The organism is Microbacterium sp. Cr-K20 (genome assembly GCF_000708325.1).
GTDB lineage: Bacteria > Actinomycetota > Actinomycetes > Actinomycetales > Microbacteriaceae > Microbacterium.
In genome coordinates this window covers 54801-104393 of the sequence record NZ_JARE01000060.1, presented here as the reverse complement: position 1 = coordinate 104393, position 49593 = coordinate 54801, and the positions used below count along the sequence as shown (strand labels likewise).

The following is a 49593-nucleotide window of genomic DNA, read 5'->3' as shown; positions in this document are numbered from 1 at the left end:
CGTCGGCGCGCGCGGCAGGCCCGGTGATCCACTGGCTCGAGCCGTCGGCAGCGGCAGCGCGGCCGTCGAGGCTCTGCGCCCATTTGACCGTGATGTGCGGGCGTCCCAACCGCTGCGCCATGAGCCAGCCCTCGATGAGCGCGTGCGCGGCGTCTGCCTGCTCACCCGATTCGACGTCGACGCCGGCGGCGCGCAGGCGGTCCGCTCCGCCTCCCGATTCGGCGCCGGGATCGTCGAGGGCGTACACGACCCGCGCGACACCTGCCTCGATGAGCGCGACGGCGCAGGGCCCGGTGCGGCCGGTGTGGTTGCAGGGCTCGAGCGTCACGACGGCGGTGGCGCCGCGGGCATCGCCCGGTGCGAGCTTCGACAGCGCGTCGACCTCGGCGTGCGGGGTGCCTGCTCCGTGATGCCAGCCCTCGGCGAGGACCGTGCCATCGGGGGAGAGGATGACCGCGCCGACCTGCGGGTTCGCCCCACGGGGTCCGCGCGTGGCGAGCTGGAGCGCGCGATCCATCGCGCTGCGCTCTGCCGCGTTCACTGCCATCCGTCGTCCTCCTCTGAGGCTCCGGGGTCAGACAGGGATGGCGGAACGGACGCACGCATGCGTCTCGTGCTGCCTCCCTTCCGGACTAGCGAGGTCTCCCTCGCATCACCGTCGGTCCCGGAATTCCACCGGATCGGCATCCCGATCTCTCGAGACGCTCGCGGACTGTCACCGCCGGTTCGGATTCCCACCGACCCCGGAGCACGTTGTTGCTCTGAGTGTACTCAACGCACCTGCGCGCATTTCATTCCAAGACATGGACCGGCAGGGCCGCGATCACTTCAGCAGTCGAGAGAGACGGCGGTCGGCGAGCACCTTGCCGCCGGTCTGGCAGGTGGGGCAGTACTCGAGCGAGCGGTCGGCGAAGAACACGCTGCGGACGGTGTCGCCGCAGACGGGGCACGTCTCGCCGCGACGCGCATGCACCTGCATCCCGCGGCGCTTGGCATCCTTGAGGTCGGCGGGCGGCTTGCCCGATGCCTCGGCGACCGCTTCGGTCAGCGTCTCGCGCATCGCGTCGAACAGGCGGTCGATCTCGGCATCGTCGAGCTTCCCGGCGATCGCGTACGGCGACATCCGGGCGGCGTGCAGGATCTCGTCGGAGTAGGCGTTGCCGATCCCCGCGATCACCGCCTGGTCGCGCAGCAGCCCCTTGATCTGCATCCGCCGGTCCTCCAGCAGCGCGGCGAAGGCGTCGCGGTCGAAGGCGGAGTCGAGCGGGTCGGGCCCGAGCCGCTCGATGCCCGGCACCTCCTGCGGGTCGCGGACGACGTAGACGGCGAGCGACTTCTTCGTTCCGGCCTCGGTCAGGTCGAAACCGCTGTCGTCGTCGAGCGCGATGCGCAGAGCGATCGGCGACTTGCCGGGTTTGATGAGCGTCGTCGGCAGCGTCTCGTACCAACGCAGCCACCCCGCCTTCGCGAGGTGGAACACGAGGTGCAGCTCGTCGCCGCAGGACAGCACGACGAACTTGCCGAGCCGGGCGGCCGCCGTGATCGTGGTGCCCTGCAACGCGGTGATCGGCGGATCGTAGGTCTTCAACGCGGCGATCGCCGCGACGCTGGCGCGGGTGATCGTGCGCCCCACGGCGCGGTCGGCGAGGAACGTGGTCAGGCCCTGGACTTCCGGCATCTCCGGCATGCCCTCATCCTGTCATCGGCCGCCGACACTGTCACCCGGTGCTCACTCCTCAGAGGATCGGCCAGTCCACCGGCGTGCGGTCGTCATCGTGCAGCAGGCCGGCGATCCAGCCGTCGTCGCGGCCACGCGGGCTCGTGAGCGCCTGGCGCTGCAGGCCTTCATAGCGGAAGCCGAGCGCGCGGGCGGCCCGCGCCGAAGGGACGTTCCCGGCGACGGCCTGCCAGCGGATGCGGACGAGCCCGAGCTCGGTGAAACCCCAGTCGATCACGGCGCGTGCCGCTTCCGCGAGATGACCCTTGCCCCGAGCGGCCGGGGTCACCCAGTACCCGAGCTCGGCGGCCCCACCCGTGACGTGGGTGGCGATGCCGTGCAGACCGATCATGCCCACGAGCTCGTCGCCGGCGTACATGCCCCAGACGGCCTCCGAGCCGTCGGCCCACGACCCCGCGACGAGACGCACGAAGTGCTCGGCATCCTCGCGGTTGTACGGGCTCGGAACGGTCGTCCAGCGCGCGATCTCCGGATCCTGGCACGCCTCCGTGATCGCATCGATGTCCGCCTCCGTCGGTGCATGCAGGACGAGACGTTCGGTGGACAGGGCGACGGATTCCATCCCGACAGCCTATTGAGGTGAGCCCCCTCGAAACGAGCGGGCGGGCCGGAGTGTCGGCGGGCGCGACTAGTCTTGTCCGGTGACTGTTCCGGGGATTCTGCGCGCCTTGGAAGAGGCGTCTCTGTACCGTGACGCTCTGCAGTGGGCGCACACCGATGCCGACCTCGGTCTGGTCGACGGGCTCGATGCGCCGGCGCTCGCCGGCCTGCTCGGCAAGCGCGCGGCGGCGGGGCATCCTCCCGCCCTCCTCGCGGTCGTCCCCACCGGGCGCCGCGCCGAGAGCCTGGCGCTGGCGATGCATGCCTACCTGCCCACGGCCGACATCCTGACGTTCCCGGCCTGGGAGACGCTGCCGCACGAGCGCCTGAGCCCCAGCGTCGACACGGTGGGCCAGCGCCTGCAGACACTGCGCCGCATCGCGGAGTGGTCCGGTGACCACCCGCTCGTGATCGTCGCTTCCGTGCGCGCGGCGCTGCAGCCGATCGCGGGCAACCTCGGGGAGATCGCGCCGCTCGAACTCTCCGTCGGCAGCAGGGGCAACGAGCTCGACCGCGTGGTCGAGCAGCTCGTGGAGCGGGCATACTCCCGTGTCGACATGGTCTCCCGCCGTGGCGAGTTCGCCGTGCGCGGCGGCATCCTCGATGTCTTCCCTCCCGTCTCGGAGCACCCGTTCCGCATCGAGTTCTTCGGCGACGAGATCGACCAGATCCGCGCCTTCTCCGTCGCCGATCAGCGCTCGCTCCCCGGCGACGTGCCCGGCGTCGACCTGCCGCCGAGCCGCGAGCTGCTGCTGACCGCCGATGTCCGCGATCGCGCGCGGGAGCTGATCGAGGGCTTCCCGGCGATCAGAGGGATGCTCGAGAAGATGTCCGAGGGCATCCCGGTCGAGGGCATGGAATCGCTCCTGCCTGCGGTCGCGGGGCCGCTGAAGTCCCTGGCCGAGTATCTGCCGGCGGGGGCCGCGACGGCCGTCGTCGATCCCGACCGCTCCACCGCGCGTGCGATCACGCTGGGTGACACCAACCGCGAGTTCCTCGATGCCGCCTGGAGCGCGGCCACCTCTGGTGCGTCGGCGCCCATCGACCTCGGGGCCGGCGACTTCCTCACGGTCGCCGAACTGCGCGAGGTCGTGCGCGACCGGGGTGGCGTCTGGTGGCAGCTGAGCCCCTTCGGCATCAGCGTCGGCGACGGCGACGCGGCTTCCGACACGGATGCCGCCACCCTCGGTGCCGCCATCATCCCGTCGTTCCACGGCAACGTCGACGGGGCGATCTCGTTCGTCGAGGCCAAGGTCACCGACGGCTGGCGCGTCGTGGTGATCGCAGCCGGAAGCGGCCTGGTCGACCGTGCACGCGATGTGCTGTCCGATCGCGGCCTCGCGGCCCGAGTCGTCGAGAGTCTCACGGATGCGCCCGAGGCCGGTGTCGCGACCCTGGTCATGGGGTCCGTCGAAGCCGGATTCCAGGTGCCGGAGGCGAAGCTCGCCGTCCTCACCGACAACGAGTTCTACGGACGCACGATCGGTGGCGACCAGCGGGTCGTCAAGAAGCTCGCCTCGCGGCGCAAGAACGTCGTCGACCCCTTGCAGCTGAAGCAGGGCGACTTCGTGGTGCACGCCACGCACGGCATCGGACGGTTCGTCGAGATGACCCAGCGTGAGGTGTCCACCGGTGGCCGCAACGCGACCAAGTCCGTGCGCGACTATCTCATCCTCGAATACGCCCCCTCCAAGCGCGGCTACCCGGGCGACAAGCTGTATGTGCCGACGGATCAGCTCGACTCCCTCTCGAAGTACGTCGGCGGCGAGGCCCCGACCCTGTCGAAGATGGGCGGCAGCGACTGGTCGCAGGCCAAGGGCAAGGCCCGCAAGGCGGTGCGCGACATCGCCGTCGAGCTCGTGAAGCTGTACTCCGCGCGCATGAGCGCCAAAGGCCATGCCTTCGGCCCGGACACGCCTTGGCAGCGCGAGTTGGAGGAGGCGTTCCCGTTCGCGGAGACGCAGGACCAGTTGCAGACCATCGACGAGATCAAGGCCGACATGGAGCGGCCGATCCCGATGGACCGGCTGCTCTCCGGCGACGTCGGCTTCGGCAAGACCGAGGTCGCCGTGCGCGCGGCGTTCAAGGCGATCCAGGACGGCAAGCAGGTCGCGATGCTCGTGCCGACGACGCTCCTGGTGAAGCAGCACATGGAGACGTTCACCGAGCGCTTCGCCGGTTTCCCGGTCAAGGTGCGCGCGCTGTCGCGCTTCCAGACCGACAAGGAAGTCCGGCTCACGCTCCAGGGGCTGCTGGAGGGGTCGGTCGACATGATCATCGGCACCCACCGCATCCTCACGGAAGGGGTCATCTTCAAGGATCTCGGCCTGATGATCATCGACGAGGAGCAGCGGTTCGGCGTCGAGCACAAGGACGCGCTGAAGAAGCTGAAGACCAACGTCGACATCCTCGCCATGAGCGCCACCCCCATCCCGCGCACGCTGGAGATGGCGGTCACGGGCATCCGCGAGATGTCCACGCTCGCGACGCCGCCCGAGGACAGGCATCCGATCCTGTCGTTCGTCGGCCCCCGCAGCGACAAGCAGATCGCCGCGGCCATCCGGCGCGAGATCCTGCGCGAGGGGCAGGTCTTCTTCGTGCACAACCGCGTGCAGTCGATTCAGCGCGTCGCGGCGCAGTTGGCGGAGCTCGTGCCCGAAGCGCGCATCGCCGTCGCCCACGGGCAGTTGGGTGAGCACCAACTGGAGCAGGTCGTCGACGACTTCTGGGAGCGCAAGTTCGACGTGCTCGTCTCGACCACGATCATCGAGACCGGCCTCGACATCTCGAACGCGAACACGATCATCATCGACCGCGCCGACAAGTACGGCCTCAGCCAGCTGCACCAGCTCCGCGGTCGGGTCGGGCGAGGGCGTGAGCGGGCGTACGCGTACTTCCTCTACGACGAGATGAAGCCGCTCTCCGAGACCGCCGCCGACCGGCTGCAGACGATCGCGGTCAACAACGAGCTCGGCTCGGGCATGCAGGTCGCGCTGAAGGACCTCGAGCTCCGCGGCGCGGGCAACATGCTCGGTGCGGAGCAGGCCGGACACATCGCCGGCGTCGGATTCGACCTGTATCTGCGGATGATCGGCGAGGCGGTGGCGACGTTCCGCGGCGACGAGGTCGAGACCGGGCAGGAGCTGCGGCTCGAGCTTCCCCTCGATGCGCGCATCCCCGAGTACTACATCGACAGCGAGCGGCTGCGTCTCGAGGCGTACCAGAAGCTGTCGGCGGCGTCGGCGGCCACAGCGAAGGACGGGGCCATCGATCTCGTGATCGAGGAGCTCGTCGACCGCTACGGCACGCCGCCGGAAGAGGTCGAGGGACTGCTGGCGATCTCGCGACTGCGTCGTCGGGCTGCGCGCGCCGGGCTGACCGACGTGGTGGTCATGGGCTCGAACCTGCGCATCGCACCGGCGCGGCTCGAGGACTCGATCAAGGTACGGCTGCAGCGGTTGTATCCGAAGGCGAAGCTCGTGGCCGGGGGAGAGGCGCTGGTCGTGCCGATGCCCACGGTTCCCGCCGCTGTGGGCGTGGGGCTCGAGCCGCTGCCCGACGCACAGCTTCTCGAATGGGTCGAGCAGCTGTTCACCGCGATCTTCCCGGAGCCCGCCAAAGTCGAGTAACGTGCGGTGGCTGCTCTCACGGCTGCGGCGGGACTAGTCTGGCCGCATGTTGTACGAGCACCTCGGGGCTCGCCCCCGCATCCATGACACCGCCGTCATCGCCCCCACCGCCGTGGTCTCCGGCGATGTGGAGGTGGGGCCGGGCTGTCAGGTGCTGCACGGCGCCGTCATCACGGCGGAGGGCGGCCCGATCACCCTCGGCGAGAACGTGATCGTGATGGAGAACGCGCTGATCCGTGCCACCGCGGCCAATGCGGTCCATGTCGGCGCGCACACCCTCATCGGAACGCTGGCGAGCATCGCCGGGGCGACGGTGGGTGAGGAGGTCTTCTTCGCCTCCGGCGCCCGCGTCTTCAACGGTGCTCTCGTGGGGGCGCGCTGCGAGGTGCGGGTCAACGCGATCGTGCACCGCCGCGCCGTGCTGCCCGAGGGCACGGTGGTCCCGATCGGGTGGGTGGCCGTCGGCGACCCGGTGCAGCTGCTCTCACCCGACCGGGATCAGGAGATCGCGGCGGCGCAGCCCGAGCTCGACTTCCCCGGTCACGTGTTCGGCGTCGACCGAGACACCCCCGACCTGATGGTGCAGCTCACCGAGCGCTACGGCAGCTCGCTCGCCCGACACGCCAACGACCGCGAGATCATGGACTGAGACGCCGCGGAGACGACGAGGCCGGGCACCCCTGCGGATGCCCGGCCTCATGTCGTTCGGATCAGATGACGCCCTGGGCGAGCATCGCGGCGGCGACGCGCTCGAAGCCCGCGATGTTGGCTCCGGCCACGTAGTCGCCGCCGACGTCGTGGCGCTCTGCGGCGTCGAACGCGGCGTCGTGGATGTCCGCCATGATCTCGCGCAGCTTGTTCTCGCTGTCGGCGAAGGTCCAGCGCTGACGCGAGGCGTTCTGGCTCATCTCGAGCGCCGAGGTCGCGACACCGCCGGCGTTCGCTGCCTTGCCGGGGGCGAACAGCACGCCCGCCTTCTGGAAGGCCTCGACGGCGTCGGGCACGCACGGCATGTTCGCGCCCTCGGAGACGGCGCGCACGCCGTTCGCGATCAGGGCCTCGGCATCCGCGAGGCTGACCTCGTTCTGCGTGGCGGAGGGGACGGCGATGTCGACCGGGACCTCCCAGACGCTGCCGCCTTCGACGAAGCGCGCGCTCGGACGACGGTTGGCGTACTCGACGATGCGGGCGCGCTCGACCTCCTTGAGCTGACGGAGCAGGTCGACGTCGATGCCGGCGTCGTCGACGACGTAGCCGGACGAGTCGGAGGCCGTGACGGCGGTCGCGCCGAGCTGGGTGGCTTTCTGGATCGCGTAGATCGCGACGTTGCCCGAGCCCGAGATGCCGACGCGCTTGCCGGTCAGGGAGTCGTTGTGCACGGCGAGCATCTCCTGCGCGAAGAACACCGCCCCGTATCCGGTCGCTTCGGTGCGTACCTCGGCGCCGCCCCAGCCGGTGCCCTTGCCGGTGAACATGCCCGACTCGTGGCGGTTGGTGACCTTGCGGTACTGGCCGAAGAGGTAGCCGATCTCGCGGCCGCCGACGCCGATGTCGCCCGCGGGGACGTCGGTGTGCTCGCCCAGGTGGCGGTAGAGCTCGTTCATGAACGACTGGCAGAAGCGCATGACCGCGGCGTCGGACTTGCCGTGCGGGTCGAAGTCGGACCCGCCCTTGCCGCCGCCGATGCCCTGACCGGTGAGTGCGTTCTTGAAGATCTGCTCGAAGCCGAGGAACTTGATGATCGACAGGTTCACCGAGGGGTGGAAGCGCAGTCCGCCCTTGTACGGGCCGAGCACAGAGGAGAACTGGATGCGGTAGCCGCGGTTGACCTGCAGCTTGCCGGCGTCGTCGATCCACGGCACGCGGAAGAGGATCTGCCGCTCGGGTTCGACGAGCCGCTCGAGGATCCCGCCGTCGACGTATTCCGGGCGTCGCTCCAGGACAGGGGCGATCGAGTGCAGCACCTCGTGGACGGCCTGGTGGAACTCCGGCTCGTGCGGGCTGCGGGACAGCACCGTGTCGAACACGGGCTGCACGGAGGCGGCGAGCGGATGGAAGTCGGCGGGAGTCGTAGCGGTCACGCGGAAGGGACTTTCTGATGGGGGATTGTGGTGCAGGCGATCGTGTCGCGTGAGGCATCGCCGGAGTCGGCGGAGGTTTCACTCTAGCGGCCGGCCGAATGCGGATCGCGCACCCGGCCGGACGGTATCTCGGTCACCCGGTGTTCTGAAGGCCGGCGGCGACGCCGCTGACCGAGAGCAGGAGCAGACGCTGCTGTTCGGCATCGGCGCCCGAGCCGGTGGGCTCGTCGCTCGCCGAGCGCAGCGCCCGCAGCGCGCGCAGCTGCAGCAGCGAGAGAGCGTCGACGTAGGGGCTGCGCAGCTGCACAGCCCGCTGCAGAACCGGCTTGTTCTCCAGCAGGCGCTCGCCGCCGGTGAGCCGGATCACCCAGCGCCGCGTGATCGCGAGTTCGTCGAGGACGAGCTGTGCCAGATCATCGCGGTCGCCCAGTGCCAGGTACTGCCGCGCGATGCGCTCGTCCGTCTTGGCGAGGCTCATCGCGACGTTGTCGATCATGGTGCGAAGCAGCGGCCACTCGCGGTACGCCTCGACGAGCAGCTCCTCATCGCCGACGGCGTCCAGGGCGGTGCCGAGACCGAACCAGCCGGCGAGGTTGATGCGCGCCTGCGTCCACGCGAACACCCACGGGATGGCCCGCAGATCCTCGAGCGACTCGACGGACAGTCCGCGGCGCGCCGGGCGGGAGCCGAGCGCGAGCAGCCCGATCTCCTCCATCGGGGTGACCGTGGCGAACCAGGGCGCGAATCCATCGGCCTTCACGAGCGAGAAGAAGCGCTCGCGGGAGGCGGCGTCCATGACCGAGGCGACCTCCGCGTAGCGCTCGGCCGCGCGACTGGTGCGCTCCTCCTCGGTGGGGGACGACGCGAGCAGCGTGGCGGCGGCGACCTGGTCGATGTGCCGCATCGCGATGGCCGGCTCGCCATAGCGCGCGAAGATGACCTCACCCTGCTCGGTGAGCTTGAATCGACCGTCGACCGAGTGCGGCGGCTGCGCGAGGATCGCCGAGTTGGCGGGGCCGCCGCCGCGCCCGAGGGCGCCACCGCGACCATGGAAGAGCGTCAGCTCGATCTCGGACTCCTGCGCCCAGCGCGCGATCTTCTCCTGCGCCTCGTACAGGGCGAGGTTCGCGGCGACGGGGCCGACATCCTTCGACGAGTCCGAGTATCCGAGCATGACCTCGAGGCGGTTGCCGGTGGCGGCCATGCGCTCGCGGAACTCCGGGAAGGTCACGGCCTCGGCCAGGATTCCGGGCGCTGCCTGAAGGTCGGCGAACGTCTCGAACAGCGGCACCACGTCGAGCACCGGTGCGTCGTCACCGAGTGCGTACCGGGCGAGACGGTGCACGTTGGCGAGGTCGGAGGCGGCCTGGGTGAACGAGACGACGTAGCGTCCGGCCGCCCGCAGGCCGCGGTCGCGCTGGATGTCCGCGATCGCGCGGAACACCTCCAGCACCTCCTCGGTCTGGGCGCTGATGGCCTCGCCCGCGTCGAGCTCCGCCAGGGCTTTCGCATGCACCTGCGAGTGCTGACGCACCTCGAGCTCGGTGAGGTGGAAGCCGTAGGTCTCGACCTGCCAGATCAGGTGCTGCACGCCGCCGAAGGCATGACGCTTCGCGCCGGCCTCCGCGAGCGAGGACTGCACGGCCCGCAGGTCCGCGAGAAGTTCCTCAGGACGCGAGTAATCCTGGGTCGAGTCGCCGTGGCGAGTCGCGGCGACCCGTCGGGACAGGACGAGCAGCACGCGGCGGTGGGGCTCATCGGGGGAGCGGGCCGCGAGTTCGGCGGCGAGTTCCGGCTCTGCCGCGGCGAAACGGTCCCATAGGGCGACGACCTCGGCGTTCGGCGGGGTGTCGTCGGCGGACAGCGTGAGGGTCCGGCCGATGCGGTCGAGCGCGCGCTCGAGGCCGCGCAGGACGTGGTCGGCCGCGATCTGCGAGGCCTCACGCGTCACGGAGGCCGTGACGAACGGGTTGCCGTCGCGGTCGCCGCCGACCCAGGAGCCGATGCGCACGAACGCGGGCACCACAGGGGCGCTGGATCCGGAGTCCTCGCCACGCAGAGCGTCGTCGATGCGGCGGTACACGTGGGGCACGGTCGTGAAGAGCGTCTCGTCGAACACGCCCATCACGGTGCGGACCTCGTCCGTCGGGGAAGGCTTCTGCGACCGCAGCGGCGCGGTGCGCCAGAGCGTGTCGATCTCCTCCAGCATCCGACGGCGGGCGCGGTGCTCCTCGGAGCCACCCGCGCTCGCCGCATCGTGCTGGGTCAGCAGTTCGGACAGGCGGCGGATGCTCGAGGAGACGGCGCGGCGGCGGGCCTCGGTCGGGTGCGCGGTGAAGACCGGGTGGAAGCGGAGGCCGTCCAGGCGGCGGCGGGCTTCTTCGTCGCCGACCTCGCTGCGCAGGCGGGCATAGGCGGTCGCGACGGTGTCGGCGGCATCCTCCCGTCCCGGCTGTCCGGCGCGCTCACGCAGCACGCGAACGCGCTGGTGTTCCTCGGCCAGGTTCACGAGGTGGAAATAGCAGGTGAAGGCCCGGGCGACCTCGTCGGCCCTGGCGATCGTGAACGACTCGGCGATCGCCGCGGCACGCTCGAACGCGTCGGGTGTCTCCTGGTCATACGCCTGGATCGTGGCGAGTCGCAGACGCTCGACGTCTTCGAAGAGATCGTCGCCGCCGGCTTCGCGCAGCACCTGCCCGAGCAGCTGCCCGAGCATCCTGACATCGGTGCGCATCGCATCCGGCGTGCCGCTACTGGCTTCGAATCGGCCGATCACACGGATCGCCTCGGTGTTCGTGGGCTCGGAGAAAGAGTGTGCGGGGGTCACCCTTCGAGAGTATCCCGGGCGGTGGGGGTGTCCTGCACGCATGACGCCCGGCGCCGGAGCGACGCAGCGAGACCGCGGGCGCGGCGATATCCCGGCGACCTACGATGGAGGGGATGCGCATCTCAGCGAACCCCCTCCGCGGTCAGCAGTTCCCCGCCGTCCTTCTTCTCGTCGCCGCCGGCCTCGGCCTGCTGCTCGCGAACCTGCCGACGCACGACGGGTTGGCGGCTTTCCTCGACTTCCACATCGCGGTGCCGGGCACCGCGCTCGATCTGTCGATCTCGCATTGGGTGTCCGACGGCCTCCTCGCGATCTTCTTCCTCGTCGTCGCGATCGAGCTGCGTCACGAACTCACGCACGGCGAGCTCGATTCGCCGCGCAAGGCCGTGCAGCCGGCGATCGCCGCGGGCGGCGGGGTGCTCGTCCCGATCGCGGTGTATCTGCTGATCGCCGGCGGTGACAGCTCCACGTCGTCGGGCTGGCCGATCCCGACGGCGACCGACATCGCCTTCGCTCTCGGGGTGCTGGCGATGTTCGGCAAGGGGCTGCCCTCGCGCGTTCGGGTATTCCTCCTCGCCCTGGCGATCCTCGACGACATCATCGGCATCATCTTCATCGCGGTGCTCTTCGCCGACGACGTGCAGTGGTTGCTGCTGGGCCTCGCGGTCGTGGGTGTCGCCGTGTTCTGGGCGCTCAGCCGTGTCCTGCACGCGAAGGGGCACCCGCTCATCGCGGTCGCCATGGTCGTGGTGGGTGTCATCACCTGGGGTCTCGTCGCCTCCTCCGGCATCCATGCGACGATCGCCGGGGTGCTGCTCGGGCTCGTCATGTCGCCGGTCCCCGCGGGCCGCACGCGGCACGCGCTGGAGCCGACCGTGAACGGCGTGATCCTCCCCGTCTTCGCCTTCGTCGCGGCGTTCGTCGTGATCCCCGCGGTGTCGATCACGCAGCTGTCACCCGCGTTCTGGGCGATCGTGGTGGCGCTGCCCGTCGGCAAGATCATCGGCATCTCGCTGTTCGGCTGGATCGCGATGCGCATCCGTCCGAAGGGCGCAGATCCTGCGTTGCCGTTCGCCGACATCCTCGCGGCCGGTGCGCTCGGCGGTATCGGCTTCACGGTCTCGCTCCTCCTGGCCAACCTCGCCTTCGCGAGCGACGGCGGCATCCGCGACCAGGCGATCCTCGGTGTGCTCGTGGGCTCGCTGATCGCGCTCGTCCTCTCCGGGTTCATCGTGTCGCTGCGGGCACGCTGGTACCGTCGGGTCGCATCCGCCTCGTCGTGAGCGCGGAGCCGGATCCGGACCGACCGAAGGAGGTCGCGTGAACTCGCAGCCCGAGTCTGAGTCCCGTGCTGACGGGGAAGACCCGCTCCGCACCGCCGCCGACACCATGCACGCGGTCCGCGACCGCTGCGTGTGGTCGCAGCAGATCACGCACCGCGACCTCGTGCCGTATCTGATCGAGGAGTCGCACGAGGTGATCGACGCCGTCGAGTCCGGCACCCGCGACGACCTCCGCGAAGAGCTCGGAGACCTGCTGTGGCAGGTGCTGTTCCACGCGGCGATCGCGGCGCAGGATCCGGAGGACCCGTTCGACATCGACGACGTGGCGCGCACCCTGACCGAGAAGATGATGCGCCGGCATCCGCACGTCTTCGCGGGAGAGGTGGCCGAGACGCCCGAGCAGGTGCTGGTGCACTGGAACGCGGCGAAGGCCGCGGAGAAGCGGACCCGCCGCAGCGTGCTCGACGGCGTGCCGCGGGGGATGCCGGCACTCGCGCTCGCCCAGAAGCTCGTCGGTCGCGCAGCCGGTGTCGGTGTGACGGTCGCGCCGGTTTCGACGGCAGTGTCCCCGGCATCCGAAGCCGACCTCGGTGAGGCACTGCTCGCGCTCGTGGCGACCGCGCGCGCCGAGGGCTGGGACGCGGAACGTGCACTGCGCGAACGGCTCCGCGCGCTCGAAGACGACGTCCGGGCGGCCGAAGCCGGCTCCTGACGCACGGCCGGGGTGCCCGACCTGGGAAGATGGACGCGTGGCTACTGTGAACCCGCCGCGCGGCATGCGCGACATCCTCCCCGCCGACAAGGCCCGCCGTGAGCGCGTGCTCTCCGTCATCCGCGAGCGCTACCTCGCGCACGGATTCGACGAGATCGAGACTCCCGTGGTCGAGGACTACGAACGCCTGCATGCCGGGATCGGCGGAGACAACGAGAAGCTCTCGTACAACATCCTGCGGCGCGGACTCGACGCCGACGCGATCCGTGCGGCGGCCGACGACCCCGCCGCGCTCTCGGACCTCGGCCTCCGCTACGACCTCACCGTGCCGCTCGCCCGTTTCTACGCGAGCAACCGCGGTCAGCTGCCCACCGTCTTCCGCTCGATCCAGATCGGTCCGGTCTGGCGTGCGGAGCGCCCGCAGAAGGGACGCTACCGGCAGTTCGTGCAGTGCGACATCGACATCATGGGAGACGACTCGTCTCGTGCCGAGGCCGAGCTGATGGTCGCCTCGCTCGACGCGGTCGACGCCCTGGGTCTCGAGGGCGCGACCGTGCGGATCAACGACCGACGCGTTCTGGACTGGATGCTGGACTCCTTCGGGTTCACCGCCGAGGAGCGTCCCGGCGTGCTCATCACGATCGACAAGCTCGACAAGATCGGTCCGGAGGGAGTCGCCGCCGAGCTGCATGAGCGCAGTGCCTCGACCGCTGCCGCCGACGCCTTCGACGCTTTCCTGCGTCGGCCGCAGACGATGGAGTACAACCCGTTCGGGGAGCGTCAGATCCGCAAGGCGCTGCCCGACGGCGCCCCGGCCGAACTGATCGAGCACCTGGTCGGCATCGGCGAGGCCGTCGCCGCGGGGCGTGGTCAGTCCGACATCCCGCTCGTCTTCGACCCGTTCCTCGTGCGCGGCATGGGGTATTACACCGGCACGATCTTCGAGCTCGCGCACCCGTCTGTCGCATACTCGCTCGGCGGCGGCGGGCGGTACGACGGCATGATCGGTCGCTTCCTCGGGCAGCAGGTGCCCGCGGTCGGGTTCTCGCTGGGCTTCGAGCGTCTGGTCGATCTGATCGCCGATGAGGTGGATGCTGCGGCCGAGGCGGTCGTGCTGATCCACGATGCCGACGTGCCGGTGCACGAGCTCGTCCGCCACAAGGCCGCGCTCATCGCCGGCGGTGCCCGGGTTCGACTCGAGCGACGCACGAAGAACGTCAAGGCGCTGCTCGAGCGCTCGGCGGCCGACGGCTACACGGCCTTCGCGACCGTGTCCGCGGGTGCCGACGACCTCGAGGTCAAGCCGCTCTCCTGACGCGAGCTTGTCGCGCCCGCTCTCCCGCTTCCCGCGCTCAACTGTCGGGAGAATGCACGGTTGTCGGGAGAATCGCCGAGGTTCCGTCCGACATCCGTGCGAACTCCCGACATGTGCGCCTGGCCGGCCGGGCGGCAGCAGCCCCAGGCCGTTCACGCCGCGTTCACGCCGGCGCGGTGGAATCGGGGTGTGAGCCGCTTCCGCACCCTCGCCGTCGTGACGCTGGCCCTCGCGGCGGTGCTGAGCGGTGCGCGTTTCACCCTCGTGCAGCAGGCCGCCATCGCGCGGAAGCGGATCGGGAAGCCGCTGGGGGAGGAGTCCCTCGACGCCGACCGGGTGTGGCGTCGAGCGCTCGACGGCGAGCCCCTCGATCTGCTGGTGTTGGGCGACTCGATCGCCGCGGGTCTCGGGGCGGAGCGCCGCAAGGAGACGCTCGGCGGTCGGCTCGCGAAGAGCGTGGGCCGGCGGATGCATCTACCGGTGCGGCTGCGCACCGCTGCGGTCGTGGGCTCGGAGTCACCCGACCTTCCCGCGCAGCTCGACGCGCTCCCCGCCGACTACCGTCCGCACGTGGCGGTGATCGTCGTGGGCGGCAACGACGTGACGCACCGTCTGCCGGTGGCGCTGTCTGCGCAGCATCTGCACGAGGCCATCCGGAGGCTGCGCACGAGCGGTGCCGAGGTCGTCGTCGGCACCTGTCCCGACCTCGGTGCACTGCGTGCGGTTCCGCAGCCGCTCCGTCGGATCGCGTCGAGCCTGTCGCGCCGTCTCGCCGTGATCCAGGACGAGACGGCGCGACGGGCGGGCGCCGAGCCGGTCGACCTGCGCCGCGCGGTCGGCCCGATGTTCTTCGACGAGCCGGAGGAGATGTTCAGTCTCGACCGCTTCCACCCGAGCGCTCTGGGTTACCGGCGCACCGCCGAGGCCCTGCTGCCTGCCGTGTGCCGTGCGGCGGAGGTGGCGCTCAGTTCGCGCCGTCGCTCGGGGCCGCGCTGAAGGACGCGGCCCACTCGGCCACCCGGCGGCTGCTCTCCTCGTCGGAGATGTCATCGACACGGGTCATCACCGACCAGCGCACGCCGAACGGGTCGCGGATGCTCGCGAACCGGTCGCCCGAGACGAACGGCGCCGGTGCTTCGCGCACCGTAGCTCCGGCCTCGACGGCTTTCGCCACGACCGAATCGACGTCTGAGACGTAGAGGCCCATCGAGTAGCAGTCGTCGTCGCCCTCGGGCGAGCGGACGAGGTGGTACTCCGGGTTTGGCTCGCCGAGCTGCAGGATGCCGAGTCCGAAGTCGAGGTCGGCATGGGCGACCACGCCGCCGAACTCGGTCACGTCGATGACTCTGGCGCCGAAGACGTCGCGGTAGAACTCGATCGCTTTCTTCGCGTCGGGGATCGCCAGGAACGGCGTGAGCGAGGTCGCGCTGTTCGGGCGCCCGTCGGTCGTGTACGTCCCGGTGGCACCGGTCGTGGGGGCGTCTGTCGTGGGGATGTCGTTGCTCATGCCGCCACGTTAGGCCGGGGGCACGGCCCGCGACTTGAACATCCGCGACAACCTCCCGATGTCGGGGCGGGAGCCTACGCTGGGCGCATGGTGAACCCGACCCGTGGCGTGCTGTACCCCGCCCGCCTGCCCGAGTTCCACCGCCTTCCCGCGCCGGCCGCGGTGACAGAGCTGGTCGCCTGGTTCTGGATTCCGGAGTGGGACATCGAGCCCGGCCGTTCTTCGCGCCAGGAGATCGTCGCCTATCCGGCGCTCAACCTCGTCGTCGATGCGGATGCCGTGATGCTGTCGGGCGCCACGACGCGGGTGTCCCACCGTGATCTCCGGGGGAGAGGCTGGGCGGTGGGCGCCCTGCTGCGCCCTGCCGCTGTCGCCGCCCTGGTCGATGACCCCACCGCACTGGTCGACGGCGAGCGAGTCCTGGGTGGGCCGACGGCGAATGTCGCGGAGCTGCACAGTGCCGTGGTGGCGGCGATGGGTTCCGGAGACGGGCACCGCGAGCAGGCGGTCGCGATCTTCGCCCGGTGGCTCGGGGAACGGGTCGGACCGGTCGGGGATCCCGCGCGTCAGGCCAACGCGCTCATGGATGTGCTGATGGGCGACGATGCCGCGCTCACTCCCGAAGAGGCGGCCACGCGCCTCGCGGTGTCGGTGCGAACCCTGCAGCGGATGACCCATCGCCACGTCGGGCTCTCGCCCGCCGCGATGATCCGGCGACGGCGCCTGCAGGAGGCAGCTGTGCGCGTGCGGGAGCACCCGGACATCGACCTCGCGTCGATCGCCGCCGAGCTCGGATACGCGGATCACGCCCATCTGACGAGGGACTTCCATGCCGTCCTCGGTATCGCGCCGCGCGCATACCGCTCCGAGTCGAGCCGCTGACCTCAGACGCGCGCGAGTCGGAGTCGCAGCATCCGGTATCCCACGCCGAGCAGGACCACTCCTGCTCCGATGGTGGAGGCCAGGACGGGAAGGGTCGCCACCAGCACGAGGCAGCCCAGCGCGCCGATGACCTGCAGTGCGCGGGGGTAGCGGCGTGCCGATCCTGTCTGCCGGAAGGCCGCCGCATTGGCGATGAAGTAGTACAGCAGCACACCGAAGGACGAGAAGCCGATCGCCCCGCGAAGATCGGCGACGAGCACGATGGCGATCACGATGACGGCGATCATGATCTCGGCGCGCTGCGGCACGTGGTGGCGCTCGTCGATCTTCGCGAGGAATCTCGGGACGTCGCTCTCCCGTGCCATGGCGAGGGTCGTCCGGCCGATCCCGGTCAGCAGTGCCAGCAGCGCGCCGAGTGAGGCGGCCGCTGCAGCCACACGGATGACCGGGGCCCACGCGGAAGCGCCCGCCGCGTCGAGCAGGTCGACCAGAGGCGCCATCGATCTGATCGCATCCCCGCCGAGGACCAGGACGACCGCGACGCAGACGAGCGTGTAGACGACGACGGCTCCACCCAGTGCGAGGACGATCGCGCGCGGAATCGTCTTCGACGGGTCGACCACCTCCTCGCCCATGGTCGCGATGCGCGCGTAGCCGGCGAACGCGAAGAACAGCAGCCCGGCACCCTGCAGCACGCCGTAGGCGGTGGCGTCGGGCAGCGGACCGGGGGTGGCGGTCGGTGCGGCGCCGAGACCGAAGCCGACCGCGACGGCGATCCCGAGGAGCGAGCACACGACCAGGATGCGGGTGAGCAGCGCGGTCCTGGTCACGCCGAAGCAGTTCACGACCGCCAGCGCGGCGACGGCGACCACGGCGACCGGCACCTGCCATCCGGCGGGGGCGGCATAGGCGGCGAAGGTCATCGCCATGGCGGCGCAGCTCGCGATCTTGCCGATCACGAAGCTCCAGCCGGCGACGAATCCCCACCAGGGTCCGATCTCGGCGCGGGCATACGCATACGTGCCGCCCGCGACGGGATGCGCGGCCGCGAGCTGCGCCGATGCGGTGGCGTTGCCGTATGCGACGACGGCGGCGATCGCGAGGGCGATGAGGATGCCGCTTCCGGCGGCCCCGATCGCCGGAGCCCACACGGCGAACACGCCGGCGCCGATCATGGAGCCGAGACCGATGGCGACGGCGTCTCCGAGCGTCAGACGGCGAGCGAGGGGCATCCGTCCATGGTGACAGCCCGCGGTGAACGGCGGGTGACGCGGTTCACCCTCGGGACGCCGTGACCCGCTTCTTCTCCCGGATGTACACCTCGCGGCGCACCTTCGCGACGACATCGCCCTCGCGGTCCGTGATGGTCGTCTCGAACCATTCGAGCACTTTCGCCCCACCCCGGGCGCGCTCGCGGATCTCCTCGGCCTTCTCCTTCGACACCTCGAACTCGGCCGTCAGTACGCCGCGGCCGGGCTTGAGGAACTCGATCTCGCCGCGGGTGTCCCACACCACATGGTCGCGCCCGAGCTGATGCATGACGAGCATGAAGAAGTACGGGTCGGTCATCGCGGACATGGACCCGCCGAACGCGGTCTTGACGTAGTTGCGGGTGAAGACGTTCACGTGCAGCTCGACGGTGGCGTGGGTCCAGTCCTCGCTGAAGCGACGGATGCGGATGCCGCTGAAGAGGTTCGGGATCCACAGGCTCATGCCGAGGGCGAGGCGGCGGGGAGTGATGCGCATCCCGCCAGTGTGGGGGACGCGGGCGAGGACGACGAAGACGTCTGGAGGGTAGCCACAGTTGTTCTAGTTCGAGTAGAATAACGCGAACAAGACGGAGGTCGGATGCTGATCAGGGTCGACATGGCGAGCGGGGTGCCGCTCTACGAGCAGGTCGCGGCCTCCGTGCGTGCTGACATCATCGCCGGCAGACTGGCGCCGGGAGACCGACTTCCCTCGGCGCGCGAAGTCGCCGAGACCCTCGAGATCAACCTGCACACCGTCCTGCACGCTTACCAGCAGCTGCGCGCGGAGGGCCTGATCGACCTGCGACGTGGTCGTGGTGCAGTGGTCTCGGCTTCCGTCGGTCCGCTCGTCGACCTGACGAAGGATCTGCATGATCTGGTGTCGCGCGCCGCCGAGCTCGGCGTCGCGCCGGCCACACTCGCCGCTCTCGTGAAGGAGATCACCGTATGACCCCCGCCGTCCGCCGTGCCCGCACCGCTTTCCTCTGGGTGGGGGTGATCATTCCGCTCACGATCCTGGCGGTGTCGGCGGTCATCGTCGCGTTCTGGCTCCCCGAGATCCCGGAGCCTGCGGCGATCCACTGGTCGGAGGACTGCGTGAACGGCTTCGGGCCCGGCTGGACCTACCTCGCCATCCTCGGCGGCATCGCGGTGATGGTCATCGGGTTCGCGCTCCTCGCGTGGTTCGCGCACCGACTCCCGCAGAACGGGCAGCCGGTTCCCTCCGCAGAAGCCGAGCGCCCGCAGTGGTCGATCACGGCGAGGTTCCTCGGCGCGATGAACCTCGGTCTCGCGGCCATCATCTCCTTCCTCACCCTGGTCGGTGTCGACGCGCAACGCGGTCTCGCGGATGCCGCCGACACACCCGACATCGGCTTCGAGGTGCTGATCGGGTTCCTGCTCATGGCCGCCGGCGTGGCGATCGGGTGGTTCCTGCAGCCGTCCACGCCCCTGCCGGACACGAGCGGGTCCGAGAGCCCGGCGGAGCCCCTCCCGACCTCCGCCACGGAACGCCTCGTGTGGATCGGCACCGCAGCGATCGCCGGTGTCGCGTCGGCTGTGCTCGGCGGCGCGGTGCTGCTCGCCTGTGCGCTCGCCGCCGTCATGATCGCGACGGGAGCGGGCGGAGTGATGACCGCGGTCATCATGCTCGCCTCGTGCGGGATCCTGATCGCCGCGCTCGTCACCACCTTCGCGTTCCGCGTGCGCATCGGGCCCGCCGGACTGCTCGTGCGGTCGTTGGCGGGCTGGCCGAGGATCGAGATCCCGTCCGCCGATATCGCGTCGGTACGCGCGATCGACGTCGATCCCTTCGCCGAGTTCGGGGGATGGGGGCTGCGCTACGGCCTCGACGGACGGTACGGCGTGGTCCTGCGGCGAGGTGAAGCGCTCGAAGTGACGCGGGTCGGTGGACGGCGGTTCGTCGTCACGGTCGACGACGCACAGACAGCGGCGGCGGCGCTCGCCGCCGTCACGAGGAAGGAAGCGTGAACAGCATGGACTCACCCACCCCCACGCCTCGAAGAGTCGAGTGGCCCGCCATCATCGTCTTCGTGGTCGTCGCCTGCGCGCTGGCCTGGCTGGTGGCACTGCCACTGTGGCTCGGAGACGGTCTCGCCGAGCCGATGTCCGTCTTCCTCCTCCCGGTCATGATGTTCACTCCGGCCATCGCGGTACTGGTCGTCACCTTCGCGATGCGCGTGCCCGCGCGGGGACAGCGTGCACGCTTCCTGGGCCTCTGGCCGCTACGGCCCGCCAAGCGCGTGGTCTGGCTTATGGTCGCCGCATGGCTCGTCCCGCCGGTCCTGGTGGCGCTCACGATCCTCGTGTCCGCAGCGCTCGGGTTCGTGCAGCTCGATCTGACGTTCGCCGGCTTCGCGGCTGAGCTCGCGAAGTCGCTGCCCGATGGTGTTCCGGTGCCGCCGGTCGAGATCGTCGTGTTCGCGCAGATCGCGATGGTTCCGCTCGGGGCGCTGCTCAACAGCTTCTTCGCCTTCGGGGAGGAGCTCGGATGGCGAGGCTGGCTGGTGCCGGCCCTGCGACCGCTCGGCACCTGGCCCGCCCTGATCCTCAGCGGCGCGATCTGGGGCCTGTGGCACAGCCCGATCATCCTGCTCGGCTACAACTTCGGGCGCACCGACATCACGGGAGTCCTGTTCATGGTCGGCGGCTGCGTCGCGTGGGGCATCCTGCTCGGCTGGCTGCGCCTGCGCTCGGCATCCGTCTGGCCGGCGGTGATCGCGCACGGATCGCTGAACGCCGCCGCAGGGCTCATCGTCCTGTTCGCGGCCACGCAGCCCGACATGGCGCTCGCCGGACCTCTCGGCGTGGCGGCATGGATCGTCATCGCGGTGGTCGTCCTGGTGCTCGTGCTGACCGGCCAGTTCCGGAAGCAGCCGGAGCTCGCCGACGCGCCCGGTCGTCTGCTCTCGCCGCCGCGGGGTTGACGGAGGCCACAGCCGGCGGTTGGCTGAGGTCATGGACTCCACCCCCGCCGCCTGGTCGCAGGCCGATTCGTACCTCGCCGACACGCTCGTCGGGCCCGACGCCGAACTGGAATCGGCTCTCGTCGCGCAGCGAGAGGCGGGGCTGCCCGAGATCGAGGTCGCTCCCGTCGCCGGCAAGCTGCTGAACCTGCTCGTCCGCATCAGCGGTGCGCGAAGGGTGCTCGAGATCGGCACCCTCGGCGGCTATTCGACGATCTGGCTCGCCCGCGCCGTCGGTTCCGAAGGCCGCATCGTGACGATCGAGGCGGAGGCTGAGAACGCCGCCGTCGCACGGGCCAGCATCGATGCCGCCGGTGTCGGCGACCGGGTCGACATCCGCATCGGCAGGGGCGCCGAGGTGCTGCCGACTCTGGTCGGCGGGTTCGATCTGGTGTTCATCGACGCCGACAAGGAGTCCAACACCGTCTATCTCGACTGGGCCGCGCGACTCGGTCACTCGGGCACGGTCGTCGTGCTGGACAACATCGGGCGCGAAGGCGAGATCGTCCGCGACGACAGCACCGACTCGAAGGTGATCGGCACCCGTGACGGTCTGCGGATGCTGGGGGAGGACCCGCGCTTCGACGCCACGGCGCTGCAGACGGTCGGGGCGAAGGGCTGGGACGGCTTCGCGATCGCCGTCGTGGTCTGAGCCCGCTCCGTGCGCGGCGGTCGGACGAGTCCCTGATCGGGGCGCACGGCCGGGCTAGACTGGGCGCGGATCGACGACGCTCCACACCACGTTTTCCCCCTGAGCAAGGAGCACATCAGTGGCACTGATCGAGGCTGTAGGCGCACGCGAGATTCTCGACTCGCGCGGAAACCCGACCGTCGAGGTGGAGGTCCTCCTCGACGACGGCATCGTGCAGCGGGCGGCCGTCCCGTCCGGTGCATCCACCGGTGCGTTCGAGGCGTACGAGCTCCGCGACGGCGACAAGAGCCGCTACGGCGGCAAGGGCGTCCTCAAGGCCGTCGAGGCCATCATCGACGAGCTGGGACCTGCGATCGAAGGTGTCGAGGCGAGCGAGCAGCGCATCGTCGACGAGATCCTCATCGAGGTCGACGGCACCGAGAACAAGAAGCGCGTCGGCGCCAACGCCATCCTCGGCGTGAGCCTCGCCGTCGCCAAGGCGGCCGCAGACTCCGCTGACCTCCCGCTGTTCCGCTACCTGGGTGGCCCGAACGCGCACGTGCTGCCCGTTCCGCTCTTCAACGTCATCAACGGCGGCGAGCACGCCGACAACGGCATCGACATGCAGGAGTTCTTCCTCGCGCCGGTCGGCGCGGAGACCTACTCCGAGGCGCTCCGCTGGGGCGTCGAGACCTACCACGTGCTGCGCGCGGAGCTGAAGGCCGCGGGCTACGCGACCGGTCTCGGCGACGAGGGCGGCTTCGCCCCCGACCTGCCCAGCAACCGCGAGGGTCTGGACTTCCTGGTGAAGGCGATCGAGAAGGCCGGCTTCACCCCCGGCACCGACATCGCCCTCGGCCTCGACGTCGCGGCGACCGAGTTCTTCAAGGACGGCGTCTACCGCCTCGACAACAAGGACTGGGACGCGGCCGCGCTCACCGAGTACTACGTGGGCCTCGTCAACGACTTCCCGATCGTCACGATCGAGGACGCTCTCGCCGAGGACGACTGGGACAACTGGAAGCACCTCACCGACGCTCTGGGCTCCAAGGTCCAGCTGGTCGGCGACGACCTGTTCGTCACCAACCCGCAGCGTCTCGCCGACGGCATCAAGCGCGGCGTCGCCAACTCGCTGCTCGTCAAGGTCAACCAGATCGGCACGCTCACCGAGACGTTCGATGCGGTCAGCCTGGCGCAGCGCTCCGGCTACACGGCGATGCTGTCGCACCGCTCGGGTGAGACCGAGGACACCACCATCGCCGACCTCGTCGTCGCGACGAACTCCGGTCAGATCAAGGCGGGTGCGCCCGCTCGCAGCGAGCGCGTCGCGAAGTACAACCAGCTGCTGCGCATCGAGGAGGAGCTCGGCGACGCCGCGGTCTTCGCCGGTCGTTCCGCGTTCCCGCGTTCGCAGGCCTGAGAACAGCTGACACACGAAGAAGCCGCGCGAGCGGCGGCCGAGAAAGCCGTCGCCCGCGGCGCAGGAAGCCGCTGAAGCGGTATGACGAAGGAGGGGCCGTGGCACGACGACCGGCTCCTCCTTCGTCGTCTCCGAACCCGAAGGCGACCGGAAAGGGGCGCGGCGGGTCGAAGGCGTCCGCTGTTGCCGCCCCCGCGCCCAGGGCCGCGGGGAGGAACCGCGGCGACGCGGCACGTGTGGATGTGCGCGAGTGGGCCTCCGGCATCCGCCTCTCGGCGTTTTCGGTCATCATGCTCTCGCTCGTGGTGCTGGGGGCCTGGGTCCTCGTGCCCACGCTCGGCACGTTCATCGACCAGCGTCAGAAGATCGCGGCGCTCGAGGCATCGGTGCAGGTGAGCGAAGACGAGATCACGGCGCTGATCGCCGAGCGCGAGCGATGGAACGACCCCGCCTACATCACCACTCAGGCGCGCGAGCGCCTGTACTACGTCAAGCCGGGCGAGGTCGTCTATCTGATCGACAACGACCTCGATCCGTCCGTGCTTCCGCGTGAGCAGGCGCCCGTGAGCGACACACTCGAGGAGAAGCCGTCGGACTGGATGCCGCAGCTGCTGCGCACCCTGGTCGCGACGGGACTCAGCGACACGGCGACGACCGCTCCCTGAGCGTCCGCTCCGAGCATCCTCTCGGTCGGCTCCCCTACGCTGGTGGGGTGACCACGCCGCCGTTCCCCGCTCCCACGCCCGCCGAGCTCGCCGTCGTCTCGGCCCAGCTCGGTCGTCCCGCCCGGGGTGTGGTGGGCATCGCCGCTCGCTGCGCCTGCGGCAACCCCACGGTGGTCGCGACGACGCCGCGCCTCCCGGACGGCACACCGTTCCCCACGTTCTACTACCTGACGCACCCGGCTGCCACGGCCGCGATGTCGACCCTCGAGGCCAACCAGGTGATGCCGGAGCTCGCAGCGCTCCTGGCCGACGATGAAGATGTCGCCGCCGCCTACCTCGCCGCGCATGAGGCCTACCTCGCCGACCGCGCGCAGTTCGGGGAGGTGTCCGAGATCGACGGCATCTCGGCCGGAGGGATGCCGACGCGTGTGAAGTGCCTGCATGCACTCGCGGGGCATGCGCTCGCTGCCGGTCCGAGAGTGAACCCCATCGGTGATGCCGCGCTGGCGCGGTCGTCCTGGTCGCCCGACGTGTGCCGGTGCGAAGACCCCGGCGCCGCGCAGCGCGAAGCGGCGGCGTCACCGGCATGACAGCCCGTCGGACGCTGCGCAGCGCCGCCGCCATGATGGTGGTCGCGGCGTCTGTGCTGCTCCTCGGCGCCACCGCGACGCCGCCCCCGATCCCGGACGATCCGTCCGATCCGACCCGCGCATCGGAGTATTGGCTCGACGGGGCGCGGATCCGCGAGGCATGGCAGACGACCCGCGGCAAGGGTGTGACGATCGCCGTGATCGACACCGGCATCGGCAAGGTGCCCGAGGTGTTCGGCGATGCCGTGGTCGGCGGCACGGACGTCTCCGGTGCGGGCACGCCGGATGGACGGACGCCGCTCGGCGCGATCGACGGAAATCATGGCTCCTGGGTGGCTTCGCTCGCCGCCGGACGCGGCGCCGCCGATGGGACCGGCATGATCGGAGTCGCGCCGGAGGCCAACCTCCTCTCCATCTCGGTCGGCTTCGGCGCGGCCGCCGCCGTGCCGTTCACGGAGCAGGTGGCGAAGGGCATGCGCTGGGCGGTCGACAACGGTGCCGACATCATCAACCTCTCGTTCACGACGAACACGCTCGACTGGGACGAGAGCTGGGACGACGCGTTCCTCTATGCGTTCGAGCACGACGTCGTGGTCGTCGTCGCCGCGGGCAACCGGGGGAGTGGCACGAACATCATCGGCGCACCGGCGACCATCCCCGGCGTGCTCACGGTGGGCGGCGTGGACCAGACCGGCACGGCGAGCGTCGAGGCTTCCACCCAGGGCATCACGATCGGGATATCCGCTCCGAGCGAGGGCCTGATCGGAGTCTCCGCCGACGGCAAGGTCGAGCGGTGGCGAGGGACGAGCGGCGCGGCGCCCATCGTCGCGGGGGTCGCCGCGCTGATCCGCTCTGCGCATCCCGACATCAAGGCGATCGACGTCATCAACCGCATCATCAAGACGGCGATACCGGTCCCGGACGCCATCAAGCCACAGGATCCGCTCTACGGCTACGGGCTGGTGGATGCCGCCGCGGCGATCTCCGCCAATATCCCCCCGGTGAGCGCGAACCCCATGGGCGACCTGGCGGAATGGGTGCGCTACTTCCGTCGCGCGGAGTCGGAACCGCAGCCCGTGCCGTCGATGACGCCGGTGGCCGTGCCCCCTCTTCCCGCGGCCGATGCGCCGAGCGAGGCGGCTTCACCGTTGCTTCCCAGCGCCGATTCGCTGCGCTACGGTACCCTGCCGCTCATCGCGCTCACCGTGCCTGGTATCCTGGTAGCGCTTGGCGTCACCGCAGCTGCCCGGCGCATCCGATCGGCGCGCGTTTCCGTACGCCAAATCCCCGACTCCGAGGAGTAGTTCTTCTGTGCCTCAGAACAGCACTGTGCCCAAGATTCTGATCGTCGGCGGAGGGTACGCAGGCTTCTACACCGCGTGGAAGCTCGAGAAGCACCTCCGCAAGGGTGAGGCCGACGTGACCATGGTCGACCCGCTGCCGTACATGACGTACCAGCCGTTCCTGCCCGAGGTGGCCGCCGGCTCGATCGAGGCACGTCATTCGGTCGTCGCCCACCGCCGTCACCTCAAGCGCACCCACGTCCTCACCGCCAAGGTGACGAACATCAACCACGCGCAGAAGGTCGCGACGATCACGCCGCCCGTCGGCGAGCCGTACGAGTTCGCGTACGACCAGATCGTCGTCACCGCGGGAGCCGTCTCCCGCACCTTCCCGATCCCGGGCATCGCCGACAACGCGATCGGGCTGAAGACCATCGAGGAAGCCGTCGCGATCCGCGACAAGGTCATGTCGAACTTCGACAAGGCCGCCTCGCTCCCCGCCGGACCCGAGCGCGACCGTCTGCTGACCGTCGTCGTCGTCGGCGGCGGGTTCGCCGGTATCGAGGTGTTCGCCGAGCTGCGTTCGCTGGCTTCCGCGCTGGTGGGCAAGTACCCGCAGATCAGCTTCGAAGACACGCACTTCCACCTCATCGAGGCGATGGGACGCATCATGCCCGAGGTCTCGCTGCAGACCAGCGAGTGGGTGCTCAAGGACCTCGCCAAGCGCGGTGCCAACGTGCACCTCGACACGCAGCTGACGAGCGCGGTCGACGGCAACGTCGAGCTCTCCACGGGCGAGGTCATCCCGACCGACGTCATCGTGTGGACCGCCGGTGTCATGGCGAACCCGACCGTGGTTCGTGGCGGCGACCTCCCGGTCGAGGAGCGCGGTCGCATCCAGACCCGTGCCGACCTGCGCGTCGGAACGCCCGAGGCCTTCGTCGAGGGTGCCTGGGCTGCGGGCGATGTGTCGGCCGTCCCCGACCTCTCGGGTGGCGGCGTCGGCGGCTTCTGCGTGCCGAACGCTCAGCACGCGGTGCGTCAGGCGAAGCTTCTCGCGAAGAACCTCGTCGCCGTGCTCCGGGGCGAGAACCCCAAGGACTACTTCCACAAGAACATGGGCGCGGTGGCGGGTCTCGGCCTGTACAACGGCGTCTTCCAGTCCGGCAAGATCGCCCTCAAGGGCTTCGTGGCCTGGGTCGCGCACCGCGGCTACCACGGTCTCGCGATGCCGACGTGGGAGCGCAAATTCCGCGTCATCTGGGGCTGGTGGAACAACCTGTGGCTGGGTCGCGACCTGGTGAACCTCGAGACGGTGCAGAACCCGCGCTACGTCTTCGAGGAGTTCGCCGCGCGTCCGCGTCCGGCAGCTCCCGCGGCGCCCGTGGCAGATGCTGCTCCGGCGGCGAAGGCTGCTCCGGCCGCGAAGGCTGCTCCGGCGGCATCGGAGACGACCGCCGAGAAGAAGCCGGCCGCGAAGAAGCCGGCCGCGAAGAAGCCTGCGGCGAAGAAGCCTGCCGCCGAGAAGGCTCCTGAGCCGGCCGAGGCTGCAGCGAAGTAGCAGACCCTCGAATCAGATTGAGATCGGCCCCGCGCGCTCTGCGCCGGGGCCGATCTTCGTTTCTTCGGGGCGGCTCCGAGGCGAAGCACAGGTGCGGTCGGTAGCGTGAGGGCAGCAAGGGGAGTACTCCCGTCTGCAGCGTCGTCGTCATTACGAGCACGAGATCGTGCTCCGGCCCGCTGGCCCGTGAGGGTGGAGGAGACCTTGGCACCCGCATAGCGGGGTGCCGAGAAACCCCTGCCGTCGCTTCGACGTGGGAATCCCCGGTGGCCCGCACCACGAAAGGGACACCCATGGGAAAGCTCTCCCGACTGATCGGAATGGCATCCGACGCGCTCGAGAAGAATGCCGGTTCCGGACGCACCGACCATTCGGCGGGCGGGTCCCGCTCGACGGACTGGGGCGGGATGCTCCGCGGAGCCGTGGACGCGGTCCGCGGTCCCGCGGAAGGAACCCCTCGCGCAGACCAGAGCGCACGGACCGCGGGTGCGGATCCCTATGCGCCGCCGGCACCCGGTGCTCCGAGCGTCAGGGCCGGTTCGACCCCTCCGCGGGATCGTTACGCACCACCGGTCGCCGGATCCGCGCGTACATCCCCTGCGGCAACCGACGCCGATAGAGCGGCCATCGCCCGCTACGATTACCTGCTGCAGACGGCCGACCCGCAGCGTGTCGAGCAGATCCACCGCGAGGCATTCGCCCGTCTGACTCCCGAGCAGCGCACGCTCGTCGAGGCGCGGATGCGGCAGGAGCTCGAACCGGGGGAGCGTCCGAGGTCTTCATCTCCCGATGATCTCGCTCGCGCGGCCGGGCGTGCGGAGGCCATGAAGCCGGGGCGGATGCGCGGACTCCTGTCGCGCGTGCGCGGCGCGGGTGCCGGTGGTGCTGCGGTCGCCGCAGGCGGTGCGGCGGTGGGACTGCTCGGCGTGGTCGCCGGTGGTGCGGTGCTCAGCACGGTGGCCGGTCCGCTTCTGGAGCAGGCCGCGAACATCGGCGTCGACTTCGGCGCGCTGGCCGAGGGCGTCGACGTCGAGTCGCTCGCCGCCGGAATCGATGTCGAGTCGATCGCCGGCGGGGCCGGCGACCTCATGGGTTCCGCAGGCGAGGCGGCGTCCGGACTGGGCGAGACGGCCACGGGATGGGGCGAGCGGCTCGGCGACCTGGGCATCCCGGGCATCGGCGATCTGTTCGGACGCTGAGCTCGGATGTTCTTCGCAACCGACGCCGAACACGGCTTCACCGGTCTGACCGGATTCGCGGCCGACGTGCTCACCTCCCTCGGCGACGTCGGGGTCGGGGTGCTCGTCTTCCTCGAGGTGCTGATCCCGCCGATCCCAAGCGAGGTGATCCTGCCGTTCGCCGGATACCTCAGCCAGAGCGGGGAGCTGAACCTGGGATGGCTCATCTTCTGGAGCACGCTGGCCTCCTGGCTGGGAGCTCTGCTGCTGTATGGACTCGGCGCGGCGATCGGCATGCAACGGGCGGTGCGGCTGCTGGCGGCGACCCGGTTGGTGAGCCGCTCCGACCTGGAGCGGGGAGCCGACTGGTTCACGCGCAGCGGCGGCTGGACGGTGCTGGTGGGCCGGATGGTCCCGGGCGTTCGCAGTCTCATCTCCATCCCCGCCGGGGCATCGCGCATGAATCTCGCCACCTTCAGCATCTACACGATCGTCGGCAGTGGCGCGTGGAACGCTCTGCTCCTCGGTGTCGGTGCGGCGCTCGGCACGCAGCACGAGCAGTTGGAGCAGTACCTCGGGTACCTCGACTACGCCGTCTACACGGCCATCGTGATCGCCCTCATCGTCCTGGTCGCTCGCCGGGTGCGTGAGGCTGCGGGAGAGCGGAGGGCGGTTGCCGACGGCGAGAACTGAGAAGCGGAGTGCCCCCGCTGGGACTCGAACCCAGACTGAAGCGATTTTAAGTCGCCTGCCTCTGCCATTGGGCTACGGGGGCCGCGTCGTCAGCCTATCGCCGTGCGGTGGCTGCGACCCGGTGCCGCAAGGGGTGATCCGGAGTATGAGGAGGCCTTAGGGTGGGGGAGTGCTCGACCTCATCGACGAACTGAGCCCCGTCCAGGGTGCGCCCGCGATCGCCCCCGAGTGGGAAGATCCGGCCCGATACTGGCCACGCCTCTCCGCCGCGACCGGACACCTGCCGGCGCCGGTCGGGGTGATCGATCGTGAGGCGCTCCGCTACAACGCGATGGACCTGCTGGTGCGCGCGGGCGGGCTCCCCATCCGTGTCGCCTCGAAATCGGTGCGGGTGCGGGCCGTGCTCGATGCCGTGCTGAAGCTCCCCGGATTCCGCGGGATCCTCGCGTTCACGCTCGAGGAGGCGCTGTGGCTGGCTGAGACGCACGATGACATCATGCTCGGCTATCCGACGGTGGATCGTGCGGGTCTGGAACGGCTCTTCTCCGACGAGCAGGCGGCGCAGCGCATCACGCTGATGGTCGACGATCTCGTCCACCTCGACTTGATCGACAGTGTCGCAGGTCCCGCCTCGCGCCCCGAGATCCGGGTCGCGATCGATGTCGATGCGTCCTGGCGCTCTTCCCTCCTCGGCCACATCGGCGTGCGCCGCTCGGCGCTCTTCACGCCCGGCGAGGTCGCGGGCTTCGCCCGCAAGGTCGTCGCCCGTCCCGGCTTCCGGCTCGTCGGACTTCAGATGTACGACGCGCAGATCGCCGGTCAGGGCGATGATGCCGGTGCCGACGCGCCGCTGATCCGCATGGTGCAGGCACGTTCGAGGAACGAGCTGCGGGAGCGACGGGCAGCCATCGTGGCCGCCGTCGGTGCGATCGCTCCGCTGGAGATCCTCAACGGAGGGGGCACCGGCTCGCTCGAGTTCACGGGGAGCGACGAATCACTCACCGAGGCGAGTGCCGGGAGCGGGCTGCTCGGTGGCCACCTGTTCGACGGGTACCGCTCGTTCCGCCCCGCTCCTGCCTCGGCCTTCGCGTTCGATGTGGTGCGCCGACCGGCCGCCGACATCGCCACCGTGCTGGGTGGAGGGTGGATAGCTTCCGGTCCCGCTCTCGCCTCCCGTCAGCCCCGTCCGGTGTGGCCGGAGGGACTCCGCACACTCGGGCGCGAGGCCGCCGGTGAGGTGCAGACGCCGTTGCAGGGTCCTGCCGCCACGTCGTTGGGCGTGGGGGACCGGGTCTGGTTCCGGCATGCGAAGAGCGGCGAGCCCGCGGAGCGCATCGAGCGCTATCACCTGGTGTCGGGGGAGCAGGTCATCGAGGAGCTTCCCACGTACCGCGGCGAGGGAAAGGCTTTCCTGTGACGAGAATCGGCGGCTCCTGGCAGAACTGGGGCCGCTCGGCCTCGGTGCGCCCCGTGCGCGTGGAGCGTCCGCGCAGCCCCGAAGGCGTGCAGCGCGCGGTGATCGCTGCGGTCAAGCACGGTCTCAGCGTGAAGGCTGTCGGAGCGGGGCACAGCTTCACCGGCATCGCCGTCGCACCCGGCGTCCTGCTGGAGCTGGATGACCTGCAGGGACTCGTATCGGCGGATGCAGCCAGCGGCCGCGTCACCCTCCTCGCAGGAACCCGTCTGCACCGCATCCCCGGACTACTCGCCCCCTATGGGCTCGCCATGGAGAATCTGGGCGACATCGATCGCCAGTCCATCGCGGGAGCGATCTCGACCGGAACCCATGGCTCCGGTGCCCGGTTCGGCGGCCTGGCGACCCAGGTCGTCGGCATCACCATGGTCACGGCCGCCGGAGATTTCCTCCGCATCGACGATGAACACGAGAGCGAGCTGCTGCCCGCCGTCGCGCTCGGGCTCGGCGCGCTCGGCATCATCGTCGAGGTGACGCTGCAATGCGCGCCGGCGTTCGTGATGCACGCCATCGACGAGCCGGCGCCCCTCGACGACGTGCTCGCCACACTCGAGGAGCGCGTGGCCTCGTGGGACCACTTCGAGTTCTACTGGTTCCCGCACACCGAGGTGGCGCTGACGAAGCGTCAGACGCGACTGCCGGAGTCGACGGTGCGCAAGCCGCTCCCGGTCGTGGGCAGGTGGATCGATGAGACGCTCCTCTCCAACGGGGTCTACCGCGTCGTGTGCGCTGCGGGGCAGGTGGTGCCTGCGGTGACTCCGCCGTTCAGCAGGTTGGCGGTCAAGCTCACCGGGGACCGTGAGTACACCGAGCTGTCGCATCGGGTGCTCATCCAGAGCCGCACCGTGCGTTTCCGCGAGATGGAGTACGCGCTCCCGGCCGAGAACGTCGTGCCGGCGTTCCAGGCGGTCCGCGCCCTCATCGCTCAGCGCGGGTGGCGGATCGAGTTCCCGATCGAGGTGCGCTTCGCGGCGGGCGACGACCTGTGGCTGTCGACGGCGCACGGGCGGCCGAGCGCCTACATAGCCGTGCACCGGTATTGGCGCGCCGACCCCACGGAGTACTTCAACGCGGTCGAGGAGATCATGCTCGAGTTCGGCGGACGGCCGCACTGGGGCAAGCTACACACGTTGACGGACCAGGCGCTGCGCGAGCGCTACCCTCGATTCGACGACTTCGTCGCGCTCCGCGACCGCCTGGATCCCGAGCGGCGCTTCACGAACCGCTATCTCGAACGGGTTCTCGGAGCCTGACCCGGCTCGAGGCCGCAATCCGCGCCGCGCGCCCAGTCCACGTGCAGGGTGCGCGTCTAGGATGAGAGAAACACGAGGAAGGGTGGGCCTCTGATGGAATGGCTCGTGCCGGTACTGATCGTTGTCGGAGTGATCCTGCTCGCCGGCATCTATCTCTGGGCCACGTACAACTCGCTGGTGCAACTGAAGGTCCGCGTCGACGAGGCGTGGAGCGGCATCACGGTGCAGCTGAAGCGACGAGCCGACCTCATTCCCAACCTCATCGAGACGGTCAAGGGATACGCCTCCCACGAGAAGGCGGTCTTCGAGAACGTGACTCGTGCGCGCGCCGAGACGCTGTCGGCCGGCGGTCCCGGTGAGGCCGGCATCGCCGAGGGACACCTCCAGCAGGCGCTGCGCAGTCTCTTCGCGGTCGCCGAGGCGTACCCGCAGCTGCAGGCGAGCACGAACTTCCTCCAGGTGCAGCAGGCGCTGGTCGACACCGAAGACAAGATCCAGGCTGCGCGCCGGTTCTACAACGGTGGCGTGCGCGAGCTCAACACCAAGATCAAGGTCTTCCCGAACAACCTGTTCGCCAAGGGGCTCGGTTTCACCGAGCGCGAGTTCTTCGAGGTCGCCGACAGCAGTGCGATCTCCGAACCGCCTCGCGTCCAGTTCTGATTCGAATCGCATTCACCAGGGGCCCGCTCACCAGGCGCTGAGCACCACGCCCTCTGCGGTGAACGACACGTCGCCGCGCAGACTCCACGAGTCGGTCCGGTAGGTGGCCTCACGTTTCGCGCCGTCCTGACCGGTTCCGGTGACCGTGGTGACGAGGACGCCCCCCTCCGCCGCGAATCCGTTGCCGGACAGGGTCAGCGTCGGTAGCTTCTCGACGCGGTAGCGGAACTCTGACACGGCGCGGAATTCGGTACCCCAGGGAATGCGGATGCCGCAGCCCTCGGGCGGCGTATCACCAGGCACGGTGCACGCCTCGAGATGATCGTCGAGCTGATTCTGGGCTGCGACTGTCGCCTCCGAGCGCAGCGACACCTCGAGATCGATCGACTGCTCGTCTCCCAGCAGCACCGTCACCGAGCTCTCGCCGCTGAGCAGCTCTGCCGGGGCGGCGGTCACGGGGTAGGTCGCCGGCAGCAATGTCGTGGCTTCGCCCGCGGGCAGCGTCTGCCCGCCGATGGAGACGAACGAGCCGACCGAGGGGCGGGCGGTCACGGTACCCCGCCCGGACTCATCCACGACCCACCGCCCGTCGACGGGGGAGAGTGTGAGCGCTGCCGTGTGCTTCTCGTCGGCCAGGCGGAACGTGATCTCGGCCGTCGCCGTCACACCACCGACCGGCGCGCTGTCGTCTCCGCTGACGGAGATCACCTCCGCACCGTGCACGAGTGCCGTCGCGTCGGAGAACGCGTCGAGCGTCTCCCGTTGCATCACGGCACCAGTGGCCTCCACCGCTGCGGGGTCACCGGATTCGAGTGCGCGCAGGTACTCCGCCGCCGCCTCCTCCGCCGTGGCGGGGCGGCCGGTCGCCTGCCAGATCCACAGGCCCCCGGCGACGAGCACGACGACACCGACCGCACCGGCGATCAGCCACCATCGCCGCCGGCTCACGGGGCGCTCTCTCTGGCGTGCACGTGGCGGTGCACGCTGCCACCTGCTCCGGTCAGCGCCGCATGAAGCGCTGCCGTGGCGTCACCCCACCCAGAGACCGAGACCCGCTCCAGGCCCTGCCAGGCGGCCGCGAGGGCCAACTCGGCGGCGACCGGCTCGGCATCGCCCGGCTGCGCCTGGGGTTCCCACCACGCGGACTGCACCTGCAGCGTCGAGGTGGCGCGGTCGGCCTTCAGATCGACGCGCGCCACGATGCGGTCGCCGACGAGCACGGGCAGCGAGTAGTAGCCGAACCGGCGCTTCTCGGCCGGCACGTAGATCTCGATGCGGTAGTCGAGATCGAAGATGCGCAGCGCCCGGTCGCGGAACCACACCACCGGATCGAACGGAGTCAGAACGGCCGCGGTCTCGATCTTGCGGGGCAGCACGGCATCGCGATGCCGCCACGCGCGCAGCGGACGGCCTCCGCGTTCCCAGCCGCGCACCTGCACCGGCTGCAGCTCGCCGGCGTCGACGAGCTCGGTGATCGATCGGGCGACCGCGGCACGGTCACGGATGCGGTAGTAGTCGGCGAGGTCGGACTGCGTCGCGACACCGCTCGAGCGAGCCGCACGGCGCGTCAACTCCAGGATCGCCTCGTCTCGGGAGATCTCCCGCGATCGGATAACGTCGGGGATCACCTGGTCGGCCAGCGCGTACGTGCGCTCGAAGCCCCGGCGGCCGCTCACGGCGACATCGCCCGTGCGCCAGAGGTGTTCGAGCGCGAGCTTGGCTTCGTCCCAGTCCCACCATGTTCCGCGCTCTCGCGGCGCGTCGTCGCGCAGGTCGGCGGGACGCAGCGGCCCCCTGGCGCGGAGTTCGTCCTGCACCCACTGCACCGTGCGCGCGTTGTTGCTCATCCACGAGTCCTCATCCGCCCACTTCCGCCGGAAGTCGTCCATGCGGAATCGCCACAGCGGCCAGTCCGCCACCGGGATGAACGTCGCCTCGTGGGCGAGGTACTCGACGTAGTGGGTGGTGCGGGAGAGGAAGACCCTGTCGAGCAGTGTCGGGTCGTAGGAGCCGAGACGCGAGAAGAGCGGCAGGTAATGCGAGCGCGCGAACACGTTCACCGAATCGATCTGAAGGACGCCGAGCCGATCCATCACGCGGTGCACGTGGCGCGCGGTGACCGATGCGGGTCGGGATCGGGTGAACCCCTGAGCGGCGAGGGCGATCCGCCGGGCGTGCGGGGAGCTGAGGGTCTCGGTCACGCCGTCAGCGTATCGCCGGGCACCGACATCTCCGCTCTTCGGTGATGGATGCGTCGAACGGCATACGGCTTGACCGTAGACTTGGGCGATGAGCGAGGACCAGCGCCCCCGGCTGCGAGATCTCTTCCGTCCGCGCCCGGTCTCGACCGACCGCACCGTGACGACCGATGCCGATGAGGCGGTGCCCTTGCCGCTGCGCATCACGGCGAGCTACTCCTGGCGGCTGCTGATCATCGCCGCAGCGATCGGCGTCTTCATCTGGCTGGTGATGCTGCTGAAGCTCCTGGTCATCCCGCTCATGGTCGGCATCCTCATCACAGCACTCCTGTGGCCGGCGTTCTCGTGGATGCTGCGACGCGGATTCCCACGCTGGCTGGCGATCACGATCTCGCTGATCGGAACGGCCGCCATCGTGACCGGACTGATGTGGCTGGTCGTCTGGCAGGTGCGCGCTCAGCTGCCCGACGTGCAGGCACGCTCGACCGAGGCGTTCGACCAGTTCCAGGTCTGGCTCCACGAGGGTCCCCTGAACCTCTCCGACACCCAGATCGCCGACTACCTGCAGCAGGGCCTCGACTTCCTCGACGAGCAGACGCAGGCGCTCTGGACGGGCGCACTGGCCATCGGCACGACGGTCGGACACGTCGCGACCGGTGCGCTGCTGTCGCTGTTCATCCTCATCTGTCTCCTCGCCGACGGTGCAGGAATCTGGCGCTGGACCCTTCGGATCTTCCCGCGCAAGGCGCGGCCCGCCGTCGACGGTGCCGCCCGAAACGGCTGGGCGACGATCGTGAACTACGCCCGCACTCAGTTGTTCGTGGCCACCATCGACGCGATCGGCATCGGCCTCGGGGCGTTCCTGCTGCAGGTGCCGCTCGCGCTTCCGGTCGCCGTCCTGGTGTTCCTCGGCTCCTTCATCCCGATCGTGGGTGCGGTCGCGACCGGCGCCGTCGCCGTGTTCCTGGCTCTCGTCTACAACGGGCCGTGGATCGCACTGTGGATGCTCGTGGTCGTGCTGGCGGTCCAGCAGATCGAGGGCCACATCCTGCAGCCGATCATGATGGGCTCCGCGGTCAAGGTGCATCCGCTCGCCGTCGTCCTCGTCGTGGCGGGCGGCGCGATGATCGCCGGCATCCCCGGAGCACTGTTCGCCGTACCGCTTGCGGCCTTCGTCAACGTCGCGGCCGTGACCATCAGTTCTGGTTCCTGGCGCACCGGCGTCGGGCCCAGCGGAGACCTTATCTGGAGCACAGTACCGCGCGAGCGGAGACGGAGGAATCGATGAGTGCAGTCCCCAGCCTGACCGAGTTCGAGCTAGCGGCTCAGAGTCTGGCTGAGGTGATCTCGCACACGCCGACGCTGCCGTCGCGAGCCCTCTCCGACATTCACGGAGGCACCGTCCTGCTGAAGATGGAGAATCTTCAGCGCACGGGCTCGTTCAAGATCCGCGGTGCCGCGTACCGCCTCTCACGCCTGAGCGCTGAGGAGCGCTCGCGGGGCGTCGTCGCCGCATCCGCCGGCAACCACGCCCAGGGCGTCGCGCTCGCGGCGCAGGCGCTCGGCATCCCCGCGACCATCTTCATGCCGCTGGGGGTTCCGGTTCCCAAGCTCCTCGCCACCCGCGGGTACGGCGCTGAGGTCGTGCTGGAGGGTGAGACCGTGGCGACATCGCTGCGTCTGGCGGCGGAGTTCTCCGAGCGCACCGGTGCGGTGCTGATCCACCCGTTCGACCACCGCGACGTCGTGATCGGGCAGGGGACGCTCGGACTCGAACTGCTCGAGGACGCCCCGGATGTCGACACCGTGGTCCTCGGCATCGGTGGCGGAGGCCTGATCGCGGGCGTCGCCGCGGCCGTGAAAGCGCGTGCCGCCGAACTCGGGCGCACGGTCCGCATCATCGGCGTCCAGGCCGAGAACGCCGCCGCTGTGCCCCCGTCGCTCGCTGCGGGCGAGCCCGTGGACATCGTCACCCGTCCGACCATCGCCGACGGCATCCTGGTCGCGCGCCCCGGCGCCATCCCGTTCGACATCATCAAGGAGCTCGTCGATGAGGTCGTCACGGTCTCGGACGACGACCTCGCTCGGGCGATCCTGATCCTGCTGGAGCAGGCGAAGGTCGTGGTCGAGCCGGCCGGTGCGGCCGGCGTCGCGGCGATCCTGGCCGGCAAGGTCTCCGGCACCGGCACGACGATGGCGGTGCTGTCGGGCGGCAACATCGATCCGCTGCTCCTGCAGCGCGTGGTCTCGCACGGGCTTGCGGCATCGGGCCGATACCTCACCATCCGCGTCCCACTGCCCGACCGTCCGGGGCAGCTCGCCCGCGTCTCCGAGCTCATCGCCGAGGCGGGGGCGAATGTCATCGAGGCGATGCACACCCGTCATGGTCACGGACTTCAGATCAGCGAGGTCATCCTCGAACTCAGCGTCGAGACGCGTGGCCCCGAGCACTCGGAGCACACGCTCGACACGCTGCGGCGGGCCGGCTTCGAGCCCATCCTCGTCGCCGACTGACCTTCCCACCCACGCAGAAGCGCCCCCGCGTCCGAGAGGATGCGGGGGCGCTTCTGCGTGGGTGGTCAGCCCGCGTAAGTCTCGACGTTCACGATCTCCACGCTGATGGAACGCCCGTTGGGCGCCTCGTAGGCCGACTTCTCGCCGACCTTGAGGCCGAGGATGGCCTGACCGAGCGGGCTGGCCTCGCTGTAGACGTCGAGGTCGCTGCCGACCGCGATCTCCCGACTGCCGAGGAGGAAGACCTCTTCGCCGCCGGCGACGAGAGCCGTGACGACGGTGCCGGGCTCGACGATCCCGCGGCTGGCGGGAGCCTCGCCGACCTTGGCGGTCTTCAGCAGAGCCTCGAGGGTGCGGATGCGGGCCTCCTGCTTGCCCTGCTCATCCTTCGCGGCGTGGTATCCGCCGTTCTCCTTGAGGTCGCCTTCTTCGCGAGCCGCCTCGATGCGCTTGGCGATCTCATCGCGACCGACGGTCGACAGGTGCTCCAGCTCGGCGACGAGCCGGTCGTAAGCCTCCTGCGTGAGGAAGGGAACCTGAGCATCGGTGGACATGGCGAAGCTCCTTCTTTCGGGATCCCTCCGGCGTGCTGCGGGGGATATGCCAAGACGCCCCGGCTCGTGCCGGGGCGTCGTATGTCTGCCACGAGTCTAGGCGACCCAGCAGGTGTTCACCAAACCTGTCGTGGCCTCGGCGACCGTCGGGATGGTGACCGACTTCGCCTGTGAATGACTGTCTCCGGCGGGGATCTCGACGATCTTCCAGCCGACCACGCCGAACTCCTCATCGAGGGCTTCGAGAGCGCACACGACGTCCCGGCCCTGCACGCCGGTGACCTGGAAGCTCACCTCCACCGAGTGCTCGTCGACGAGCGTGAAGCCCAGATCATCGGCGTCCACGGAGGCCATGGACTGCGCGACGGTCATCCAGCTGAAGGCACCGATCACGAGCAGCGCGAGGCCGCCGCCGACGATCCACGGCCACCGACGCCGTCGGGTTCGTCCATAGCGTTCGTCGAGCTGTTGTGCGGTCGTCACAGGTGGGTCTTCCCGGTCGTTAGGCTGGTGGTACCAGGTTATGCGACCTGCGTACGAAAGGCCGATTCATGCTCGCTCTGACCGAGACCCCGATGCCGACGCCCAGCATGACCGTCGATCCGGTGTCCGTCACCCCGGGGTTCGTAGGCTTCGCGGTGATCGTGGTGATCGTGATCGCCGTGATCCTGCTCATCTGGGACATGAACCGTCGGATCCGCCGCGTCCGGTATCGCGACGAGGTGCGCGAGGAGCTCGACGCCGAGGAGGCCGCCCGCGCCGCGGCCGGAGCACAAGCCGACACGAGCGCGACGGGATCGACCGAGGTCGACGGCTCGAGCACACACGACGAGGGTGAAGAACCGCCTGCACGCTGAGCGCCCACGAGTTCCGGAGCGCCCGAGTGAGGACGGGTGACGGTGACTACGGAGCGCCGAGCGAGGGCGACAGCGGCGCGATGGCGATGAGCAGGCACGCGGTCCAGTGGCACAGGAACGCGAGCACCGTGCACACGTGGAAGATCTCGTGGAAGCCGAAGTGGCCGGGCCAGGGGTTCGGTTTCTTGAGGGCGTAGACGACCGCGCCGCCCGTGTACAGGAGCCCACCGACGATCACGAGCACCATCATCGCGACGTTCGCCGCGAGAAGGTCGCCGATGTACATCACCGCCGCCCAGCCGAGCAGCAGATACAGCGCGACGTACAGCCAGCGGGGGGCGTTGATCCAGAAGACGCGGAAGAGGATGCCGACGAGGGTCCCTCCCCAGACGAGGCAGAGGAGCAGCACTCCCTTCGCAGGCGGCAGCGCGAGCACGGCCAGCGGCGTGTAGGTGCCGGCGATCAGCAGCAGGATGTTCGCGTGATCGATCCGCTTCAGGAGCACCTTGACCTTCGGCTTCCAGTCGAACCGGTGGTAAAGCGCCGAGTTGCCGAACAGCAGCATGGACGTGACCATGAAGACCGCGGAGGCCCATTTCGCTGCGGCCCCGTCGGCGACGAGGATCAGGATCGCGCCGGCGACCACCGCCACCGGGAAGGTGCCCGCGTGGATCCACCCTCGCCACGTGGGTCGGATCTCCACCGCGGCATCGACTTCCCCGGCAGCGTGCAGCGGGAGCTCGGGGACGTCGGGACCGGACTGTTCGGGAGTGCTCACGTGCTCACTCTAAGCCGACGCGCATACCTCGACGAGCACATGATCCTCAGCATCCGCACACCGTGGCGAAAGCCGGGGCACGGTAGCGTAGGGAGGTGATATCACGCGAGAATCCGGTGCGAGGGCCGCTGTATCGGCTCTACACCAGTCGGCTGCGTCGCCACCTCGATCCCGCTTCCGTCCCGCATCACGTCGCGATGATGATCGACGGCAACAGGCGATGGGCGCGCCAGCTCGGGTTCGACAGCGCGGCAGAAGGCCACCGGGCCGGGGCTGCGAAGATGCGTGAGTTCCTCGGCTGGTGCGACGAGCTCGGCGTGCGCGTCGTGTCGCTGTATCTGCTCTCCAGTGACAACCTGCGAAAGCGGGACTCCGTGGAGCTCGCCGACCTCATCGAGATCATCGCCGAGCTGGCGGAGGCGCTCTCTCAGGAGGGCAACTGGCGGGTCAAGCACGTCGGACGCTCCGACATCCTGCCGCCCGAACTCGCCAGAGTGCTCGCCGACGCCGAAGCGCGCACCAAAGACCACAGCGGACTCCACGTGAATCTCGCCGTCGGCTACGGCGGCCGCAACGAGATCGTCGACGCCGTTCGCAGCATCATCACCAAGCACGAGGCATCGGGCGGCACGATGGAGGATCTCGCCGCCCACCTCACCCCGGAGATGATCGGGGAACACCTCTACACCGGGGGACAGCCGGACCCGGACCTCGTCATCCGCACGAGCGGTGAGCAGCGGCTGAGCGACTTCCTGCTTTGGCAGAGCGCTCACAGCGAGTTCTATTTCGTCGAGGCCCTCGGGCCTGATCTCCGACAGGTCGACTTCCTCCGCGCCATCCGCGACTTCGCGGATCGCGACCGACGGTTCGGTCGCTGAAGCCGGAGGCGGTGCGACCGGCACCGTGCCACAATGACGCAGTGAGCACTTTCCAGGACTACGTCGACACTTTCGACAACGAGTCCGGCTACCTGAACTGGGCAGCATTCGGTCCGCTGTCCCCCTCCGTGCGCGAAGAGGTCTTCGCCGATGCCGACCTCCTGGGAAGCGGACGCCCCTCCTCCCTGTCGCTGGTCGCCGAGCGCGTCGGTCAGGCGCAGGCGCTCGTCGCGGAGCTCCTCGGCGCAGACGCCGCCGACGTCACCCTGCAGCCCTCGTCGACGCACGGACTCATGCACGCGCTGTACGGCATCTCCGGGGCGGTCATCGCGAGCACGGCGGAGTTCCCCAGCGTCAGCCTGACGATCGAGCGGGCCGCGACCGCATCGGACCGCGCGGTATCGCCCCGATGGATCACGCCCGACGACGGACGCGTGACGCCGGAGGCAGTCGCCGAGGCGCTCGACGACGAGGTCGTCGCGCTGGCAGTGAGTCACGTCGACTTCCGCACCGGATACCGGGCCGACCTCGCCGCACTGCGTGACGTCATCGGCCCCGACCGCCTGCTCATCGTCGACGCGGTGCAGTCGTTCGGCGTGATCGACGTGGACTACGCGGCCGCCGACGTGGTCGTCGGACACGGATACAAGTGGTTGCGTGCGGGCAGGGGCAGCGCCTTCGCCTGGTTCGCGCCGCGTGCACGGGAGCGGATCGTCCCCGTGCTGTCCGGGATCACCGGAACGACGGCGACCGGACTGTTCGTCGATGAGCTGCCGGGGCCGGCGGCATCCGCGAGCGCCTACACGGTCAGCCAGCCGGACACCCTCGCTGCCGGGCGCCTCGCGATCGGCGTGCGGGACATGCGCGATGCCGGGGTCGCCGCCATCGAGGAGCGGCTCGCCGAGAACGTCGACCGTGTCATCGAGATCGCCGACCGCCATGGGATCGAGGTGAGTTCGCCGCGCGAGCGCGTGGAGCGGGCCGGCATCGTCGCGCTGGCACCGGAGGAACCTGCACGCCTCGCCGCAGCGCTCGCCAACGCAGGAATCGTCGTGACTGCCCGAGGTGCTTCGGTGCGGGTCGCCCCGCACGCGGGTACGGATGCTGCCACTTTCGAGCTCCTCGACGACGCCCTGCACACGTTCGGCAACGAGACGTTCATCAGCGCGTAACGAATCCCTGGCGTGTCGAGTTCGGGTTAATCCCCTGGGCGGTCGTACGTTCTAGGCATCGGGCAAGGCGCCCGTTCGGGTCGGCCTCAGGTTCGCGGCTCGTGACCCCCTGGTCGACTCGTTCGAATAGCCGGGATTCCCCGGGTCGGGAGTGGGTCGTGACCACACGTACAGCGCAGCAGGCCACCAGCACCGCGCAGCAGTCCACCCGTAAGACGTCGAGCCGGGCATCGTCGTCCGCCGATCCGGATCAGGATCTGCGCACCTACGTGCTCGACACCTCCGTTCTGCTGAGCGATCCGCAGGCGTTCTTCCGTTTCGCCGAGCACTCGGTCGTCGTCCCAGTCGTCGTGATCACGGAGCTGGAGGGCAAGCGTCACGACCCGGAGATCGGCTACTTCGCACGGCAGGCGCTGAGGCACCTCGACGACCTGCGCATCGAGCACGGCCGCCTGGACTTCCCGGTCGAGGTCGGGGAGGGGGGCACGCTCCGCGTCGAGCTCGCCAACACCGACTCCTCGGTGCTCCCGGCTGGCATCCGTCTCAGCGACAACGACACCCGCATCCTCTCGGTCGCGATGCACCTCGCGCAGGACGGCCAGGACGTCACGATCGTCTCGAAGGACCTGCCGATGCGCGTGAAGGCCGCATCGCTGGGACTCCGGGCCGAGGAGTACCTCGCCGAACAGGCGGTGGACTCCGGATGGACCGGCATCGCGACGCTCGACCTCTCCGGAGACGACATCAGCGACCTCTACGAGAGCGAAGTCGGTATCAGCGACCAGGCTCGGGGGATCCCGGTGAACACCGGGCTGATCATCCACTCCGAGCGCGGATCCGCTCTCGGGCGCGTCACGGGTGACGGCGAGTTCCGCCTGGTGCGCGGCGACCGCGACATCTTCGGCATGCACGGCCGTTCGGCGGAGCAGCGGATCGCGATCGACCTGCTGCTCGACCAGGAGGTCGGCATCGTCTCTCTCGGCGGTCGTGCGGGAACCGGCAAGTCGGCGCTCGCACTGTGCGCCGGGCTCGAGGCCGTATTGGAGCGCCAGCAGCAGAAGAAGATCATCGTGTTCCGACCACTGTTCGCGGTCGGCGGCCAGGAGCTCGGCTACCTGCCCGGCGACCAGGGCGAGAAGATGGGCCCCTGGGGGCAGGCGGTGTTCGACACACTCGGCTCGGTCGTCTCCGGCAACGTCATCGAAGAGGTCGTCGAGCGCGGACTGCTCGAAGTGCTGCCCCTCACGCACATCCGTGGACGCTCTCTGCACGACGCCTTCGTGATCGTCGATGAGGCCCAGTCCCTCGAGCGGAACGTGCTGCTCACCGTGCTGAGCCGCATGGGACAGAACTCGCGGGTCATCCTCACCCACGACGTCGGTCAGCGGGACAACCTCCGCGTCGGCCGGCACGATGGGATCGCCAGTGTCATCGAGACGCTGAAGGGGCATGAGCTCTTCGGACATGTCACCCTGACCCGCTCCGAGCGCTCGGCCATCGCCGCCCTCGTCACCGAGCTCCTGGAGGGCGGAGAGCTCAGCTGACGACCGGAAACGACGGATGCCGCGAGGAACGAGTCCTCGCGGCATCCGCCGTCGTGTGCGCGGGGATCTCGCCTTCCGCCGAATGCATGAGTGGCGCCCGGATGCATGACCGTTCGGGCGCTGGACATCCTGCGTTCGTGCAATCCTCATGCATCCGGGGGCGGGCCGGGTGGTCCGGGACTGCACAGCCGTGGTTTGAGAAACGTGATTCCACGGATTGCGCTCCGGCGTGCGAGAGCAATGGTCACGTGCATCCAGGATGAGACGATGATCGACGTCGGCTCCGTCCTCGGGCACTTCGGAGGGGTCGCGCGCGGCACCCGACTTCAGGCGTTCGGCTGCTCGCGTTCGCGGCTGGGCGTCGAGTGCAGGGCCGGACGTATCGTTCGGGTGCGGCCCGGGGTTTTCGCGTCGGTTGACGCCGCACCGGAAGTGGTCTCGGCAGCAGCGCACGGTGGCGCCCTCACGTGCGGTGGAGCTTTGCGCGCTCGAGAAGTGTGGACGCTCGAGATGCCGAAAGAGGTGCACGTGTGGATGGGTCTCGGTGGTCGACGTCATCATCCGGAGCGGTGCGGCTGCGTCGCCCACTTCACCCCAGGACGTATGGATATCGGAATCGCTCCGATCGATGTCGCGCTTCTGCACGCATTCGCCTGCTATGGCGAGGAGTTCTTCTTCGCTGCATTCGAGTCGGCATGGAACAAGCGGATGCTTACAGCCGCGGCACGCGCGAGGGTCCGGGCGGCTCTTCCTGCTTCCGCGCGCTGGCTCGTCGATCTTGCGCGGCCCGATGCGGAGAGCGGCTTGGAATCGCTGGTACGGCTGAGGCTCCACCTCATCGGAGTCGAGGTGCGAACGCAGGTCGCAGTCGCAGGAGTCGGACGAGTCGACTTCGTCATCGAGGGGCGGGTGATTCTGGAAGCAGACGGTCGGGAGAACCACGACGGACCGAGTCAGCGTCACCGGGATCTCATGCGCGATGCCGCGGCATCACGCCTCGGGTTCGAGACGCTTCGCTTCGACTACGCGATGATCTTGCACACCTGGGATGTGGTTGTGGCGGCCGTGATGGCAGCACTCGGCCGTGCGCGGGTCTGACCCGCACCATCCGCATGAGTTCTTGCCAGATGCATGAATGCTCCCGTTGGGTTCTCATGCACCCGGAACACGGTCATGCATTTGCGGACCGGAAACGACGGATGCCGCGAGGAACGAGTCCTCGCGGCATCCGTCGTTTCGTGCGGGTCAGCCCGGGTGCGTCATCGACAGCAGGTCGAGCTTCTCGTCGAGCTGCTCGAGGGTGAGGTCACCGCGCTCGACGTAGCCGAGGTCGATCACGGCGTCGCGCACGGTGATGCCCTTGGCGACCGAGTGCTTGGCGATCTTCGCGGCAGCCTCGTAGCCGATGAGCTTGTTCAGCGGGGTGACGATCGACGGGCTCATGCCCGCGAAAGCGGCGGCGCGTTCGACGTTCGCCTGCAGGCCGTCGATGGTCTTGTCGGCGAGCACGCGCGAGGCGTTCGACAGCAGACGGATCGACTCGAGCACCGCCGTGCCCATCACCGGGATCGCGACGTTGAGCTCGAACGAACCGGATGCTCCGGCCCAGGCGACGGTCGCGTCGTTGCCGATCACGCGCGCGCACACCATCAGCACGGCCTCGGGGACGACCGGGTTGACCTTGCCGGGCATGATCGAGGAGCCGGGCTGGAGGTCGGGGATGTGCAGTTCGCCGAGACCCGTGTTGGGGCCGGAGCCCATCCACCGCAGGTCGTTGTTGATCTTGGTGAGCGAGACGGCGATCGTCCGCAGAGCGCCGGAGGCCTCGACCAGGCCGTCGCGGTTGGCCTGCGCCTCGAAGTGATCCTTCGCCTCGGTGATGGGCAGCTCGGTCTCGGCCGCGAGCAGCGCGATGACCTTCTGCGGGAAGCCGAGGGGCGTGTTGATGCCGGTGCCCACGGCGGTGCCGCCCAGGGGAACCTCGGCGACGCGCGGGAGGGCCGACTGCACGCGCTCGATGCCGAGGCGGATCTGACGGGCGTAGCCGCCGAACTCCTGGCCGAGGGTCACGGGCGTGGCGTCCATGAGGTGCGTGCGGCCGGACTTGACCGCATCCTTCCACAGCTCTGCCTTCGCCTCGAGGGCCACGGCGAGGTGGTCGAGCGCGGGGATGAGTGTGTCGATGACGGCCTGCGTCACGGCGATGTGCACCGACGTCGGGAACACGTCGTTCGAGGACTGCGAGGCGTTCACGTGGTCGTTCGGGTGCACGGCCGAACCGAGGATGCCGGTTGCGAGGGTGGCCAGCACCTCGTTCATGTTCATGTTCGACGACGTGCCGGAACCGGTCTGGTAGGTGTCGACCGGGAACTCGCCGTCGTGCGCGCCGGAGGCCACCTGGTCGGCGGCCTGGGCGATCGCGTCGGCGATGGCGCCGTCGAGCGTGCCGAGTTCCTTGTTGGCGAGCGCTGCAGCCTTCTTGATCCGCGCGAGGGCGGCGATCTGCGTCGATTCGAGGCCCTTGCCCGAGATCGGGAAGTTCTCGACGGCGCGCTGCGTCTGCGCCCCGTAGAGCGCGTTCACGGGCACCCGCACCTCACCCATGGTGTCGTGCTCGATCCGGTAGCCCTGCGCATTCTCGCCGCTGCGCTGGTCGGTGTCGGTCATTCAGAACCCTCCTTGGTTGCGGGGTCGATCCCCTTGGTGACGTCGGTGTCGAGCCCGACCGTGATGACGGGCACCGCCTCGCCCTCGGCCAGACGGTAGTTGGCGCCGACGATGCCCAGACGGCCTTCGGCGACGGCGTTGCTGATGATCTCGGACGACTGCAGCAGGTCGCGCACGGTGTTGCGCAGATGCTCGATGCCGACGAGCTCCGAGTCGATGTCGGCGACGGTGCCGCCGCCGCTCTGTGCCAGGACCTTCCGCGCGGCGGGGACGATCGGGGCGATCAGCTTCCAGATGTGCGGCGGCAGAGGAGCGGCGTCGATCGCGGTGCCGTCGATCGCCGCGCGAACCGCGCCGCAGGAGTCATGGGCGAGCACCACGATCAGGGGCACTTCGAGCACCGCGACCGCGTACTCGAGGCTCGCGACGATCGATTCACCCATGACCTGGCCGGCGTTGCGGACGACGAACAGGTCGCCGAGGCCGAGGTCGAAGATGATCTCCGCGGCGAGACGTGAGTCCGAGCAGCCGAACAGCGTGGCGACGGGGTGCTGCGCCGCCGCCAGGTCTTTGCGTCGGAGCACATCCTGGTTCGGATGACGCGGTTCGTCCGCGACGAAACGGCGGTTGCCCTCCTGCATCTGCTGCCAGGCTGCGGCCGGGGTCAAGGGGTGCGTCATGAGGCCTCCGAGATGTCGCGGATCTGCGGGATGAGGGATTCTGCGAGCTCCGCGGTGGAGTCTGCAGAGCGCGCGCCGTAGAGCAGGATGTAGTCGTCGCCCGCCTGAGTGCCGATGGCGTAGGTGATGTTCGCGTTGGACTCGGCGCTGCCGGGCTTGTAGACGTCCCAGTCGAGTCCGCCGATGCGCACCGTATCCGTGGGTGCGATGCCGTTCAGGCGCTGCGGTGCCCAGGACGCGTCGGCGTCGAAGGCCTGCGCGACCTTGACGAAGCCGCGCTCGGTGTCGGATTTCGGGGCGAGCGTCACTTCCCAGACGACCGTGGCGCCACCCTGCATCTCCGCATTGTTCGCGCGCCAGAAGGTGCCGAGCTCGGGGATGAGGACGGGGCGCTCCATCGAGGACTCCACGCCTTCGGCCACGGCCGCGACGTCGAGCGGCTTGCGCTCGACAGGCTCGCCCCGGGGCACCGCGAAGATGATGACGGCGACGACGGCCACTGTGACCAGCAGCGCCGCGATGAGGTTGCGGAAGGTCTGGCTGGATCGGTAGGCCTTGCTCGACGCCGCCTTGCGGGCGGCGGTCTCGTCCGGCGTCTCCGGGCGTCCGAGCTCGGCGATGATCGGAGGCTGCTTGCTCATGCGTCGCCGCCAGGAGTCTCGTCGTCCGACGCGGCCGCGCGAGCGGCATCCAGACGGCGTTTCGCGCCGAGCAGCCACTCCTCGCAGCGAGCGGCCAGCGCCTCGCCGCGCTCCCAGAGGGCGAGCGAGTGCTCGAGGGTCGGAGAGCCCTGTTCGAGCTCGGCGACGACCTTCACGAGCTCGTCACGGGCTGCCTCGAACGACAGCGTCTCCACGGGGATGTCGTTCAGGGCGCTCACCCCTCCATCCTACGTCGTGCGTCGTGTCGGCCCGGCTCAGTCGTTCTCAGGGATCTCGCCCTCCGAGCGGGCAGCCACCGATCCACGATCGACCGTGATCGTCAGGGCGCTGCCTGCCGGCGCATCCGCCGCATCGCGAAGGATCACGCCGCCCTCGAGGTGCGCGATCGCATAGCCGCGAGCCAGGGTCGCCGCGGGGGAGAGCGCGCGCAGGGAGGCGCGCAGTTCGCTCGTTCGACGGCCGGCGAGGTCGAGCTGCCGGGTGAGGCTGTCGCGGCCACGGGACAGCAGGAGCCACAGCTCCTGAGCACGCGCGTCGATGATCGGCGCGGGGGAGCGCAGGACCGGGCGGGAGCGGAGCTGCTCGAGCTGTGCGATGTCGTGCGTGAGGCGCTGCGTGAGGCGCGACGTCGCGCGGGATCTCAGCTGCGCGATCAGAGCTCGCTGCTCTCCGACGTCGGGTACCACGCGCTTCGCCGCATCCGTCGGGGTGGACGCGCGGAGGTCGGCGACATCGTCGAGGAGGGGGTGGTCGTTCTCATGTCCGATCGCGCTGACGACGGGAGTGGTCGCCGCGGACACCGCCCGCACGAGACGCTCATCGCTGAAGCCGAGGAGCGTCTGCGGGTCACCGCCGCCGCGGGCGATGATGATGACGTCGACCTCGGGGTCCGCGTCCAATTTCGCGAGGGCCGCCAGGGTGTCGGGCACACAGCGATCACCCTGCACGGCGGCGTACTCGGTGCGGAAGCGCACCTGCGGCCAGCGCAGCTCGGCGTTGCGGTGCACGTCCTTCTCGGCATCCGACCGCTCGCCGGTGATCAGCCCGATGACGTGCGGGAGGAACGGCAGGCGCTTCTTCCGGGCCGGGTCGAACAGACCCTCCTGACGCAGCTGCACACGGAGCTTCTCGAGACGCTCGAGCTGATCGCCGAGCCCCACGTGCTTCATCGCGGAGACCGCGAAGCTGAAGTCTCCGGCTTTGACGAAGTAGTCGGCCTTCACCGCCACGACGACGTGATCGCCGATGCCGATGTCGGACGGGATGCGTCCGCGCACACTCGACCACACGCGGATCGAGATCTGCGCGTCCGAGCGGGTGTCCTTCAGCCGTGCGAAGACGTTGCCGGCGCGCACGTTCCAGGACGTGATCTCACCCTCGACCCAGACCGTGTTCCAGCGGGCGATGAAGTCGCGGATCGTCGCGTTGAGCCTCGTGACCGAGGTGGGGGCATCGGCTGTGGAATCGCGAGGGGCGACCGAATCGGCGGGTGGCGTCTCACCCTGGCCCGTCGTCGCTTCGAAGACTGTCATCCGCTCCCGTTCCTGACCCTGGTCTCTCCGGCCCCGCACAGCCGCGCGGCGGTAGAATCCAAGGGTGACTTCGACTGCCGTGCATCTCCCCGTCCCCCGTCTCCCACGTGTTCGTGCGGCGGCCGGACGGCTTCAGGATAACCCGGTGGCCGGACGCAAGCGGGTCCTGCTCGCCGCGCCGCGCGGATACTGCGCCGGCGTCGACCGCGCCGTCGTCGCCGTCGAGAAGGCGCTCGAACGCTACGGCGCCCCGGTCTATGTGCGCAAGCAGATCGTGCACAACATCCATGTCGTGACCGAGCTCGAGGAGAAGGGCGCGATCTTCGTCGAAGAGGTCGACGAGGTCCCCGAGGGCGCGCACGTCGTCTTCAGTGCGCACGGCGTCTCCCCGGCGGTCGTCAACGCCGCATCGGATCGTGGACTTCACGCGATCGATGCGACCTGCCCTCTGGTCACCAAGGTTCACCGCGAGGCCGTGCGATTCGCCCGCGACGACTTCGAGATCCTGCTCATCGGTCACGAGGGTCATGAAGAGGTCGAGGGGACGGCAGGCGAGGCCCCGGAGCACGTCACGGTCGTGAACTCCCCGGAAGAGGCAGACACCGTCGTCGTGAAGGACCCCAACAAGGTCGTCTGGCTCTCGCAGACCACTCTCTCGGTCGACGAGACGATGGAGACGGTGAATCGCCTCCGCACGCGCTTCCCCGAGCTGCACAACCCGCCGTCCGACGACATCTGCTACGCCACGCAGAACCGCCAGGTCGCGATCAAGAAGGTCGCGGCCGGTGCCGACCTCGTGATCGTCGTCGGCTCGTCGAACTCCTCCAACAGCGTGCGCCTCGTCGAGGTCGCGCTCGAGTACGGCGCGAAGGCCGCCTACCGCGTCGACTACGCGGAGGAGATCCAGCAGGAGTGGCTCGACGGCGTCGAGACCGTCGGCGTCACGAGTGGTGCATCCGTGCCCGAGGTACTGGTGCGCGAGGTACTGGATGCGATCGGCGACGCCGGGTACCGTGATGTCGAAGAGGTCAAGACCGCAGAGGAGGACCTCATGTTCTCCCTGCCCAAGGAGCTTCGACACGATGCTTCCGGTCAGCGTGACGATCGTGCACTCGGCGGTCGCGCCACTGGAGGAGGCGCGTAGCGTTGAGCGCCGCGGAAGCGGAGCCGACCCTCATCGGGTCGGTACAGCGCGCGCTGCGGCTGGTCGACATCGTCGCCAATTCGCCTCGGCCGCTTCCGACCAAGATGCTGGCGGCGATCACGGGATTGACGCCGGGCACGACATACAATCTCGTGCGCACCCTCGTCCATGAGGGGTATCTGAGCTCCGAACCCGAC

The 49593-nt window shown here is 69.4% G+C and carries 48 protein-coding genes, 1 tRNA gene and 1 riboswitch (1 of these 50 cut by a window edge); of the genes, 30 read left to right on the top strand and 19 right to left on the bottom strand.

Annotation, left to right across the window (positions count from 1 at the left end; all coding sequences use genetic code 11):
* The 3 genes from ribD to GZ67_RS0115105 form a co-directional block, all read right to left on the bottom strand.
* Positions 1 to 547, bottom strand: a 547-nt coding sequence (gene ribD, locus GZ67_RS0115115; protein ID WP_036330400.1) for a bifunctional diaminohydroxyphosphoribosylaminopyrimidine deaminase/5-amino-6-(5-phosphoribosylamino)uracil reductase RibD, incomplete at its 3' end; no start/stop codon positions are given.
* A 63-nt stretch (positions 548 to 610) separates the two neighbouring features.
* Positions 611 to 755, bottom strand: a riboswitch (FMN riboswitch).
* Positions 756 to 823: 68 nt separating this feature from the next.
* Positions 824 to 1687 (bottom strand): Fpg/Nei family DNA glycosylase, encoded by an 864-nt coding sequence (locus GZ67_RS0115110; protein ID WP_029263003.1) that lies wholly within the window; start codon positions 1685 to 1687, stop codon positions 824 to 826.
* Between the two features lie 49 nt (positions 1688 to 1736).
* Positions 1737 to 2300, bottom strand: a complete 564-nt coding sequence (locus GZ67_RS0115105) for a GNAT family N-acetyltransferase (RefSeq protein ID WP_029263002.1) — start codon at positions 2298 to 2300, stop codon at positions 1737 to 1739.
* Between the two features lie 79 nt (positions 2301 to 2379).
* On the opposite strand from GZ67_RS0115105, the gene mfd reads away from it, so the two are divergent.
* Entirely contained in the window at positions 2380 to 5967 is a 3588-nt protein-coding gene (mfd, locus tag GZ67_RS0115100) for a transcription-repair coupling factor (protein WP_029263001.1), read from the top strand.
* 46 nt (positions 5968 to 6013) lie between these two features.
* On the top strand, positions 6014 to 6616 hold the full coding sequence (locus tag GZ67_RS0115095; protein WP_029263000.1) for a gamma carbonic anhydrase family protein: 603 nt from the start codon (positions 6014 to 6016) through the stop codon (positions 6614 to 6616).
* Positions 6617 to 6677: 61 nt separating this feature from the next.
* Here GZ67_RS0115095 and gdhA read toward each other — a convergent pair whose 3' ends face one another.
* Both gdhA and GZ67_RS0115085 read right to left on the bottom strand, forming a co-directional pair.
* A complete protein-coding gene (gene gdhA / locus GZ67_RS0115090) occupies positions 6678 to 8048 on the bottom strand; it encodes an NADP-specific glutamate dehydrogenase (RefSeq protein WP_029262999.1) in 1371 nt (456 codons plus the stop codon).
* A 133-nt stretch (positions 8049 to 8181) separates the two neighbouring features.
* Positions 8182 to 10875 (bottom strand): phosphoenolpyruvate carboxylase, encoded by a 2694-nt coding sequence (locus GZ67_RS0115085; protein ID WP_029262998.1) that lies wholly within the window; start codon positions 10873 to 10875, stop codon positions 8182 to 8184.
* Positions 10876 to 10988: 113 nt separating this feature from the next.
* Here GZ67_RS0115085 and nhaA point away from each other — a divergent pair, with 113 nt between their 5' ends.
* From nhaA to GZ67_RS0115065, 4 genes are all read left to right on the top strand, one after another.
* The gene (gene nhaA / locus GZ67_RS0115080; RefSeq protein WP_029262997.1) at positions 10989 to 12158 is read left to right on the top strand and encodes a Na+/H+ antiporter NhaA; all 1170 of its coding nucleotides are present in this window, start codon (positions 10989 to 10991) and stop codon (positions 12156 to 12158) included.
* 106 nt (positions 12159 to 12264) lie between these two features.
* The gene (locus GZ67_RS0115075; protein ID WP_231481821.1) at positions 12265 to 12870 is read left to right on the top strand and encodes a MazG family protein; all 606 of its coding nucleotides are present in this window, start codon (positions 12265 to 12267) and stop codon (positions 12868 to 12870) included.
* A gap of 64 nt (positions 12871 to 12934) precedes the next feature.
* Positions 12935 to 14185 (top strand): histidine--tRNA ligase, encoded by a 1251-nt coding sequence (gene hisS / locus GZ67_RS0115070; RefSeq protein WP_029262995.1) that lies wholly within the window; start codon positions 12935 to 12937, stop codon positions 14183 to 14185.
* A 189-nt stretch (positions 14186 to 14374) separates the two neighbouring features.
* Positions 14375 to 15181: an SGNH/GDSL hydrolase family protein gene (locus GZ67_RS0115065; protein WP_029262994.1), complete on the top strand. Its 807-nt coding sequence runs from the start codon at positions 14375 to 14377 to the stop codon at positions 15179 to 15181.
* Here the strand turns inward: GZ67_RS0115065 and GZ67_RS0115060 are convergent.
* Entirely contained in the window at positions 15150 to 15692 is a 543-nt protein-coding gene (locus tag GZ67_RS0115060; RefSeq protein WP_029262993.1) for a VOC family protein, read from the bottom strand. The two genes, GZ67_RS0115065 and GZ67_RS0115060, sit on opposite strands and share 32 nt — an antisense overlap.
* Before the next feature lie 87 nt (positions 15693 to 15779).
* Between GZ67_RS0115060 and GZ67_RS0115055 the strand changes: the two genes are divergently transcribed.
* On the top strand, positions 15780 to 16574 hold the full coding sequence (locus GZ67_RS0115055) for an AraC family transcriptional regulator (protein WP_029262992.1): 795 nt from the start codon (positions 15780 to 15782) through the stop codon (positions 16572 to 16574).
* A gap of 2 nt (positions 16575 to 16576) precedes the next feature.
* On the opposite strand, the gene GZ67_RS0115050 is transcribed toward GZ67_RS0115055, so the two are convergent.
* Positions 16577 to 17806, bottom strand: a complete 1230-nt coding sequence (locus GZ67_RS0115050) for an APC family permease (RefSeq protein ID WP_029262991.1) — start codon at positions 17804 to 17806, stop codon at positions 16577 to 16579.
* 43 nt (positions 17807 to 17849) lie between these two features.
* Positions 17850 to 18320 carry a PaaI family thioesterase gene (locus GZ67_RS0115045; protein ID WP_029262990.1) on the bottom strand — a complete coding sequence of 157 codons (471 nt, stop codon included), beginning with the start codon at positions 18318 to 18320 and terminating at the stop codon, positions 17850 to 17852.
* Between the two features lie 102 nt (positions 18321 to 18422).
* Here GZ67_RS0115045 and GZ67_RS0115040 point away from each other — a divergent pair, with 102 nt between their 5' ends.
* The 11 genes from GZ67_RS0115040 (at position 18423) to GZ67_RS0114990 (ending at position 28829) form a co-directional block, all read left to right on the top strand.
* Positions 18423 to 18773, top strand: a complete 351-nt coding sequence (locus GZ67_RS0115040) for a GntR family transcriptional regulator (protein ID WP_029262989.1) — start codon at positions 18423 to 18425, stop codon at positions 18771 to 18773.
* Complete coding sequence (locus GZ67_RS19865) at positions 18770 to 19813, top strand: hypothetical protein (RefSeq protein ID WP_036303815.1); 1044 nt, start codon at positions 18770 to 18772, stop codon at positions 19811 to 19813. Before GZ67_RS0115040 ends, GZ67_RS19865 begins: the two co-directional genes overlap by 4 nt.
* Positions 19814 to 19818: 5 nt before the next feature.
* Positions 19819 to 20769 (top strand): CPBP family intramembrane glutamic endopeptidase, encoded by a 951-nt coding sequence (locus tag GZ67_RS0115030; protein WP_029262987.1) that lies wholly within the window; start codon positions 19819 to 19821, stop codon positions 20767 to 20769.
* A gap of 31 nt (positions 20770 to 20800) precedes the next feature.
* Positions 20801 to 21460 (top strand): O-methyltransferase, encoded by a 660-nt coding sequence (locus GZ67_RS0115025; RefSeq protein WP_029262986.1) that lies wholly within the window; start codon positions 20801 to 20803, stop codon positions 21458 to 21460.
* A gap of 118 nt (positions 21461 to 21578) precedes the next feature.
* Positions 21579 to 22859: a phosphopyruvate hydratase gene (eno, locus tag GZ67_RS0115020; RefSeq protein WP_029262985.1), complete on the top strand. Its 1281-nt coding sequence runs from the start codon at positions 21579 to 21581 to the stop codon at positions 22857 to 22859.
* A 98-nt stretch (positions 22860 to 22957) separates the two neighbouring features.
* Positions 22958 to 23524: an FtsB family cell division protein gene (locus GZ67_RS0115015; protein WP_197021062.1), complete on the top strand. Its 567-nt coding sequence runs from the start codon at positions 22958 to 22960 to the stop codon at positions 23522 to 23524.
* Between the two features lie 47 nt (positions 23525 to 23571).
* On the top strand, positions 23572 to 24114 hold the full coding sequence (locus GZ67_RS0115010; RefSeq protein ID WP_029262983.1) for a DUF501 domain-containing protein: 543 nt from the start codon (positions 23572 to 23574) through the stop codon (positions 24112 to 24114).
* Positions 24111 to 25418: a S8 family serine peptidase gene (locus GZ67_RS0115005; protein ID WP_029262982.1), complete on the top strand. Its 1308-nt coding sequence runs from the start codon at positions 24111 to 24113 to the stop codon at positions 25416 to 25418. Before GZ67_RS0115010 ends, GZ67_RS0115005 begins: the two co-directional genes overlap by 4 nt.
* Positions 25419 to 25443: 25 nt before the next feature.
* On the top strand, positions 25444 to 26958 hold the full coding sequence (locus tag GZ67_RS0115000) for an NAD(P)/FAD-dependent oxidoreductase (RefSeq protein WP_029262981.1): 1515 nt from the start codon (positions 25444 to 25446) through the stop codon (positions 26956 to 26958).
* Between the two features lie 293 nt (positions 26959 to 27251).
* Positions 27252 to 28157, top strand: a complete 906-nt coding sequence (locus tag GZ67_RS0114995; RefSeq protein WP_029262980.1) for a hypothetical protein — start codon at positions 27252 to 27254, stop codon at positions 28155 to 28157.
* Between the two features lie 6 nt (positions 28158 to 28163).
* Entirely contained in the window at positions 28164 to 28829 is a 666-nt protein-coding gene (locus GZ67_RS0114990) for a DedA family protein (RefSeq protein WP_029262979.1), read from the top strand.
* A gap of 9 nt (positions 28830 to 28838) precedes the next feature.
* Here the strand turns inward: GZ67_RS0114990 and GZ67_RS0114985 are convergent.
* Positions 28839 to 28911, bottom strand: a tRNA-Leu gene (locus GZ67_RS0114985).
* An 87-nt stretch (positions 28912 to 28998) separates the two neighbouring features.
* Between GZ67_RS0114985 and GZ67_RS0114980 the strand changes: the two genes are divergently transcribed.
* The 3 genes from GZ67_RS0114980 (at position 28999) to GZ67_RS0114970 (ending at position 32216) form a co-directional block, all read left to right on the top strand.
* Complete coding sequence (locus tag GZ67_RS0114980; RefSeq protein ID WP_029262978.1) at positions 28999 to 30246, top strand: alanine racemase; 1248 nt, start codon at positions 28999 to 29001, stop codon at positions 30244 to 30246.
* On the top strand, positions 30243 to 31556 hold the full coding sequence (locus GZ67_RS0114975) for a D-arabinono-1,4-lactone oxidase (RefSeq protein ID WP_029262977.1): 1314 nt from the start codon (positions 30243 to 30245) through the stop codon (positions 31554 to 31556). Before GZ67_RS0114980 ends, GZ67_RS0114975 begins: the two co-directional genes overlap by 4 nt.
* A gap of 93 nt (positions 31557 to 31649) precedes the next feature.
* The gene (locus GZ67_RS0114970) at positions 31650 to 32216 is read left to right on the top strand and encodes a LemA family protein (protein ID WP_029262976.1); all 567 of its coding nucleotides are present in this window, start codon (positions 31650 to 31652) and stop codon (positions 32214 to 32216) included.
* A gap of 27 nt (positions 32217 to 32243) precedes the next feature.
* Here the strand turns inward: GZ67_RS0114970 and GZ67_RS0114965 are convergent, their stop codons facing one another.
* Together GZ67_RS0114965 and GZ67_RS0114960 are read right to left on the bottom strand one after the other, a co-directional pair.
* Positions 32244 to 33164 carry a hypothetical protein gene (locus tag GZ67_RS0114965; protein ID WP_029262975.1) on the bottom strand — a complete coding sequence of 307 codons (921 nt, stop codon included), beginning with the start codon at positions 33162 to 33164 and terminating at the stop codon, positions 32244 to 32246.
* Entirely contained in the window at positions 33161 to 34417 is a 1257-nt protein-coding gene (locus GZ67_RS0114960; protein ID WP_029262974.1) for a winged helix-turn-helix domain-containing protein, read from the bottom strand. The genes GZ67_RS0114965 and GZ67_RS0114960 overlap by 4 nt, the downstream gene beginning before the upstream one ends.
* A gap of 88 nt (positions 34418 to 34505) precedes the next feature.
* On the opposite strand from GZ67_RS0114960, the gene GZ67_RS0114955 reads away from it, so the two are divergent.
* Together GZ67_RS0114955 and ilvA are read left to right on the top strand one after the other, a co-directional pair.
* A complete protein-coding gene (locus GZ67_RS0114955; protein ID WP_029262973.1) occupies positions 34506 to 35702 on the top strand; it encodes an AI-2E family transporter in 1197 nt (398 codons plus the stop codon).
* The gene (ilvA, locus tag GZ67_RS0114950; protein ID WP_029262972.1) at positions 35699 to 36928 is read left to right on the top strand and encodes a threonine ammonia-lyase; all 1230 of its coding nucleotides are present in this window, start codon (positions 35699 to 35701) and stop codon (positions 36926 to 36928) included. Before GZ67_RS0114955 ends, ilvA begins: the two co-directional genes overlap by 4 nt.
* A gap of 65 nt (positions 36929 to 36993) precedes the next feature.
* Here ilvA and greA read toward each other — a convergent pair whose 3' ends face one another.
* Both greA and GZ67_RS0114940 read right to left on the bottom strand, forming a co-directional pair.
* Positions 36994 to 37482 (bottom strand): transcription elongation factor GreA, encoded by a 489-nt coding sequence (greA, locus tag GZ67_RS0114945; protein ID WP_029262971.1) that lies wholly within the window; start codon positions 37480 to 37482, stop codon positions 36994 to 36996.
* A 96-nt stretch (positions 37483 to 37578) separates the two neighbouring features.
* A complete protein-coding gene (locus tag GZ67_RS0114940; RefSeq protein ID WP_029262970.1) occupies positions 37579 to 37965 on the bottom strand; it encodes a DUF4307 domain-containing protein in 387 nt (128 codons plus the stop codon).
* Positions 37966 to 38033: 68 nt separating this feature from the next.
* Here GZ67_RS0114940 and GZ67_RS0114935 point away from each other — a divergent pair, with 68 nt between their 5' ends.
* Positions 38034 to 38339, top strand: a complete 306-nt coding sequence (locus GZ67_RS0114935) for a hypothetical protein (RefSeq protein ID WP_029262969.1) — start codon at positions 38034 to 38036, stop codon at positions 38337 to 38339.
* Positions 38340 to 38385: 46 nt separating this feature from the next.
* Here the strand turns inward: GZ67_RS0114935 and trhA are convergent, their stop codons facing one another.
* A complete protein-coding gene (gene trhA / locus GZ67_RS0114930) occupies positions 38386 to 39117 on the bottom strand; it encodes a PAQR family membrane homeostasis protein TrhA (RefSeq protein ID WP_029262968.1) in 732 nt (243 codons plus the stop codon).
* A 98-nt stretch (positions 39118 to 39215) separates the two neighbouring features.
* Between trhA and GZ67_RS0114925 the strand changes: the two genes are divergently transcribed.
* The 4 genes from GZ67_RS0114925 (at position 39216) to GZ67_RS0114910 (ending at position 43809) form a co-directional block, all read left to right on the top strand.
* Positions 39216 to 39995, top strand: coding sequence for an isoprenyl transferase (locus GZ67_RS0114925; RefSeq protein WP_029262967.1), 780 nt, complete (start codon positions 39216 to 39218; stop codon positions 39993 to 39995).
* Positions 39996 to 40036: 41 nt separating this feature from the next.
* Entirely contained in the window at positions 40037 to 41167 is a 1131-nt protein-coding gene (locus GZ67_RS0114920; RefSeq protein WP_036303810.1) for an aminotransferase class V-fold PLP-dependent enzyme, read from the top strand.
* Between the two features lie 158 nt (positions 41168 to 41325).
* Positions 41326 to 42711 carry a PhoH family protein gene (locus GZ67_RS0114915; RefSeq protein WP_029262965.1) on the top strand — a complete coding sequence of 462 codons (1386 nt, stop codon included), beginning with the start codon at positions 41326 to 41328 and terminating at the stop codon, positions 42709 to 42711.
* A gap of 267 nt (positions 42712 to 42978) precedes the next feature.
* Positions 42979 to 43809, top strand: coding sequence for an endonuclease domain-containing protein (locus tag GZ67_RS0114910; protein WP_081860018.1), 831 nt, complete (start codon positions 42979 to 42981; stop codon positions 43807 to 43809).
* 147 nt (positions 43810 to 43956) lie between these two features.
* Here GZ67_RS0114910 and GZ67_RS0114905 read toward each other — a convergent pair whose 3' ends face one another.
* The 5 genes from GZ67_RS0114905 to xseA are packed head-to-tail and all read right to left on the bottom strand — an operon-like array spanning position 43957 to position 48252.
* Positions 43957 to 45378 carry a class II fumarate hydratase gene (locus GZ67_RS0114905; protein ID WP_029262963.1) on the bottom strand — a complete coding sequence of 474 codons (1422 nt, stop codon included), beginning with the start codon at positions 45376 to 45378 and terminating at the stop codon, positions 43957 to 43959.
* Positions 45375 to 46058 carry a carbonic anhydrase gene (locus GZ67_RS0114900; protein ID WP_029262962.1) on the bottom strand — a complete coding sequence of 228 codons (684 nt, stop codon included), beginning with the start codon at positions 46056 to 46058 and terminating at the stop codon, positions 45375 to 45377. The genes GZ67_RS0114905 and GZ67_RS0114900 overlap by 4 nt, the downstream gene beginning before the upstream one ends.
* Positions 46055 to 46699, bottom strand: a complete 645-nt coding sequence (locus tag GZ67_RS0114895; RefSeq protein WP_029262961.1) for a DUF4245 family protein — start codon at positions 46697 to 46699, stop codon at positions 46055 to 46057. Before GZ67_RS0114895 ends, GZ67_RS0114900 begins: the two co-directional genes overlap by 4 nt.
* Positions 46696 to 46938 carry an exodeoxyribonuclease VII small subunit gene (locus GZ67_RS0114890; protein ID WP_029262960.1) on the bottom strand — a complete coding sequence of 81 codons (243 nt, stop codon included), beginning with the start codon at positions 46936 to 46938 and terminating at the stop codon, positions 46696 to 46698. The genes GZ67_RS0114895 and GZ67_RS0114890 overlap by 4 nt, the downstream gene beginning before the upstream one ends.
* A 36-nt stretch (positions 46939 to 46974) precedes the next feature.
* Positions 46975 to 48252, bottom strand: a complete 1278-nt coding sequence (gene xseA / locus GZ67_RS0114885) for an exodeoxyribonuclease VII large subunit (RefSeq protein WP_029262959.1) — start codon at positions 48250 to 48252, stop codon at positions 46975 to 46977.
* 64 nt (positions 48253 to 48316) lie between these two features.
* Between xseA and GZ67_RS0114880 the strand changes: the two genes are divergently transcribed.
* Together GZ67_RS0114880 and GZ67_RS0114875 are read left to right on the top strand one after the other, a co-directional pair.
* Positions 48317 to 49396, top strand: a complete 1080-nt coding sequence (locus tag GZ67_RS0114880) for a 4-hydroxy-3-methylbut-2-enyl diphosphate reductase (RefSeq protein ID WP_181156177.1) — start codon at positions 48317 to 48319, stop codon at positions 49394 to 49396.
* Positions 49397 to 49398: 2 nt separating this feature from the next.
* Positions 49399 to 49593, top strand: partial view of an IclR family transcriptional regulator gene (locus GZ67_RS0114875; RefSeq protein ID WP_029262957.1) — the 5' end (the start) only. 597 nt of this gene lie beyond the right edge of the window; the window shows 195 of its 792 coding nt (coding positions 1-195); it begins with the start codon at positions 49399 to 49401; its stop codon lies off the right edge, out of view.

Bases quoted from the DNA above. Each gene is read 5' to 3' on its own strand.
- GZ67_RS0115110 (WP_029263003.1), bottom strand. From the start codon at position 1,687: ATGCCGGAGATGCCGGAAGTCCAGGGCCTGACCACGTTCCTCGCCGAC.
- GZ67_RS0115105 (WP_029263002.1), bottom strand. From the start codon at position 2,300: ATGGAATCCGTCGCCCTGTCCACCGAACGTCTCGTCCTGCATGCACCG.
- GZ67_RS0115095 (WP_029263000.1), top strand. From the start codon at position 6,014: ATGTTGTACGAGCACCTCGGGGCTCGCCCCCGCATCCATGACACCGCC.
- nhaA (WP_029262997.1), top strand. From the start codon at position 10,989: ATGCGCATCTCAGCGAACCCCCTCCGCGGTCAGCAGTTCCCCGCCGTC.
- GZ67_RS0115075 (WP_231481821.1), top strand. From the start codon at position 12,265: ATGCACGCGGTCCGCGACCGCTGCGTGTGGTCGCAGCAGATCACGCAC.
- hisS (WP_029262995.1), top strand. From the start codon at position 12,935: ATGCGCGACATCCTCCCCGCCGACAAGGCCCGCCGTGAGCGCGTGCTC.
- GZ67_RS0115060 (WP_029262993.1), bottom strand. From the start codon at position 15,692: ATGAGCAACGACATCCCCACGACAGACGCCCCCACGACCGGTGCCACC.
- GZ67_RS0115055 (WP_029262992.1), top strand. From the start codon at position 15,780: ATGGTGAACCCGACCCGTGGCGTGCTGTACCCCGCCCGCCTGCCCGAG.
- GZ67_RS0115050 (WP_029262991.1), bottom strand. From the start codon at position 17,806: ATGCCCCTCGCTCGCCGTCTGACGCTCGGAGACGCCGTCGCCATCGGT.
- GZ67_RS0115045 (WP_029262990.1), bottom strand. From the start codon at position 18,320: ATGCGCATCACTCCCCGCCGCCTCGCCCTCGGCATGAGCCTGTGGATC.
- GZ67_RS0115040 (WP_029262989.1), top strand. From the start codon at position 18,423: ATGCTGATCAGGGTCGACATGGCGAGCGGGGTGCCGCTCTACGAGCAG.
- GZ67_RS19865 (WP_036303815.1), top strand. From the start codon at position 18,770: ATGACCCCCGCCGTCCGCCGTGCCCGCACCGCTTTCCTCTGGGTGGGG.
- GZ67_RS0115030 (WP_029262987.1), top strand. From the start codon at position 19,819: ATGGACTCACCCACCCCCACGCCTCGAAGAGTCGAGTGGCCCGCCATC.
- GZ67_RS0115025 (WP_029262986.1), top strand. From the start codon at position 20,801: ATGGACTCCACCCCCGCCGCCTGGTCGCAGGCCGATTCGTACCTCGCC.
- GZ67_RS0115005 (WP_029262982.1), top strand. From the start codon at position 24,111: ATGACAGCCCGTCGGACGCTGCGCAGCGCCGCCGCCATGATGGTGGTC.
- GZ67_RS0114995 (WP_029262980.1), top strand. From the start codon at position 27,252: ATGGGAAAGCTCTCCCGACTGATCGGAATGGCATCCGACGCGCTCGAG.
- GZ67_RS0114990 (WP_029262979.1), top strand. From the start codon at position 28,164: ATGTTCTTCGCAACCGACGCCGAACACGGCTTCACCGGTCTGACCGGA.
- GZ67_RS0114970 (WP_029262976.1), top strand. From the start codon at position 31,650: ATGGAATGGCTCGTGCCGGTACTGATCGTTGTCGGAGTGATCCTGCTC.
- GZ67_RS0114955 (WP_029262973.1), top strand. From the start codon at position 34,506: ATGAGCGAGGACCAGCGCCCCCGGCTGCGAGATCTCTTCCGTCCGCGC.
- ilvA (WP_029262972.1), top strand. From the start codon at position 35,699: ATGAGTGCAGTCCCCAGCCTGACCGAGTTCGAGCTAGCGGCTCAGAGT.
- greA (WP_029262971.1), bottom strand. From the start codon at position 37,482: ATGTCCACCGATGCTCAGGTTCCCTTCCTCACGCAGGAGGCTTACGAC.
- GZ67_RS0114935 (WP_029262969.1), top strand. From the start codon at position 38,034: ATGCTCGCTCTGACCGAGACCCCGATGCCGACGCCCAGCATGACCGTC.
- GZ67_RS0114910 (WP_081860018.1), top strand. From the start codon at position 42,979: ATGATCGACGTCGGCTCCGTCCTCGGGCACTTCGGAGGGGTCGCGCGC.
- GZ67_RS0114905 (WP_029262963.1), bottom strand. From the start codon at position 45,378: ATGACCGACACCGACCAGCGCAGCGGCGAGAATGCGCAGGGCTACCGG.
- GZ67_RS0114900 (WP_029262962.1), bottom strand. From the start codon at position 46,058: ATGACGCACCCCTTGACCCCGGCCGCAGCCTGGCAGCAGATGCAGGAG.
- GZ67_RS0114895 (WP_029262961.1), bottom strand. From the start codon at position 46,699: ATGAGCAAGCAGCCTCCGATCATCGCCGAGCTCGGACGCCCGGAGACG.
- xseA (WP_029262959.1), bottom strand. From the start codon at position 48,252: ATGACAGTCTTCGAAGCGACGACGGGCCAGGGTGAGACGCCACCCGCC.